This is a genomic window from Streptomyces sp. NPDC045778, assembly GCF_056431945.1.
Map to the genome: position 1 here is coordinate 54,801 of NZ_JBWKJZ010000014.1, position 54,100 is coordinate 108,900.

The following is a 54,100-nucleotide window of genomic DNA, read 5'->3' on the forward strand; positions in this document are numbered from 1 at the left end:
AGGGCGGACGCGGAACAATGGCCCCGGTCAGGCCCGTGCGGGCGGCAGCGCGCACACGGCGATGCCCGGCTCCACGAGGCTGCCCAGGACGAGGGTCCCGGCGCGGGCGCTGACGCTGGTGGCCATGCGGTAGCCGGCGCCCCGGCGGGCCAGGTCGTGAACCGTGACGCCCTCGGGTGAGAAGGCCATCACCCGCAACACCCGGCGCGCGGGCACCGGCACCCGCAGGGCGGCAGCGGCGGCCGCGCGGCGCACGGCCGCCGGCGCCCGGTGCAACTGGTCCAGGAGCGGCTCGCGCGGCCCGGCGAGTGCGACCCAGAGCGTCCCGTCCTCGTCGCGCGACAGGTTGTCGGGGAAGCCGGGCAGATCCGCCACGAAGGTCTCGCCGCGCCCCGCCCGGGGCCCGGTGAGCCAGTACCGGGTGAGGCGGTGGGCGCCGGTCTCGGCCACGGTGACGTATGACGCGTCGGGCGCCAGAACCACCCCGTTCGCGAAGTGCAGCCCCTCCAGCAGCACGTCCAGCTCGCCGCCCGGGGAGAGCCGTACCAGACGGCCGGTGCCCATGTGCTCGACGATGTCGGCCCGCCAGTCGTCGAGACCGTAGCGGCGGCTGGAGACCGTGAAGTACACCGTGCCGTCCGGGGCGGCGGTCGCGTTGCTGCAAAACCTCAGCGGCTCCCCGGCCACCGCGTCGGCGACGACCTCCACCGGGCCGCCGTCCTCCGGGGCGACGCGCAGCAGGCCCCGGTACGCGTCGCAGACGAGCAGCCGCCCGTCGGGAAGCGGTTCGAGCCCCAGCGGCCTGCCGCCGGTACGGGCCAGTTCCTCCACCCGGCCCCCATGCCCCCGGCCGGGCAGCGTCACGCGCAGGATCCGGCCGTCGGCGGTGCCGGTGAGCACCCGCCCCGTGCCGTCGACGACGACGTCCTCCGGACCGGCGGCGGGCAGGCGCAGGACGTGCAGCGGCGGCAGGGGGGACGGCGGGAGCGCACCCGCCGCGTGGCGGGCGCGGGCGCGGGTGCGGGTGCGTGAGGTGCCGAGGATGGGCATGGGGCGGGCCTCCTGGAGGGTGTGGGGCCGGGTAGTCCTTCAGCTGTGCGTGGTGGGTGTCGGTCGGGTTGCCCGGGGTGTGCGTTGGTCGGGTGGCTCGGGGTGCGTGTCGGTCGGGTGGCTCGGGGTGTGCGTTGGTCGGGTGGCTCGGGGTGCGTGTCGGTCGGGTGGCTCGGGGTGCGTGTCGGTCGGGTGGCTCGGGGTGTGCGTAGGTCGCGTTGCTCAGGGTGCGCGTCGGTCGGGTTGTTCGGGGTGCGTGTCGGTCGGGGTTGCCTGAGATGCGCCTCTGGAAGGGGGCCTTCCGGTTCGCGTCGGGCGGCGGCCCTCGCGTCGGGCAGTCGGTGTCCCCTCCGGCGAGGCCGGCCGACGGGCCCCGCGGGGGCGGGTCCCGTGGCGTACGTCAGGCCCGTGTCGAAGCCCAGCTGTACAGGTGCCCAGCCGTACAGGTGCCCAGCGGAGACCGGCCGATGCGCGGCGTGCCGGGCGGTCGGGCCCGGCCCTGGCCGCATGACCGGAACGCGATATTCAGTGGCCGACCGGCGCCTGCCCGCCCAGACTTGAACCGTGAACTACCGCCCCGCTGTCGCCCCCGACCTGCCATGGCTCGGCACCCCGATCGACGCCCGCCCCCTCTTCGCCGCCGAGCACGCGGCGCTCGTGGCGACACTGCGCGCCCTGGAGCCCGCCGACTGGCAGCGGGAGGCAGTACCGGGCTGGACCGTGCGCGATCTCGCCGCGCACCTCGTCGGCGACTGCTACGGGCGGCTCGCCCGCGACCGGGACCACCACGCGGAGGGGCCGCGCCCCGCGCACGGGGAGACGCTCGAGGCGTTCATCCACCGCATCAACCAGGAGTGGGTCGACGCCTGGACGCGGGTGAGCCCCGCCGCCCTCATCGACACGCTGGACCTGGTCGGTGCGCAGGTCGCCCGCCACTTCGCGACCGCGGACCTCGGCGTCGCCTCCCTCGGCGTGTCCTGGGCGGGGGCGGACCCGGCGCCGCTGTGGCTCGACTGCGCCCGGGAGTTCACCGAGTTCTGGACCCACCGCCAGCAGCTACGCCACGCCGTCGGCCAGGACAGCGACCACGACCCGAGGTTCCTCGCCGTGGTGCTCGACACCTTCATGCGGGCGCTGCCGCACACCTTGCGGCATACGGACGCGCCCGTCGGCACCCGCGTCCAGGTACATGTGGACGGTCCGGCGGGCGGCACTTGGACGGCCACCGCCACCGGGGACCGCTGGTCGCTGGCCTCTCCGGGCGCCGGACAGCCCGACGCCGTCGTGGAACTGGACCCGGGGACCGCGTGGCGGCTGTGCACCCGCGGCGTCTCCCCGGCCGCCGCGCTCGACCGCGCCCGCACGGACGGTGACCGTCAACTCGTCGAAGCGGTGAGCCGGATCGTGTCCATCGTCTACTAGATCCGCCGTCCCGGGGCACCCGTTGCCACGGCCGACGCCGCACCCGGCCGGACAGGCCCCGGGCGACGGTGGGAGAGGCAGGCTCCCCGCGACCGGAATCGACTTCCGGCATGGGCCGTGAGCGCGACCGGGCGGAGGGATGACATGCGGGCCGATGGCCCTGGGGGCGACGCATCCGACGGGTTCTCGGGGGCGGGGCGCCCGCGCGTCGGCGACGCCCTGGCCGCCGCCGTCGCGGCCGCGAGCGAGCCCCGGGAGGTGCCCGCCGCCCTGTGCCGGAGCTGTCTCGAACTCATCGCGGTGACCGGTGCGTCGCTGTCCTTCACCGCGGGACAGGAGGTACGCACGCTGTGGTGGGCCAGCGACTCCGTGGCGGCCGGGCTCGCCGAGGCGCAGTACACGCTGGGCGAGGGGCCGTGCCAGAGCGCGTTCACGCTCGCGGCGCCGGTGCTCGTCGCTGACCTGACCACCGGGGCGGACGCGTGGCGCTGGCCCGTCTTCGCCCAGCAGGCGCGGGGCCTCGGCGTCAGCGCGGTCTTCTCGCTGCCCCTCGGCGCCCGGGGCCAGACGCTCGGCACGCTCGACCTGTACCGGGACACGGCCGGTGAGCTGTCCGCACGGGAACTGCGTACGGCCCTCGTCGTGTGCGACGCGGTGACGTTCGCCGTCCTGAACCTGGAGTCGGGCGACACGGGCACCGGCGCGACCGCCGACAAGGAAGGGGCCTCGTGGATCGAGGCGGCGGAAGCCGACCACACGGAGGTCCACCAGGCCGTCGGCATGGTGATGGTCCAGCTGGGCGTCGGCCCGCGGCACGCCCTCGACCGGCTGCGCGCCCGCGCCTTCGCGGAGGGGCGGGGGGTGAGTGAGGTGGCGAACGAGGTCGTCGCCCGGAGGCTCCGGTTCCGGCGGGACGATGACGACGATGATGCCGGTGGGGCGGGGGGCGTGTACTAGGCCGCGCTGGACCGCGTCGGGCCTCTCGGGCCTCACGGGCCTCACGGGACGGGGAGGGGGCAGTCTCAAGTCTCCGTACGCGGTGTAGGTGGCGTCTGCGGGATCGGCGGGATCTCCGGTGTCTCCGGTGTCCGCAGCAGGGAGGGGTCCGCCGTCCCGCTCAGGACCTCCTCGGCGACCGTGGTGAGCAGCCGCCGCTGGGAGCGGGCGTGCCGGCGCAGCAGCGCGAACGCCTCGTCCACGCTGATCCGGTGGCGGCTCGACAGGGCTCCTTTGGCCTGTTCGATGACAACCCGCGACCGCAGGGCCGTCTCCAACTGGCCGACGACGACGCCCTGCCGGTGTACGGCGCGCTGCTGGAGGATCCCGATGGTGGCGAGGCGCGCCAGGGCCTGGGCGAGCCGGAGCTGTGCGCCGGGGAGCGCCCCGGGCTGCCGCCGGAAGAGGCTGAGCGCGCCGATGGTCTGCCCCCGCAGCCGCAGGGGCGTGGCCGCGACGGAGGCGAAGCCGGACAGGAGTGCGTGCGGGGCGAACCGGGGCCAGCCCGCGTGCGGGCTCCCGTCCGTCAGGAGCGCCCCGGCGACGACCCGGCCGGAGCGGAAGCAGTCGATCCCCGGTCCCTCGCCCCACTCGATGCCCGACTGTTCCAGGCAGCGGCTGTGTTCGTCGGACCCGGACGCCTCCAGGGAGTCGCCCTTCGGCGTGGACAGGATGACGCCCGCGGCCGCGACGTCCAGGAGTTCGACGCATCGCGTGGCGAGCAGATGGAGGAAGCTGGTGACGTCGAAGTCGTCGACGAGCGTGTCGGCGAGCTCGACGCAAGCGGCGGCGAGCCGCTCCTCACGCGCCTGCTCGGGCATTGCGGCTCGACGCTCCTTTCTCAGTGGTCACCGGGCCTGCGGCAGGGAAGGGGTGGCTGCGGGACGGGGGAGGGAGAAGAGGAAGTCGGAGAAGAGAGGGAGGGCGGCGGAGGGAAGCGGAAGGCGGCGGAGGAGGGGACGCGGGGGCGGGGGCGAGGCCGCGGAACGGCCGCTTCCTGACCACGCCTCGTACGCAATGTAACCCTGGGGTGTAGGGAGGGAAAAGCCCCCGGTCCGGTGCTGGTGGGGCCCGGGGGTCGTCAGGCGTTCGCTCCGCGGGGCAGGTCAGGTAGGGGCGGACCCGCGGCCGGGGTGGGGACCATCTCGTACGGGGGGATCCGCGGACGGCGTATGGCCTCGGCGTCGGCGAGCCCCTGGCTGCGCCGGACTTCGACACGGAAGTCGTGCAGCGCGTCCCTGAACCTCGCGTCGACCTCCTGGTACGCGCTCGTGTCCACGGTCAGGCCCCTGCCCACGGCGTCCCGGAGGTCCCGCAGTACGGCGAACGCGTGCTCGCAGGCGACCGTCACGTGCGACGGCGCGGTGACCAGGAGGAGCTGCCGCGAATCCGCCGTGCCGGCGTCGGCCATGAGATCCCTGACCGTGCCGTAGTTCCTGTCGGCGCCCCGGTCCTCGCGACAGGCCACGTCATAGAGCCCTTCGTAGGCACGCATCAGGGCCCGGAGGAACTCGACGCAGACCTCCACTTGTCTGTCCCGCTGCTGATGCGCCCGGTCACGCTTCCACCGCACCCTGTCGGCGACGACGGTGGACGCGACACCGGCAGCCGTACCGCACAAGGTCGCCACGAGCGTGATCCACACACTGCCCCCTCACGAGCGCCCAAGATCTCCACCGAGCCCACCCCGCCACGGGCTGACGAGTACGGTGCCAAGCGACACACCTCGGTGGCAACCACCACGCACGAGCAGAGCGAACCGAGCCTTTGCTCCGCACCGTGGCCGATCCCCTGCGATGACCGACGCGATCGGCACCGCGCTCCAGGCTGCGCCCGGGTGTCACCTCATGTCACAAATCAGGTACTTCGCCTCCGCAGCGCTCACGCAAGTCGCATCATGCGCAGACACCGCGCAACCACTGGGGGACCCATGAGCACCACCAGGCCACCGATGCCCTCGCTCCCGCCGCAGCCGCAGCCGGAGCCGCCGTCGCGAAAGAAGAGTCGTACCAACGCCGTCATCGTCGGTTCAGCCGCAGCCGTGACCGCTGCTGTCGTCGCCACAGGGGCCTTCGTCGTCAACAGCCGTGACGACGACAAGGAGTCGAACGCCACTCGCACAGCCGAGTCGGCAACCTCCGACGAGGCCTTCGCCGACGACGAGGAAGGGACGGAAGGCGAGTCGGAGCCAGAGGACGGCGAACCTCAGGTGTTCGGCCTGAACGACACCGTCACCTACAGCAACGAGGTGGCCGTCAGCCTGGCGAAGTTCACGCGTGGCACGTCGAGTTCGACCGCTTACCCGGAGAACACCCCGTACCTGAAGTTCGACGTACGCGTCGAGAACGGCGGTACGTCCACGGTCGACACGACGTCGTTCTCCGTGAACTGCGCTTTCGGCGAAGACGGCAAGGAAGGCGAACTGGTGGTCGACACCGCGCGGGGACTGAACGGCGGCCCTTCGACGCGGCTCCTCGCGGGCCGGTCTCTGACCGTGACATGGGCGTGCGCGGTGCCGAAGTCGGAGAAGACGGTGCAGATCGAGGTCGCGCCGGACTTCCGGACGGAGACGGCGATCCTCACGGGCGAGGTGAGGTAGGGCTCGGCCGGCGCCCGCGCAGTGCCAGGTCAGGCCGCCGTGACAATGTCCGCCCGCACTGAGGCTTCCCACTCGATCAGAAGCCGTTCATACAAAGCCCGTTGGGCATCCGTGAGCCTGACACGGGGGTCTCCGCCATGCCCTGCCCAGAGGGCGCGGATGTCCTCGTTGACGACCGCGGCGGGGCGCGCGGCGGAACGGGGGCTGGGGGTGGGGGACATGCCTGACAGCGTAGGCGGTGGCACTGACAGCCGCACGCCCCATACGGCAGGTTGCACCAACAGAAGATCTTAGGAACGGCTTTGAGCAATCCGGCGCAATCCTCCAGCGGCCAGGCCACACGCGACGCATCCTGTAGGCCCAACCTGCCTGAATGGAGAGCGGCATGACGCTCAGGTTCATCGGCACCACATCGGAGCACGGCAACTGCCCCACCCTGTACGAGGTTGAAGAGACTGGCGACTTCGTCGTCCAGGGCGACAAGCTCACCGACCCCGAGCACCTCGGACAGATGAGGGACGTCAAGGACACCGAGACCTTCGTGGTCGTCCCCCGAGAACTGCTCACCCGCTGCGCACCCAAGGAGTGACGTGCCCGACCTCGTCCCCTTCGAAGAGATCATCCACTTCTTCGACGACTTCGAGCACACCGCTTGGCGCCTGGAGACCCAGCACGGCTACGCGACCGACCGAGTCAGCCCGAATTGGGCACGCTGGAAGGCGGGCGAAAAGCTCGGCTTCGACCCGACGAGCCCGTGGCACGCCAGTGTGCGGGCCAAGGCGGAGGAAGGCCGCCGCTTCGCGCGCGTGCGCCTCGTGGACGACCCACCCACCGAGGGGCAGCGCTTCCTGCTCGCGAGTGGGCTGGGCAACGTCGAGGCGGGCGAGGACATCCGCAACCTCTACCGTGCCGAGGCCCAGCAGATCGGCCTGCCCGACTTCGATTTCTGGCTCTTCGACTCCCGTGTCCTCGCGAAGTTCGTGATCGACGCGGACGGTGTCACGCTGGGCGTCGAAGTGACTGAGGACCCTGCTTCCGTGCTGGCAGCCTGCCAAGCCCGGGACGCTGCGTGGCACTACGCGGTGCCTACTAGGGAGTTTCAGGCGCGGGTACCTTCTGATCTGTGACCACCCATCCCGATGCTGACCGGGTAGCGCTCGGTGCGCGGCTGCGTGAGCTGCGCACCGACGCGGGCCTCACGGGCAAAGACGTGGCCGCCCGGTTGCAGTGGCAGCGATCGAGGGTCAGCAGGTTGGAGACGGGGAAGCAGACGCCGACGGTCGCTGATCTCAATCAGTGGGCGGCCGCGGTGGGTGCACCAGATGAGGCCGCCGACCTGAGGAGTCGGCTGCGGGGCGTCCTTTCGCAGCAGCGTGCCTGGCGTCGGCAACTCGCGGCCGGCCACTGTGGGGTGCAGGAGAAGTACGTCGCCGAATACCGGCGGACCTCGACGCTTCGAGGCTGGGAGGCGACCGTCGTTCCGGGTCTCTTTCAGACTCCGGAGTACGCGCGGCATCTGCTGTTCAGCAACGCGGATCTGATGGGCACGCCGCACGACACCGAGGCCGCGGTGCGCGCCCGCATGAAGCGGCAGGAAGTGCTGTACGAGGTGGACAAGCTCTTCCGCGTGCTGGTGTGGGAGGGCGCGCTCCATGCTCTGGTGTGCCCGCCTGAGGTGATGGCGGGTCAGCTTGATCGGCTGATGAGCTTGATCGGCATGCCGTCGGTGTCTGTCGGCGTGGTGCCGCTCGGTGCGCGGCTCAGAATCACGCCCAAGCACGGCTTTTGGATCTTCGATGAGGAGCGGGTCGTCGTCGAGACGATCAACACGGAGCTCCGACTGGAGTCGGCCGACGATGTCGCCCTTTACGGGCGGGTATGGGACCGGTTGAACGAGGCCGCACTGTACGACGCTCCGGCTCGGCGCGTTCTGGCTCGCGCCCGCGCTGCACTCGGCTGATTTGCTCAATCCTTCACACCGCCTGTCACGGATCATGCAATCCCGCGCAATTGGCGAGCGAGGGCCCAAACGCCGTCCTTACGGTCCTGCCCATGGACGCACCGACGCGCTCCGCGCACTGTTCCGCAGGTGACGCCTGGCTCGCCGCCTGCTCACCACGGCCCGAGATCATCTGGAACGCCTGGGACATGGGCGGCCTGGCTCCCACCCCCAGCGGCGATCACTGGCTCGCTGCGGAGGCCTCGCGGACCGTCGTGCTCGGCGCCTTACAGCGCTCCCCGATAGGCGGCCGCTCCCGGCTGGTGCTCCCCGACGGCACCGGTTGCCTTACGGAGGCCGACCGGCTCGGCGACGCCGCCCTCGGCCCGGGCGGCCCCAGACTTACTGCGGAGGCATTCGGATGACCGTGCACCACGACCCCACGACCGTCGAGGAGCGTCTCAGGGCCTGGGGCGCCGAGGAGCTGGACCGCCTCGCGCTGGCGATGCTCATCGAGGAGCATGACCTCCTGGCCTGGCCCGCCGTGCAGCGCATCCTGGTCGTGCAGACCGAGGGCCGCGTGTACGCGGACTGGACCCACCTGTCCCTGCGCCTCCCCGAGATGGAACTCTCCGACGGCGAGTACGCCTTCCTGGAGGTCGTCCTCGCCGTCGCGCTAGGACGCCAGGTCCTCATCGACCGCGTCCTGCCGCTCGGCGACCGCCGCCTCGCCATCGTTCTGCGGGCACTCGTCGCCTGGGCAGGCTCCGACACCATCGCAGTGGGGACACGCTCATGACGACCACGAACCGGCTCGACGAGCTGCTGACGGCAGCCAGTGAGGCCGGCAGGACGCTGCCTCCTCCCGCGGAGACCGCGGAGGTGCACCGGCGTCTCGTCGCGGAGATCCGCCTCCGGCTGCCGCGGGCTGAGCGGGCGGCCGCCGCGGCGCCGGTCCGCAGCCGCGATTGGTACCAGCACCTCAAGGTCATGGACGACGCGCGTGCGGCCCTGGAAGCGAAGGGGGAGGAGCCCGACCTCCGCGTCGGCCCGACGGCCGCGGCGCTCCGCGTGGAAGAGCTGGCCCGCCACCTGCGCAAGCTGTCCGCGTACCCGGCCGACGGCGAGGCGCAGACGTGAGCGCGGACGCGCTGCTGTGCTGGCGCTGCGACGAGCCGATCCGCCCCGGCGAGCCGACGGTCTCGTACGCGAAGGACTCGCCGTCGGGCGCCGGGGCCGGCGCGGTGTGGCATGCGGGACTGTGTCCGCGCGAGCATCCGTTCACCGGGCGAGGTCCGCGAGCGACACGTCGCAAGCGTCGGCGATGAGCAGAAGATCGACGAGCGTGGGCACCCGGGTGGCCGCCTCGTAGCGGTGGCTGGGCCGGTCGCGACGGCCCGAGAGCCGCAGGCGACCTCTCACGAAAGCCGGCGGGCGCCCACACGATTCGCCTGGTGAGAAACGGGCGACGAAGGCCCCGCCTAGTCGGCGGATTCGCCTGCGTGGGGGCTCAGCTCACCCATTCCCACCAGCACGAACAGGACGATGCCGAGCAGGACGCGGTAGTAGACGAACGGCATGAAGCTCTTCGTGGTGATGAACTTCATGAACCAGGCGATGACCGCGTAGCCGACGACGAACGCGATGATCGTCGCGAAGATGGTCGGGCCCCAGGAGACGTGGCCCTCGCTCGCGTCCTTGAGTTCGTACGCGCCCGAGGCGAGTACGGCGGGGATGGCGAGGAGGAAGGAGTAGCGGGCCGCGGCCTCACGGGTGTAGCCCATGAGGAGGCCGCCGCTGATGGTCGCGCCGGAGCGGGAGACTCCGGGGATCAGGGCCATGGCCTGGCACACGCCGTAGACGAGGCCGTCCTTGATGTTCAGCTGCTTGAGGTCCTTGCGGTGCCGCACGGCGCGGTGCTTGCCGCCGGCCTCGTCGCGCGCGGCGAGGCGGTCGGCGAAGCCGAGGACGATGCCCATGACGATCAGGGTCGTGGCGATGAGGCGGAGGTCCCGGAACGGGCCCTCGATCTGGTCCTTGAGCGTCACGCCGAGCACGCCGATCGGGATCGAGCCGACGATCACGAGCCAGCCCATCTGCGCGTCGTGGTCGGACCGCGGCACCTTGCCCACCAGCGAGCCGAACCACGCGTAGAGGATGCGGCCGATGTCCTTGCGGAAGTAGATCAGGACGGCGGTCTCGGTGCCGATCTGCGTGATGGCGGTGAACGCGGCACCCGGGTCGTGCCAGCCCGCGAACGCCGCGGTCAGCCGCAGGTGCGCGCTGGAGGAGATCGGGAGGAACTCGGTCAGTCCCTGGACGAGTCCGAGGATGAACGATTCGAGCCAAGACATGAGAACTGCGCCGTCCAGTTACTGATCGTGCGCTGACCCGTGTGGTGGCGGTCAGAGGCGGTGAAGGGGGACCGGGGCGGCGAGGGGTGGTGCGGTGTCTGCGGTGTCTGCGGTGTGGTGCGGCCTACGGGTGGTGGTCGGGCAGGAGGGGGTGGTGATACAGGGGATCACGTGCCTCGCCGGGGGCAGCGTAGCGTCACAAAGTTACGGACCCTCGGGAGGGCCGCGTCTTGAGGGCCGAATGCCTCCGGAGGGTTCCTCCCCAGGGCCCCAGGCTCCCCCAAGTGCCCCCAGCCCTCCCTGGGGTGGACGCGGCACCCAGCGCCCGCTCGCGGGCCGACCATCGGCCCCTGCCCCCTCCCGGTATCGGCCCCGGCCCCCTCCCGTGGGTCGGCCCCGCCCCGGCGGCCGCGCGGGCCGGCCCCAGCCCACGGGCCAGCCCCGCCCCCCGGGGCCCCTCACCCACCCAAAGGCCCCACCACCCCCCACCCCGCCACCTGCGGATGCGCCGTCAGGTCCTCGTGGCGGACCTCCTCGCCGCAGTGGGCGCAGGTGACCAGCGGCGTGAGCGTCCGGCCGCAGGCGTGTTCGATGATCATGGGGCGGTCCTGGTCGGGGCGCAGATGGCGGTCGCCCCAGGCCATCAGGGTCATCAGGACGGCCTCCAGTTCGAGGCCCGCAGGTGTCGGCCGGTACTCGAAGCGCGGCGGGCGCTCGCTGTAGGGGACCTTCTCCAGGACGCCCGCGTCGACCAGGCGGCGCAGCCGGGCCGTCAGGACGTCGCGCGGGGCGCCCGTGTTGCGGGCCAGTTGGTCGAAGCGCCGGGCGCCGAGGAAGACCTCGCGCAGGACGAGCAAGGAGTACTTCTCGCCGACGAGGGCGAGCGTGTCGGCGATGGCGCAGGGGCGCGGGCCCTTCGGGGGCGCGGCCGACGGGTGCCGGTCCTGGGCGGTCGGCGGGTGCCGGTCCTGGGCGGCCTGCGTGCGGGAGTTCTGCGTGCGGGGGTTCTGCTCGGGCAGCGGGCGGGGGTCCTTCGTGGAGGGCATGCGGGCCAGTCTACGAGGCGGGTTGGAAAATCAAACCCACTTGGTTACCGTGGAGTACGCAAGTGCGTCCAGTTTTCAAACTCGTTTCCAGGCCGCCGGGCCCACGGCCCGGCCTGTCCGAGAGGCACCCTCATGCGCGACGCCGTCATCGTCGAAGCGGTACGCACCCCGGTCGGCAAGGGGAAGCCGGGCGGCTCCCTCCACCACGTCCACCCCGTCCAGCTCCTCGCCCACACCCTGCGCACCCTGGTCGAGCGCAGCGGCGTCGACGCGGCGCACATCGACGACGTGATCGGCGGCTGCGTCGACCAGGTCGCCGAGCAGGCCATGAACACCACCCGGTACGCCGCCCTGGCCGCGGGCTTCCCGGAGTCCGTGCCCGCCACCACCGTCGACCGCCAGTGCGGCTCATCCCAGCAGGCCGTGCACTTCGCCGCGCAGGGCGTGATCGCGGGCGCGTACGACATGGCGATCGCCTGCGGAGTGGAGTCGATGAGCCGCGTACCGATGTGGTCGAACGTGCCCGCGGGCGCCGACCCCTTCGGCCCCGGCATCGCCGAGCGCTACCCGGAGGGGCTCGTCCCGCAGGGCATCAGCGCCGAGCTGATCGCCGCGAAGTGGTCCATCAGCCGCGAGGAGATGGACGTCTTCGCCACGGGCTCGCACCGGAAGGCCGCCCGTGCCTGGGCGGGCGGCCTCTTCGACGCGGAGGTCGCGCCGCTCGACGGCGTCACCCGCGACGAGTCCCTGCGCCCCACCACCACCCCCGAGGTCCTCGCCGGGCTGAGGCCTGCCTATGAGGACCCGGCGTTCGCCGAGCGCTTCCCGCAGATCGACTGGTCCGTCACCGCGGGCAACACCAGCCCCCTCAACGACGGCGCGTCCGCCGTCCTCATCACCACCAGCGAGAACGCCGCCCGGCTCGGCCTGCGCCCGTTGGCCCGGCTGCACAGCTTCGCCGTCGCGGGCTCCGACCCGCTCATGATGCTCACCGGCATCCTGCCCGCGACCGAGCAGGTGCTGCGCCGGGCCGGTCTGACGCTCGACGACATCGACCTGTTCGAGGTCAACGAGGCGTTCGCCAGCGTCGTCCTGGCCTGGCTGCGCGAGACCGGCGTCGACGAGCGGAAGGTGAACGCGCACGGCGGCGCCATCGCCCTCGGCCACCCCCTGGGCGCGAGCGGCACCCGCCTGATGACCACACTCGTCCACGCCATGCGGGTGCGTGGGGCGCGGTACGCCTTGCAGACGATGTGCGAGGCCGGGGGCCTCGCCAACGCGACCGTTCTCGAAGCCGTGTGAGGTCCGAGGGGCGCGCGGCCGGTCAGTTCCCGCGCAGGCGGTGCCGCTTGCGCCAGGCCACCGCCGCCGCCCCGAGGCCCGACACCGCGATGAAGCCCATCGCGAGCAGGAACGCGGGGGAGGTCGGGGTGTCGGCCCTGGCTCCCGCTATCACGTACGCCGCCGTGTTCGGGACCGAGCCGATGGCCGTGGCGAGGAGGAAGGGGAGCCAGCCCATCCGGGAGACCGCCGCGCAGTAGTTGGCCGCGGCGAACGGCACGCCGGGGAAGAGGCGGACCGCGAGCATCGAGCGGAAGCCGTGGCGGCTGAGCTGGCCGTCGGCCGCCTTCAGCCAGCGGCCGCGCACCAGCGGCCGCAGCGCGTCCTGGCCGAGGATCCGGCCGAGCCCGAAGGAGGCACCGGCCCCGAGCACCGTGCCCGCGACCGCCGCGGCCAGCCCCGCCTGCGAGCCGAACAGCGCGCCCGCCGCGAGGTTGAGCAGCGGCCGCGGCACGAACGCGACCGTGCACGTGGCGTACGCCACCGCGAACACGCACACCGCCGCCGCCCCGGTCAGCTCCGGCGGCCAGCCGTCGGCGAGCAGCCGCTGCGGTTCGAAGAGCAGCACACAGGTGGCGGCCGCGGCGAGCAGCAGCACGAGCAGGGACAGCCGCGACCACGGCGAAAGGAGCGCCCGGGTGCAGCGCACGGCGAGGCCCTGGGGCGGAGTGGCGGCGGTGTCGAGCATCCGGGGAGACTAACCGACGGATGTGTCTGATCGCCGTAGGGTGCGTCTCACGAGCGTCACAGTGCCGCACGGTTCCCCGCCCGACAAGACCGCGGACCGGCACCTACGACGAGCTACGAGGATCTACGAGGGCCTACGAGGGCCTACGAGGGCCTACGAGGGCCTGCAAGAGTCACGACGACCTGCGACGGCCTTCGGCGAGCTGACGGGGGCTCAGGGGCGCCTGGGGTGCAAGTGCCGTACGTGAGCGGTGCGTCGCAGAAAATCATTCGACGCGCGACGACGCGTCAGCCATGATCGTCGACATGTTCCGGCAGGCCTTCCCCACAGCTCCGACCGCGGTCGCGGTCGCTGCGAAGGCTGCCGCTCTTCCTTTCGACGGCGCCCGAAGCTGACTCTCCCCGGACATTCCGGCGGACCCCTCAGGGGGAGGGTCGGCCAGGCCCCAGGGGTCCCCGTCCGACGGCCACGCGCCGCGGGCCTCACCTTTCGCGTCCCGGAGAGGGAACCGCCATGTCCAAGACCCCTTACGTCCGCACGAAACCGCATCTGAACATCGGCACGATGGGCCACGTCGACCACGGCAAGACCACGTTGACCGCCGCGATCACCAAGGTGCTCAGCGAGCGCGGCACCGGCACGTTCGTGCCCTTCGACCGCATCGACCGCGCGCCCGAGGAGGCGCAGCGCGGCATCACCATCAACATCGCGCACGTCGAGTACGAGACCGACACGCGGCACTACGCGCACGTGGACATGCCCGGTCACGCCGACTACGTGAAGAACATGGTGACGGGCGCGGCCCAGCTCGACGGCGCCATCCTCGTCGTCTCGGCGCTCGACGGGATCATGCCGCAGACCGCCGAGCACGTGCTCCTGGCCCGCCAGGTCGGCGTGGACCACATCGTCGTGGCGCTGAACAAGGCCGACGCGGGTGACGAGGAGCTGGCCGACCTCGTGGAGCTGGAGGTCCGCGACCTGCTGTCCGCGCACGGGTACGGCGGCGACTCCGCGCCCGTGGTCCGGGTCTCGGGCCTCAGGGCGCTGGCGGGCGACCCGCGCTGGACCGCGGCGATCGAGGCGCTGCTCGACGCCGTGGACACGTACGTACCGATGCCGGAGCGCTACGTCGACGCGCCGTTCCTGCTGCCGGTGGAGAACGTCCTGACGATCACCGGCCGCGGCACGGTCGTCACGGGCGCCGTCGAGCGCGGCACGGTCCGCGTCGGCGACCGCGTCGGCCTCCTCGGCGGTCTCGGGGCCGACACGGAGACGGTCGTCACCGGCCTGGAGACCTTCGGCAAGCCCATGGAGTCCGCGCAGGCCGGTGACAACGTGGCGCTGCTGCTGCGCGGCGTGCCGCGCGACGCCGTCCGCCGCGGGCACGTGGTCGCCGCCCCCGGCAGCGTCCGGCCGAGCTGTCGTTTCACCGCGCGGGTGTACGTCCTCTCGGCCCGCGAGGGCGGTCGTACGACCCCGGTGGCGACGGGCTACCGGCCGCAGTTCTACATCCGCACCGCGGACGTGGTCGGCGACATCGACCTCGGCGAGGCCGCCGTGGCCCGCCCCGGCGACACGGTCACCATGACCGTGGAACTCGGCCGTGACGTGCCGCTGGAGCCGGGGCTCGGCTTCGCGATCCGCGAGGGCGGGCGGACGGTGGGGGCCGGCACGGTGACGGCTGTCGCCTGAGGCTCCGCTGAGGAGGGGGTTCGGCCCGGGAGGCCGAGCCCCCTTCTCCGCGTGCGGTGGGGTTCCGCTCGGCGGGGCCGGGGCCGGGCGGAGGCGGGCACAATGGGGCGGTGGACGAGCCCGCCGATGCCCCCGACCCCGCGTCGATATCCGACGCCGCGCAGCTTCCCGTACCGGAGCTGGATCCGGAGCCGGAGCCGGAGCTGGATCCGGAGCCCGGGGCTGAGCCGGAGCCCGAGGCCGTGCCCGTCACCCGTGTCGTCGATCACGGCACCGCCAAGCTGCTTCCCGACGTGGACCGGGCCCGTGCCTGGCTCCTGACCGTCGACGGTGCCCCGCAGTCGTACGTCGACCTGGACGCGCCCACGTACCTGGAGTTCGAGTACGCCCGCAGGCTCGCCCACGTCCTGGACGTCCTCGCCGCGCCCGGCGAGCCCCTTGACGCCGTCCACCTCGGCGGCGGCGCCCTCACCCTGCCCCGCTACCTCGCCGCGACCCGGCCCGGCTCCCGGCAGGACGTCGTGGAGGCCGACCTGGCGTTGCTGCGGCTCGTCGTCGAGGAGCTGCCCCTGCCCCCGGAACCGGGGATCCGCCTGCACGGCACGGACGCCCGGGCCTGGCTGGAGGCGGCGCCCGCCGACAGCGCCGACGTGATCGTCGGTGACGTCTTCGGCGGCTCCCGCGTGCCCGCGCACCTCACGTCGGACGCGTACGCCCGTGCCGTCGACCGGGTCCTGCGTCCGGGCGGCGTCTACGCGGCCAACCTCGCCGACGGCGCGCCGTTCGACTTCCTGCGCTCCCAGCTGGCCACGTTCGCCGAGTGTTTCGCGGAGCTGGCGCTGGTCGCGGAGCCCGCGCTGCTGCGGGGGCGGCGCTTCGGCAACGCCGTGCTCATCGCCTCGCGTGTTCCTGTCGATGTCGAGGCGCTGGTGCGGCGGGTGCGGGCCGACGTGTTTCCCGCGCGGGTCGTGTACGGGGACGAGGTGGGGCGGTTCGTCGGGGCGGCCCGGGTGGTGCGGGACGGGGACGCGGTGGCCTCGCCGGAGCCGCCGGGCGGAGCCTTCAGCGTGGGCTGACCCTCACCGCCGGGGCTCGCTGCCGCGGCGGGTTCTCCCCCCGGCCCACCCGTACCTGCCCCAGCGGCGAGGGCCTGCCCCGACCCGGCGGCTCGCGGGTCGCCGCCCACCTGAGGGCCAGGGGTGGGGCGGCTCAGGACTCGTCGGACTCACCGTGGAGGCGTACCGTCGCGAGGATCTTCTTCACCAGTGAGTCCGTCACCTCGCCCTTCACGCCCTTGGCGCCGTGCAGCGTCCACGCGACGTAGTCGCCCGCGCCGTTCTTGAAGGCGAAGGTCGTGGCCTTGCCGTTGGAGTCGCACTTGCCCGAGCCGGGGTCGCCGACCGAGGTCGTGGTGACGACGCTGCCCTCGACGCCCGACTTGGTGGTGTACGGCTCCGCCTTGCCGATCTTGATGTTCTTCTTGTCGGCCTTCTTCTGGCCGGTGTAGCCGCCGAAGACCCACCACGCGGAGTCGTTGCGGGCGACCTCCTTGGTGCTCTTGGCGCCGTTCTGGCCCTTGGTGCCGACGCTGGCGAGCGAGGAGTCGTTCACCCGCCCGTCCTTGTCCTCGTCGGAGGAGCACCACTTCTCTTTGTAGAAGGCCGGGGCGGACATGATGATCAGGGGCTTGGAGCCGTCGCCCTTGTTGCGGTCCTCGAAGCCGACGTAGGTGTCGGGGGACTTGATCGTCCAGTCGGGCGGCACGTCGAAGGCGGTGCCCCACTTGGGGTTCACCACGACCTGCCAGCCGGGGACGGTCGGCTTGGGGTCGTTGCCGGTGCCGCGCGGGTTGTCGTCGTCCGACGGCTTGGGGCTCGGCTTCTCGGTGGCCGACTTGGACGGCACGGCGGCCGCCGCGTCGGACTCGTCGTCGCCACCGCTGAAGACCAGGAAGCCGGTCACGCCCGCGGCCACGACGACGGCCGCCACGGCCACGAGGGCCGTGACCTTCGTCCGGTTGCCGCCGCCGTTGCCCCCACCGCCCGTGTCCGGACCGCCGGGCCGCGCCGCCCCCATCGGGAACGTCGGGGCGCCCCATTGCGGCTGCCCGCCCGCGGGCTGCCCCGCCGCCGGCTGCCCCCCGGTCGGCTGCTGATACGGGTTCGGCTGCTGGTAGCCGGGCTGCTGGTACGGGTTGGGCTGCTGGTACCCGGGCTGCTGATACGGGTTGGGACCCGGACTCTGCGGGTTCTGCTCGCCCCCGGGCGGCTGCTGTTCTGGCCACATGGCCAGTAACCATAGATGGGCAAGGGCCCCGGTGCCACGCCTGGTCAGCGCCCGGACGGGCACCGGTCAGGACCCCGTACGAAGCCGTGACGAACTGGTGAAGAAGCGGTGGACGCGGTGTCGACGTACGTCACGATGCGTCAGATTACGTCGAGAGGCGTCCGCTACGACTGTTACGTCCGCGCGTGACCCGGTTGCGCCGGCGGGGGCGAGGTTCACGATTCCGACGCGTCCCCGTGCAGCCGTACCGTGCTGAGGATCTTCATGATCGTCTCGTTCGGGATCTCGCCCTTGACGTCCTTCGCGCCGTAGAGGCTCCACGCCACGAAGTCGCCCTCGGCGTTCTTGAACCCGAACGTGATCGCCTTGCCTTCCGACGCGCACTTGCCCTTCTGGGGCGTGTGCCGCGAGCGGGACCACGCGATGCTGCCCTTGATGCCCGCCTTGGTGGTGTACGGCTTGGCCTTCTCGTCGAAGTACAGGCTCTTCTTGTCCGGCTGCGTGTAACCGCCGAACACCCACCAGGCGACCTGGTTCACCGCGACCTCGTCGGTGTTCTTCGCGCCGTTCGCCCCCTTGGTGCCGACCGCGCCGAGTTCCTTGTCCTCGGTCCGGCCGTCCCGGTCGTCGTCCGATGTGCACCACTTCGACTTGAAGTACGCGGGCCCCGTCATGGTCATCAGCGGCTTGCCGGTCTTGACGTCCTCGAACGCGACGAGCGCGTCGGGCTTCCTCACCTCCCAGTCGGGCGGCACGTCGAAGGCGGTGCCCCACCTGGGGTTCACCACGACCTGCCACCCGGGGACGGTCGGCTTCGGGCCGCCCGCCGTGCCGCGCTCGTCGTCGCCGTCGTCCGTGCCGGAACCGGGCTTCGCGGCGCCGGACGCGGACGGCTTGCCCTCGGCCTGCGGGGACTTGCCGCCCTTGCCGTCGTCGTCCTTGTCGTCGAGGAGCAGGAAGCCGGTCACGCCCGCGGCCACGACGACGGCCGCCGCCGCGACCATGGCGATGACCTTGGTCCTGTTCCCGCCACCGCCGTCACCCGGCGGTGTCTGGGGCACGCCCGCGGGGGCCGTCGGCGCGCTCCACTGACCGGGCGGCTGTTGGTACGGCGAAGGCTGCTGGTAGCCCGGCTGTTGGTAGGGATTGGGCTGCTGATGTCCCGGCTGCTGGTACGGGTTCTGCTGCTGCGGGTTCTGCTCGCCCCCGGGCGGCTGCTGTCCTGGCCACATGGCCGGTAACCCTACGTGTGCCTGGCTGACGTGTTCACAACCACCCCGGGAGGCTCCGGTCAGCCCTTGTCGTGCGGGCGGTACTCGCGCACCGTGCGCAGGATCGCGCGGACCGTGCGGTCGGGGATCTCCTCCTCGACGCCTCGCACGCCGTGGAAGGACCAGGAGAGGAACTCGCCGCCGGAGTTCCTGAAGCCGAACGTGGTGGCCTTGCCGTCGGTGTCGCACGTGCCCTTCTTCGGGACGCCGGAGGAAGTGGCCGTCACCAGGCTGCCCTTGAGGCCCGACGCGGTGGTGTAGGACTTCGCCGGGCCGGTGGTCACCTTCTTCTTGTCGGGCTGGGCATAGCCGCCGTAGACCCAGGCCGTCGCGTTCTCCCGGGCGATCTGCGCCGTACTGCTCGCGGTCTTGTTGCGCTTGGTGCCCGCGAGGCCGAGAGGCGTGTGCTCCTTCGTGCCGTCCTTGTCGTCGTCAGCCGCGCACCAGCGTTCCTTGAGGACGGCGGGGGCGAGCATGGCGACGAGGGGCGTGTCCGAGGGGTCGTCGTTCTCCGAGACCCAGGTGGCGAAGTCGGCCGACTTCAGGTCCCACTGCGGCGGCACGTCGAAGGCGAGCCCGTCCCTGGGGTTCACGACGGTCTTCCAGCCCGGCACCGTCGGCTCGGGTTCGCCGCCCTTCCCGCGGCGGTCCGTGTCCTCCGGCTCCGCGGGGCGGGGCGCCTTGGTGGTGGAGCGGGCCGGGCCGGGCGCCGCCGTGTCGTCCGTGTCGTCTTCGTCACCGCCGATGAGCAGGGCGCCGGCGGCGACCGCGGCCACGACGACCACCGCCGCGGCGGCGATGGCGATCACCTTGGTCCTGCGGCCGCCCCCGCCCGGCGGGACGGCGGGCCCGGCGGACACCGTCGGCGCGTTCCACGGCTCCTGTGGCGAGGGCTCCTGGCCGTGCTGCCGGTACGGGTTCGGCTGCTGGTAGCCCGGCTGCCGGTAGGGGTTCGGGTCCTGCCCCTGGTCGGGGCGCGGCTGCTGGGGTCCATCGGGTCGATCTTGTCCTGGCCACATGGGCGTCCACGATAGGCCGGAGGGGAACGACTGTTCGCGCAGGCCTGGCCAAGCCTGCTACTCGTGGGTAACATCCGGGTCATGAGCGCAGACCAGATGTCGATCGGCGAGATGCTCGCCGCCACCGTGCCGATGGCCCGGACCCTGAACCTGGAGTTCCTGGAGACGACCCCCGAGCGGGCCGTGGTCGTCCTTCCGGACCAGGCGGAGTACCACAACCACGTGGGCGGGCCGCACGCCGGCGCGATGTTCACCCTGGGGGAGTCCGCGAGCGGGGCCATCGTGCTCGCCGCCTTCGGGGACCAGCTCTCGCGGGCCGTGCCGCTCGCGGTGTGCGCGGACATCGCGTACAAGAAGCTGGCGATGGGGACGGTCAAGGCCACCGCGACGCTGGGGCGGCCGGCCGCCGACGTGGTCGCCGAGCTGGACGCCGGGCAGCGCCCCGAGTTCCCCGTGGCCGTCGCCCTCACCCGCGAGGACGGCGCCGTGACCGGCGAGATGTCCGTGACCTGGACCCTGCGGCCCAACGAGCCGAAGTAGCGGCTGATGTCCGGCCCCGCCCGGGCGCGTCTGAGTAGGCGTACTCAGGCGGGCCCGGCCGCGGGGCGCGAGGATCGGCGGCATGGACCTGCCGATCGCCCCGCCCGCCTTCGACGCCTCCGCGCGCACCCGGGCCGACACCGGGCCCGACGTCGGCGCGGCCGTCGGGCTCCTCGTGGCCGAAGTGCTCGTCCTCGCCGGGATCCTGGCGGCGTGGATCGCGAGCGGCTTCACCCTCGACCCCGAGGCCCACGCCGCGTACGACCGCCTCGACGGTTATCTCCTCGCCTCCGCCTGCGTGGGTGGTCTCGCGCTGCTCGCCACCGGCGTGGCGGTGCGGGTCCGGGCGCCGGTGACCGCGTGGAGCCAGGGGTTCACGGTGGTGGTGATCACCGTGGCGGTCCTCGCCGGGTTCTCGTACCAGCGGCACGAGGACGAGGTGCGCCGGCCCGCGCCCGCCTGGACGGGCCAGGCCGGCTGCCGCAGCGGCGGGGACAGTGACGAGTGCGCGGCCAGGGGCGGCTGAGGCGCGGCGCGGGTGGAGGGGCGTGGGCGGTAGGCTTCCCCGGCGTGCGCGATCATCGCGCGCGCCGGGGGAGTCATCCGCGTACGGAAGGAACCGGGGTTGCACGTCCAGGAGTGGCTGGAGCACGTACCCGCCGTCAGCGTCTACGCGCTCGTCGGTCTCGTCATCGGCCTGGAGTCACTGGGCATTCCGCTGCCAGGCGAGATCGTCCTCGTCTCCGCGGCGCTCCTGTCGTCCCAGCACGGCGACGTGAACCCGGTGGTCCTCGGCGCCTGCGCCACCGCCGGGGCGGTGATCGGCGACTCCATCGGCTACGCGATCGGCCGCAAGGGCGGCAGGCCGCTGCTCGCCTGGCTGGAGCGGAAGTTCCCCAAGCACTTCAGCGCGGCGAACGTCGGCAGCGCCGAGCGCTCCTTCCAGAAGTGGGGCATGTGGGCGGTCTTCTTCGGCCGCTTCGTCGCGCTCCTGCGCATCTTCGCGGGGCCCCTGGCGGGCGTCCTGCGCATGCCGTACTGGAAGTTCTTCACCGCCAACGTACTCGGCGGCATCGTCTGGGCGGGCGGCACCACCGCCGTCATCTACTACATCGGCGTGGTCGCCGAGGACTGGCTGAAGCGCTTCTCGTACGTCGGACTCGGCATCGCGGTGCTCATCGGCATCGGCTCGATGCTGCTGGTCAAGCGGCGGGCGAAGAAGGCCGCCGAGGAGCACGCGGCGAGCGAGGCCGCGGCGGCGAGCGAGGCCGCGGCGGCGAGCGAGGCCGCTGCCGTCTAGGCCCCGAGCGGGCGGCCGGGTGCGGAGATCGCTCCGGCCGCCGTTCAGGGGGCGTAAGCCCTCAGTCCTCCTGGGCGTGCGCGGCGCGGTGGGCCTTGGCCAGCTCCACGTACATCGTGCCGTTGAGCGAGATGCCCGCGCGCTCCTCCTCCGTGAGCTGCCGCTTCACCTTCGCGGGGACGCCCGCCACGAGCGAACCCGGCGGCACCCGCATGCCCTGCGGGACGAGCGCCTGCGCGGCCACGAGCGAACCGGCGCCGATCACGGCGCCGTTGAGGACGGTCGCGCCCATGCCGATGAGGCAGTCGTCCTCGACGGTGCAGCCGTGCACGACGGCGTTGTGGCCGACCGAGACCCGCTCGCCGATGGTGACCGGGAAGCCGGGGTCCACGTGCAGGCTGCAGTTGTCCTGGATGTTGCTGTCGGCGCCGATCTCGATGGGCCCGCAGTCGGCGCGCAGGACCGCCCCGTACCAGGCGCTCGCGCCCGCGTGCAGCGTCACGTCGCCGATCACCACGGACGTGGGCGCGGTGAACGCCTCCGGGTCGATCCGGGGGTCCTTGCCGCCGATGCCCATGACGAGTGCCTGGTGACTCATCGTTCTCTCCTTGGATCGTTGCGTCCGTCACGCCTGAGCGAACCGTACGGGACCCCCCTTCCCGGCCCGGCGGTGTGGGGTGAAGATCACAGGCGGGGGGAGTGCTCGCCCCGCGCGGGGCTGAGTAACGTGAGCGGGTGCCCAGGAACAAGAACGTGTTCTCATCCCTCGCCGCGTGGCGGCGCGGCGTCGCGCAGCGCGCCGTCCACGCGGGCTGGGCCTGGGTGCAGCGCACCGGCGCGGTCACCGCGCGGCGGCCGGGACGCCTCGCGTTCGGCGCGATCGGCGAGGGCACGAAGCTCGCCTTCCCGCAGGGCACGGTCTTCGGCGCGCCCTGGATCCGGCTCGGCGCGCACTGCATCGTGGGTGAACAGGTCACGCTGACCGCCGGTCTGATGCCCGATCTCGACCTCGGCCCCGACCCGATCCTGCGCGTCGGCGACGGCGTGGTCCTCGGCCGCGGCAGCCACGTGATCGCCGATACGTCCGTGACGATCGGCGACGACTGCTACTTCGGGCCGTACGTGTACGTCACCTCGACCAATCACAGTTACGACGATCCGCACACGCCGATCGGCAAGCAGTGGCCGCGCATGGAGCCGGTGACGATCGGCTCCGGCTGCTGGATCGGCACGGGCGCGGTGATCCTGCCCGGCGCCCGGCTCGGCCGCAACGTGGTGGTCGCGGCGGGTGCCGTGGTGCGGGGCGAGGTGCCCGACCACGCCGTGGTGGCGGGGGCGCCCGCGCGGGTCGTCAGGACCTGGTGCGCGGAGCGGGGGTGGCAGCCGCCGCTGCGCACGCCCGCCCCGGTGCCGATCCCGGAGGGCGTCACGCCGGAGCAGCTGCTCGCGCTCGGGGAGCTGGAGGAACTCGGCCGCCTCGGTGAGCTGACCGACGTGCCGGACGCCGAGGGCCGCGCGTAGGCCGGCGCCGCCTCAGCCCGTCGCGAGCAGGACCGTCCCCACCAGGGCGAGGCCCGCGCCCGCCGCCTGCACCCCGCGCAGGCGTTCCTTGAGGACGCCGCGCGCGGCGAGCGCGGTGACCACGGGGTAGAGCGAGGCGAGGACAGCCGCGACGGTGACCGGGCCGCTGCGGGCGGCCAGCGCGTACGTGCCGTTGGCGGCGACGTCCGCGAGGCCCACGAAGGCGAGCGCGGGCAGGGTGGCCCAGAGGACCCGCATGCCGGCGCCCTCCGGCAGGGCGGTGCCGCCGCGCCGCACGCTGACGTACAGGGCGGTCCCGCCGGCCAGGACGTTGGTGACGCGCTGGACGAACAGGGCGAGGAACAGGCCCGTGACGCTGGTCGAGGCCTCCGCGATCAGGGCCATGACGGCGCCGAAGCCGAAGGCCGCGAGCAGCGTGAGCAGGACCGCCCGGCGCTGCACGGGGGCCCCGCGCAGCTCGGGCCCGCCCGCGAGGACGATGCCGACGACGGCCACGGCGATGCCCGCGAACTGCGCGAGGCCCGGCCGCTCGCCGAGGAACAGGCCGACGCCCACCGGCACCACGACGCCGAGGGAGCCGAGCGGAGAGACCACGCCCATCGGGCCGAGCGCGAGGGCCTTGTAGAACGCGAACATCGCGACCGGCCCCACCAGGCCCGCGCCGACGGCGAACCACAGCTGCGGCCCCCACTCGGTCCACGCCCCGGACGCGACGACCACGACGCCGAGGACGGCCACCGCGACGCACTGGGAGGCCACGACCACCGTCAGGGCGGGCAGGCGCCGGGTCAGCAGCCCGCCGCCGAAGTCGGCGAGGCCCCACATCAGGCTGGTGGCCAGGGCGAACAGCGCGGTCAGGCCTGACATCGGGAACCTCGCAGTACAGTGTGGTGAACCATCGGGAGCCTTCGGGTGCACCACACCGTAGTTCAGTACAGTGAACTCTGTCATCCAAAATATTGGACGGAATGTGTCGGATCTCGACCAGCTCACGCAGTCGCTCGCGCGGAACCTCAAGCGCTGGCGCGGCGAGAGGGGCTTCACGCTCGACGCCCTCGCGGCCCGCTCCGGAGTCAGCCGCGGCATGATCATCCAGATCGAGCAGGCCCGCACCAACCCCAGCGTCGGCATCACCGTGAAGCTCGCCGACGCCCTCGGCATCAGCATCACCACGCTGCTCGACTACGAGCAGGGGCCGCACGTGCGCGTCGTACCGCCCGAGCAGATGGTGCGGATGTGGTCCACCGACGAGGGCTCCAGCACCACGCTGCTCGTCGGCGCCGAGGCGCGCGGCCCCTTCGAGCTGTGGTCGTGGCACCTGATGCCCGGCGACGGCAGCGACTCCGACGCGCATCCGCCGGGCACCATCGAGCTGTTGCACGTCAGGGCCGGTGAGCTGACGCTCGTGGTGGACGGCGCGGAGCACCTCGTGCCCGCCGGGTCATCGGCGACGTTCGAGGCCAACGTCGCGCACGGCTACCACAACAAGGGTGCCGAGCCGGTGGAGATGACCATGTCCGTGGCGGTGCCGCCGGCGCACGCCGGGTCGTACTGACGGCTTCCCTCGGGGCCGGTGGCGCCGAACCGCCCTGTTACCGTGCGGACATGCGCGCTCCTCTAGGAAACTTCGACGTCGTCCGCCCCGCTCCCCAGGCCCTCGACCTGCTCGTCGCCCCCGTGGCCGAGGCCGTACGCGCCTGGAGCGGGGCCGTGCCCGCCGACGAGCTGATCCACGTCGACACCGAGCCCCAGTGGGCGGACACCGCCGCGTTCGTGGAGCACTACGGCCCCGAGCTGCTCCAGGAGTCCGCGAACTGCGTCGTCGTGGCGGGGAAGCGCGGCGGCGAGACCACCCTCGCCGCGTGTGTGGTCCTCTCCGGCACGCGTGTCGACGTGAACGGCGCCGTGCGCCGCCGACTGGGCGCCCGCAAGGCGTCGTTCGCCGCGATGGACACCGCCGTCGGCGAGACCGGCATGGAGTACGGCGGCATCACGCCGATCGGCCTGCCCGCCGACTGGGCGCTGCTCGTGGACACCGCCGTGGTCGCCCTTCCGCACGTCCTGATCGGCAGCGGCAGCCGCCGCGGCAAGCTCATCGTGCCCGGCAAGGCCCTCGCCGACCTGCCGAACGCCGTGCTCGTCGAGGGCCTCGGCGTGGCCTGAGCGGCACTCCAGGCCGCGCCGCGCGACCGTCAGGCCCGGGGCGTGCTCGGCGAGCAGTGCCGAGCTGCCCCGGTGGCCGGGCGCGCAGCCGGCGCGCCCGCTGCGCGGCGGTGCCGAAGCGCAGCAGCGGCCAAGCGCTCAGCCGGAGTTCCCGCGACGGGCCGTCGGTCGCCTGCGGACTCGTCGTGGCCGTTCGCGCAGTTCCCCGCGCCCCTTCAGGGCGCTGCCGAACTGCCCTCGGGGCCGCGCCCCAGCTCGGCCAGGATCTTCTCCGTGTGTTCGCCCGCCGCGGGCACCGGGCCCATGCGGGGGCTCACCCCCGAGAGCCCGGCGGGTGGCACGAGGGCGCGCATCGGGGGCGCGCCGTCCGGAAGCCCCACGTCCCGCCAGCGCCCGCGCTCGGTCAGGACGGGGTGCTCCAGGAAATCGGCGACCGAGTTGACGCCCGCGTGGGCGATGCCGGCGGCGTCGAGCAGGGCCGCCGCCTCCTCGCCGTCCAGCTCCGCGCACCGCGCCGCGATGATCCCGTCCAGCTCCTCGCGGTGCGCGACGCGGGCCGTGCCCGTGGCGAAGCGCGGCTCCCCGGCCAGCTCCGGGCGGCCGAGGAAGACCCGGCACAGCGCCACCCACTCCGGCTCGTTCTGCACCGAGAACAGGACCTCCTTGCCGTCGCGCGCGGTGAACACGCCGTACGGCGCGATCGTCGCGTGCCGCGCTCCGGCGCGCGGCGGCTGGGTGCCGCCGTAGCGGGTGTAGTACGCGGGCTGGCTCATCCACTCGGCGAGCGCGTCGAACAGGGACACCTCGACCGCAGGGGCACGGCCGGTCGTCGCCCGCGTGTACAGCGCCGACAGGATGCCGCTGTACGCGTACATCCCGGCCGCGATGTCGGCCACCGAGATGCCGACGCGCACCGCCTCCTCCGGGGTGCCGGTGAGCGAGAGCAGCCCCGTCTGGCACTGCACGAGCAGGTCGTACGCCTTGCGGTGGGCCCAGGGCCCGGACGTGCCGTAGCCGCTGACCGCGCAGGTGATGAGGGAGGGGTGCCGGGCCTGCAACTCCTCGGCCGACAGGCCGAGCCGGGCGGCGGCCCCGGGCGCGAGGTTCTGCACGAAGACGTCGGCTGTGGCGAGGAGTTCGCGCAGCACCTGCCGTCCCCGCGCGGACTTCACGTCCAGGGTGATCGATTCCTTGGAACGGTTCAGCCAGACGAAATAGCTGGCCTGGCCGTGCACGGTGGTGTCGTAGCGCCGGGCGAAGTCACCGCCGCCCGGCCGCTCCACCTTGATCACGCGCGCGCCGAGGTCGGCGAGCTGACGGGTGGCGAACGGCGCGGCCACGGCTTGCTCAAGGCTGAGCACGGTGATGCCGGCCAGGGGCAGGGGGTGCGGCATGCGGGCTCCATCCTCCCTCGGGCGTCAGGCACTCTTTGTACGGGACGGCGCCCCAGGGCGGTACGGGGCGATGTGCGCGGTGCCGCTTGGTCCTGGTGCCCGCCCTGTCCGCCCCGGCCGCCGTTCACCTGATGCTCACGAGGGTCGGCCCGATCCGCCGCGCGGCCCTTGGGCGCAGTTCAGCCGGGGCGGTCACCGTGCTGAGCGGGGCCCCGCCCGGTCCCGTCGTCCTTCCCCTCCGTCGCACTCCAACGAACCGTTCCCGCCCGACCGTTCCCTTGAGATCCGTCGTCCGAGAGCCCTCGTCCCCGTCGAGATCCGTCCCCATCGAACGGAGAACGTACTGTCATGCCCGCGACACACTCGACACCTGTGACGCCCGGGACGCCGCCGGCGTCCACGCTTGCCCCGGCTTCCGCCAGCCGCCCCGCCTACGTCCCCTCCATCGCCCACACCGAGGAGCAGGTCCGCGCCGCCCAGCGCCTGCGCTTCCAGGTGTTCGGCGAGGAGATGGGCGCCACCCTCGACACGCCCCTGCCCGGGCACGACGTCGACGCCTTCGACGCTTGCGCGGACCACCTGATCGTCACCGAGACCGCGAGCGGCGCCGTGGTCGGCACCTACCGGCTCATCCCGCCGGGACGCGGCGAACTCTCCTACTCGGCGGGCGAGTTCGACCTGAGCGCCCTGGCCCCGCTGCGGCCCGCGACGGTCGAGGCCGGGCGGTCCTGCGTCCACCCCGACCACCGCTCCGGCGCCGTCATCACCCTGATGTGGTCGGCGCTCGCCCGCTACGTCCTGCTCTCCGGCCACCGCTACCTCGCGGGCTGCGCCTCCGTGCCGCTGGCCGACGGCGGCGCCGCGGCCGCCAGCGCCTGGCTGCTCGGCACCGCCAAGCACGCCTCGCCGCCCGAGCTGCGCGTCCACCCGCACCGGCCGTGGGCCCCGTCTGGCGAACGCGCGGGACACCGGCCGACGTACGCCGACCTGCCGCCGCTGCTGCGCGGCTATCTGCGTCTGGGGGCCTGGATGTGCGGGGCGCCCGCGCACGACCCCGGCTTCGACTCCGCCGACTTCTTCGTGCTGCTCGACACCCGCCGGCTCAGCGAGCGCCACCGGCGCTTCTTCCTCGGTGACGAGGGATCACGGGGGTCCGTGTGAACCCCTGGTCCGTGGACGCGGGCTGTCCGCGGACCTGCGCACGGCGGGCCGCGTCCCGCGTGGGCCCCGCCGAGGCCGCGCGCCGGTACGCGGCGCTCGCGCACGAGGTCGGGCGGAGCCTGGCCCTGGGCGACGGCCTCGGCGACGGCGACGCCGTGCGGGTCCGGGCGCGGCGGGTGCTGCGGGCGCTCGGCGTGCGGCTCGACGTGGGCCCCGTGCCGCTGACCGTGCCCGGCGCGGGCGCCGGGACGCTCGTCGTCGCCAACCACATCTCGTGGCTGGACGTGGTGGCGCTGCTCGCCGTCGAGCCCGTCGCCTTCGTCGCCAAGCGGGAGGTGGGCCGGTGGCCCCTCGTCGGGACGCTCGCGCGGCGGCTCGGCACGCAGTTCATCGACCGGGAGGGCGGCCGGCACGCGCTTCCGCTGATGGTGGGGGAGCTGGCCAGGACGCTGGCCCAGGGGCGGTCCGTGCTCGTCTTCCCCCAGGCCACGACCTGGTGTTCGGTCTCCGGCGGCCGGTTCAGGCGGGCGGCGTTCCAGGCGGCCGTGGACGCGGGGGCCGCGGTGCGCCCGGTGACCGTGGCGTACGAGGCGGACGGGGCGGGAAGCACGGCGGCGGCGTTCCTGGGCGACGACGGGTTCGGGACGTCCCTGCGGAGGGTGGTGGGGGCGCGGGGGCTGGGCGTGCGGGTGCTGGCCCACGCGCCGTTGTACGGGGGCGACCGGAAGGGCCTGGCGGAGGAAGCCTGGGGCGCGGTGACGGGCTGCCGGCCGCTGCCGGGCATCCCGCGCGGTCCCGTCCCGTAGGCGCGCGGGACGAGGGGCCGCAGGGGGGTGTCGTCGCGGAGCCGGGTCCGGTGTCCCGCCCTCCCTTTTCCCGCTCATTCTTTCCCGCCCATTCCTCGAGCCTCACGGTTGTCAGGCACAACAATTCAGGAACCGGGCACCTTCACCCCCGTTCGTTGGCGTTCCGCGTGTCCGTGAAGCCCTGGCGGGGCCGGTTCCGCAATGGCGAAATTCTTCTCTGGCGGCACCTGCCGGGTGGCGGCAGAATCACCATTCCAGTGACGTTCGATGCACTGTCCAGCTCACGTCGGAAAAACCGCGCAAGGAGCATGCCGGAAACCCGGAAAACGACGAGAGGACGGTCGATGGACGCGATAACCCCCACAGAAGGCAGCTTTGCCGAGGCCATGGCCACACGGCCGCAGAGCGCCCTCATGGCGGGCCAGTTCCGGATCAAGCTCTTCTACCCCAGCGGCACGTTCAAGGGGTATCTGAACAGGAACGGCGACAACTGGGCCATCATCAGCCAGGACCCGCTCACCCTTGAATTCTACGAGTGGAACGGCGTGACCTACTACAAGATTCCGGGTGAGGGCCGGTATCTGTCGGTGAGCAACAACGCGTACGTCGGCTTCTACGGCTGGTCCGGCGCGTCGAGCTTCCGGCTCACCGACGACAAGGAACTCGTCTCGAACTACAACGAGAAGCGGACGTCGTTCCGCAACGGCGAGTCATGGGTCTTCTGCTGGGACGAGTACAACATATTCAAGGTGGAGTTCGAGAAAGTCTGACCCCACCCGGAGGGGCCAGCCGCGCGGGCCCCTTTCCGTCGCGCCGCCGCGCGCGACATGCCGCCCGCCCCGCCGCGCGGGGCGGGCGAGCGGGACGGCGGCGGGGGGCCACCAGGGCTTCAGCTCGTGTTCACGGGACGCTCCCCTGTCGCTGGCAGGGTCATGACGAAACCGCCCCCGACGCAGAGGAAACCCCGGTGCCCGTCGTCCGTACCGCACGAACCCTCACCCTTGTCTCCACCGCTCTCCTGGCCGCCACCACGCTGACCCTGTGGCCCGCGGCCGCCGCGGGCGCCGTGGAGTTCGACGTGACCGCGACCGTCGAGACCGCTCCCGTCGCGCACAGCGGCGACGCCGCCGACGACCCGGCGGTGTGGGTGCACCCCGGCGACCCGGCGAAGTCCGTCGTCGTGGGCACCGACAAGAAGGGGGCCCTGGAGGTGTACGACCTCAAGGGCGCCCGGATCCAGCGGATCAGCGGGGACCACGGCAACAACGTGGACGTCCGCGGCGACGTCGTGGTGTCCGCGGACGACGAGGCCGAGGGCGGTGACGGCGCGCTGCACGTGTACCGGATCGACCCGGCCACGCGCCGCCTGACGCACCTCAAGGACGTGCCGACCGCGGTCACCGCGCACGGCCTGTGCCTGTACGCGTCGCCGCGCTCGGGCAAGCTCTACGCCTACCCGAACTCCACGTCCGGCCGCGTCGAGCAGTGGGAGCTGGCCGTCAGCGGCGACACCGTGAAGGCCACGTCGGTGCGGCTCTTCGACGCCGGGTCCGCCGTCGAGGGCTGCTACGCCGACGAGCGCACCGGCAAGCTGTACCTGGGCGAGGAGGACGTCGGCGTCTGGGTGTACGGCGCCGAGCCCGGCGACGGCACCGCCCGCACCAAGCTCGACTCGACCGGCTCCGGCGGGCACATCACCGCCGACACCGAGGGCATCACGGCCGCGGGCGACCGGCTCTACGTGTCCTCGCAGGGCAGCGACGACTTCACCGTGTACGAGCGGAGCACCGGCCGCTACCTCGGCCGGTTCGGGGTGGCGTCGGGCACCGCCGCCGACGACTGCGAGGACACCGACGGCATCGACGCCACCGCCGCGAACCTCGGCCCCGCCTTCCCCCGTGGCGTGTTCGTCTGCCAGGACGGCTCGAACGGCGCCCCCGGCTCCAGCGGGAACCAGAACTTCAAGCTCGTACCCCTGGAGCGGATCACCGACCGGGTGTGAGACCTCCGGGGCACACCAGGATCACGGGGCCCACCGGGCTCACCAGCCCGTGAACAGCAGATGGTTGAGGGCCAGGGCGAGGACCGCCTGTGCCCCCAGCCAGAAGCGGCGGCCGCCCTCCGGCAGGAGCGCGGCCGCCACGAGCAGGAACGCGGCGAACGGCAGCCAGATGCGCTCGGTCTCGGCCTTGCTCATGCCCGACACGTCCGCGACCGCCACCGCCAGGAGGGCCGCGAGGGCCACGCCCGCCACCCGGTCCGCCGCCGTGGCCGCGCCGGCGCGCCAGCGGCGTACGGCACCCGGCGCGGAACCCGCCGCCCGGCGCAGCCCGGCCACCGTCGCGAGCCCCACGGTCAGTACCGTGCAGGCCGGATTGGCCCAGATCCAGTACCAGTAGGGGCGCACGCCGGCCGCCCCCTGGTAGTAGCGCTCCACCAACAGGCGGTACGCCTCCCACCAGTTGAAGCCGAACGCGGTGAACACCGCCGGGACGACGAGCGCGCCCGCCACGAAGTACGGCAGCGGGCGCGGCGTCCTGGCGAGCGCGAGGACGCCCGCCACGACCACCGCGAAGAGCGTGAGGCCGTACGACAGATAGCAGAGCAGGCCGAAGAGCAGGCCCGCGCCGCAGGCGGCGAGGGCGGGGCGGCGGACCGCGCGCGTCGCCGCGAGGGCGAGCAGCGCCGTCAGCCAGGCCGCGACGGCCGCGAAGTAGCCGTCCGCCGACGTGCCCGCCCACACGGCGGCCGGAGCGAGCACGAGGAACGGCGCCGCCCGGCGCGCGCTCGCCTCGTCCCCGAGCACCTTCAGCGTGATCAGCACGGCGACCACGGTCGTACTGCCGGCCGTGATGACGAAGGCGCCCGCCCATCCGCCGCCGCTCAGCCCGATCCGGTCGAGGAGGACGAAGGTGAGCGGGGCCGCGGGCGGATGGCCCGCCGTGTGCGCGGGCCAGTGGTAGGCGCCCGGCTCGCCGAGCAGGATGTACTGGGTGTAGTCCCGCAGCGTCGCCGGGATGTCCGCGAAGCGGTCGACGACCTGGAGGTACTCGTACTTCGTGGTGAGCCTGCGGGCCACCCCCCGGTGCCAGCCGTCGACGAGCGCGAGCGACCAGATCCAGGCCGTGGACGCCGCCCAGGACCCGGCGAGCAGGACCCGCCACGGCAGCCGCGCCGCGAGCGCCGGGCCGTGCGCGACCACCGCGACGGCGACGGCGAGCGCCGCCGGGGTGCCGGGGCCGACGTGCGGGTCCCAGACGGCGTACAGCGGAGGCCAGTTGACGTGCAGGCTGCCGTCGGAGCGCTCGACGGCCCGCCCGACCACGACGGCGGCGGTGACGAGGAGTGCGGCGAGCCCGGCGGCGAGCAGATCGCGGCGGGGGCCGGTGGTACGTCGTTCGGGGTGGTTCACGCTGGCACGCTAGGCCGCGCGGGGCACGCGCGAGCCGCGGTGCAGCCCCCCGTCACGGAACCGTCAGATCTTCCGCCGCCCTGGTGTACGCCGTCCGGGCCCTCCGGACTCCGTCAGCGTTTCGTCATGCGCCGCGGCGGCCGCCGGGCCGCCCGCCGGACTTACGGTCGACGCGATGCGACGGACCCGTTCCGTGCCGACCATCGCCGACCAGTGCCGACCAGTGCCGACCAGCGCCGACCAGCGAGGACACACCCATGCGCAATCCGCAGAGACCGCCGGCCACCAGGACCGCGGGACACCCGGCGGCCCGCGCGCCGGCAGGACCGTGGCGCAGCCCGCTGCGCGGCCCCTGGCTCACCTCCGTGCTCGGCATGGTGCTCCTGGCCGGGATGACGCTGCTGTTCGTCACCGGCCTGCTGTCCTACGCCGCGTACAACCCCGGCCTGTCGCCCGTCAACGACAAGACGCCCGGCAAGGGGCTCCTCGGCTTCTACCTCTTCGACTGGCCGACCCGGCCGCGCTGGCTGTACCGCCTCACCCAGGGCCTGCACGTCACCGTCGGCATCACGCTCGTGCCGGTGCTGCTCGCCAAGCTGTGGTCGGTGCTCCCGAAGCTGTTCGCGCTGCCTCCCGCGCGCTCCCTCGGGCACGCCCTGGAACGCCTGTCCTTGCTGCTGCTCGTGGGCGGCGCGCTGTTCGAGTTCGCGACGGGCATCCTGAACGTGCAGCTGGAGTACGTCTTTCCGGGGTCCTTCTACCCCCTGCACTTCTACGGCGCGTGGGTGTTCGCCGCCGGGTTCGCCGCGCACGTGGCGCTGAAGCTGCCGAGGACCGTACGAGTGCTGCGCGAGCGCGGGTTCCGGGCCCAGCTGCGGACGCGCGCGCCGGAACCCGACGACGGCTCCGGGCTCGTCGCCGCGAGGCCCGCCGAGCCGACCGTGTCGCGGCGCGGCGCGCTCGGCCTGGTCGGCGGTGGCTCGCTGCTGCTGTTCGCGACGACCGCGGGGCAGAGCTTCGACGGCTGGCCGCGCGCCACGGCCCTGTTCGCGCCGCACGGCGGCGGGGACCCGGGCACCGGGCCCGGCACCTTCCAGGTCAACAAGACGCCCGCGACGGTCGGCCTGGGGCGGCGGGACCTCGACGACGGCTGGCGGCTCGACCTCGTGGGCCGGGGCCGCACCCTGCGCCTGACCCGTGACGACCTGCTCGCCCTCGAACAGCACGGCGCGGACCTGCCCATCGCCTGCGTGGAGGGCTGGTCGACGTCCGACCAGGCCTGGCAGGGCGTCCGGCTGCGCGACCTGGCCGCGCTCGTCGGGTACGAGGAGTACGAAAGGGGCGCGGAGGGCCCGCGCGGCGTCCTCGTGGAGTCCTTGCAGACGCGCGGCGCCTTCCGCCGGGCCGCGCTGCGCGACAACCAGATCCGCGACCCGCGGTCACTGCTCGCCCTGCGCGTCAACGGCGCGGACCTGACCCCCGACCACGGCTACCCGGCACGCGTCGTCGTGCCCGCCGCGCCGGGCGTACTGAACACCAAGTGGGCGGCGCGGATGACGTTCGGGGAGCTGGTGTGAGGCGCCCGCGCAGGCCTGGAGCGGAGAGCGGAGGGGTGGCGAGGGCCCGCCGCCGCGGAGCGGGCCCCCTGCATCTCCTGCTGCTGCTCGCCTCCTTCGCGCTCACCGGGTACGCGGGGGTGCGGTTGCTGCGGGACGACTGGGCGGGGGTCGCGGTGTGGTTCGTCGGGGCGGCCCTGCTGCACGACCTCGTGCTCGCGCCGCTGTACGCGGCCGCCGACCGGGCGCTGACGGCCACGCTGGGCGGGCGGCGCCGGGACCTGACCATGTTCGTGCGGGTCCCGGCGGCCCTCTCGCTGCTGCTCCTGCTGGTCTGGTATCCGCTGATCACCCGTCAGGTGCCGCGCTACGAACGCGTCACGGGCCTGTCGGCGGACGTGTTCCTGGCCCGCTGGCTGCTGGTGACGGCGGGCCTCTTCGCGGGCTCGGCGCTGTGGCTCGCCGTGCGGGCCGCGCGGCGCCGCAGGGCCACGAAGCAGCGCCCGTCGGCCGTCCACTGATCGGCCGCGCGCAGCCCCGCGGGGCGGGCGTGGCCGAGCAGGGCGGCGGTGCCGAGCCGGGCCCAGGGGAACGTGCCGCCGGGCCCGGCGCGCCCCGTGCCGTCGTCGACCCGTACGCGGACCCGCTCGTCCACCTCGACGGGCGCCGCCTCGGCGATCAACAGGCCGCCCGGAGCGAGCAGTTCGGCGACGCGGGCCAGGAGCGCGGCCGGGTCGCCGCCGATGCCGACGTTGCCGTCCATGAGCAGCGCGGTGCCCCAGCGGCCCTCGCCCGGCAGCGGGTCGAAGACGGACCGGCGCAGGGCGGAGCCGCCGAGGCGCAGCGTGTGCCGGACCGCGGCCTCGCTGACGTCGATGCCGAGCGCGCGGTGGCCGGCGGCGGCGAGCGCGGCGACCAGACGGCCGGGCCCGCACCCGATGTCGAGCACGGAGCCCGCGCAGCGGCGCAGCGCCGACCGGTCGGCCGGGTCGGGCGCCGCGCACCAGCGCTCCACGTCGAGCGGGAGCAGCCAGCCGTCGGCGCGGCGCAGGAACAGCGGGCCGCGCCCGGCGTGCAGCGCCTCCTCGTACAGGTCGGCGCCCCACGGCGGCGGCGGTACGACCGTGCTCATCGGCGGGCCGCCCGGCCGGTCCGGGCCCGGTCGATCCGGATCCGGCGGCCGAGCCGGGCGATCCGGTCGACCCGGGCCAGTTCGGCGGCGAAGCGGGTGCCGGGAGCGCGGGCCGCGACGTGCGCGGCGTCGGCCGCCGTGTCGACGTCCCGCAGCACCGCGAGGTCGCGCACGCGCAGGCCCGCCCCGGTGAGCCGGGCCCGCTGCGCGGCACCGGTCGTCGGCGTGGACATGGGGACCCCGCGCAGCAGGTCCGGGTCGGGCTCGGCGAGTCCGAGGGCCCAGAAGCCGCCGTCGGCCGCGGGCCCGAACCAGGCGTCGGCGTCCCGCCGGGCGTCGGCCGCGAGCGCGGGCGCGAGCAGCGCGGGCGTCACCTGCGGGGTGTCCATGCCGATGAGTACGGTCGGCCCCGCGCAGCCCGCGAACGCGGCGGCGAGGCGCGCGTCGAGCCCGCCCGCGGCCTGGGGCACCACCTCGATGCCGGGCGGCAGCCAGGGCCCCGGCTCCCCGGCGAGCGCGAGCACTCTGCGGTGCGCGGGCGCCGCGAGCACGGCGTCCAGGGTGTCGGCGAGCGCGGCCACGGCGAGCCCGGCGGCCTCCTGCGGTGTGTAGGGCGGGGTGAGCCGGGTCTTCACGGCGCCGGGAAGCGGGGCCTTGGCGATGACCAGGAGGGTGGCGGGACAGGTGGAGGCGGTCATCGCGGGCCGCCCCCTCGCGGGCCGCGGCGCGACGAGGGGGGCTCGGCGAGGACGCGGCGCATGTCCCGCACCGCCTGCCAGGTGCCCCGCCAGGTGCCGGTGACCTTGGACGTGCCGACGCGCGGCAGATACGGTACGTCGCGCTCCTCGATCCGCCAGCCGGTGTCGGCGGCCCGCACCACCATCTGGAGCGGGTAGCCGCTGCGCCGGTCGGTGAGCGCGAGGGCCAGCAGGTCCGCGCGCCGTGCCGCGCGCAGCGGGCCCAGGTCGTGCAGGGCGAGACCGGTGCGGCGGCGCAGCAGCAGCGAGAGCGCGAGGTTGCCCGCGCGGGCGTGCGGCGGCCAGGCCCCGCGCGCGCCGGGGCGCCTGCGGCCGATGACGAGGTCGGCGCGGCCTGCCGCGACATCGCGGACGAACGGCACGAGCAGGCCCGGGTCCAGGGAGGCGTCGCAGTCGCAGAAGCAGACGACGTCGGCCCCGGCGGCGGTGAGCCCGGCGTGGCAGGCGGCGCCGAAGCCGCGCCGCGGCTCGTGCACGACGGTCGCGCCGAGCGCGCGGGCGAGGTCCGCGGAGCCGTCCGTGGAGCCGTTGTCCACGACGATCGCGCGCCAGCCCGCCGGGACGCGGGCGAGCACCCACGGGAGCGCTTCGGCCTCGTTCAGACAGGGCAGCACGACGTCGGCGGCCGGAGCGGGACGCTCCGCCGGGAGCGGGGAGTCGGGGGAGGGGTGAGTCACGGCACTCACCCTACGAAGCAGAAACGGGCATAACGGACTTCTGGTTCTTACGAAACAGGGACGTCGGGGCGCGGGGAGGCCGCGCGGGCCGCGCGCGCGAGCACGTGGTGCGAGGCTGGTGACATGCGGAATCCAGCACCCGGCCCCCCGCCGGGCCCAGTCCCAGGCCCCCTGGAGGGCGCAGCGTCAGGCCCTCTGCCGGGCCCGGCGCCGGGCCCGCCCCCGGGCGCCGGCGCGCGCGTCCTCGTCGTGGACGACGACCTCACCGTCGCCGAGGTCGTCACCGGCTACTTGGAGCGCGCCGGATACGCCGTCGACCGGGCGGTCGACGGCCCCGGCGCGCTGGCGAGCGCCGCGGCGCGCGAGCCCGACCTCGTCGTCCTCGACCTGATGCTGCCCGGCATGGACGGCCTCGAGGTCTGCCGCAGGCTGCGGGCCCGCGGCCCCGTACCGGTGATCATGCTGACCGCGCGGGGCGACGAGGACGACCGCGTCCTGGGCCTGGAGATAGGGGCGGATGACTACGTGACGAAGCCCTTCAGCCCGCGCGAGCTGGTGCTGCGGGTCGAGTCGGTGCTCCGCCGCGGCCGCGCCGCGAAACCGTCCCGCCCGCCCGGTGCGCCCCTGGGCGCGGCGGGAATCACGCTCGACCCGGCGGGGCGCCGCGCCACCAAGAACGGGGCCGAACTCGCCCTGACCGTCCGCGAGTTCGACCTCCTCGCGTTCTTCCTGCGGCACCCGGGCCGCGCCTTCGGCCGCGAGGAGCTGATGCGCGAGGTGTGGGGCTGGGACTTCGGCGACCTGTCCACGGTCACGGTCCATGTACGCAGGCTGCGCGGCAAGGTGGAGGACGACCCCGGGGCGCCGCGCCTGATCCGGACGGTATGGGGGGTCGGATACCGCCTTGAGACCGGCGGGCCGGGGGAGCCGGAGGAACCGGACCGAGCGGCCACGGCGGATGCGCCGGGCGGGCCGGGCGCGGAGTCGTCGGCGGCGGTCGCGGGCCCGGCGGGCGGCGAAGGCGGCCCGCGGCCGTGACCGACATCCTGCTCATCGCCCTGTACGCCTTCCTCGGCGCGGCGGCGGCCGGGCTGCTCGGCGCCGGTGTGCTGCGGCTGCTGCGCCACCGCTCGCTCGTCGTGTCCCTCACCGTGGTCGTCGGGGTGGCCGTCACGGCCATGCTCGCCGGGACGCTCGCCGTGGCGTGGCAGATGTTCCTGTCCCGGCACGACCTGACCGTCGTCACCGTCGTCGTCGCCATGGCCTCCGTCGTGTCGTTCGCCGTGGCCCTGCTGCTCGGCCGGTGGGTCGTCGCCCGCAGCAAGGCCCTGGCGCGGGCGGCCCGTTCGTTCGGCACCGGGGACGGCTTCGCCGCCCCCGAGGAGCCCACCACGGCCGAACTGTCCGCGCTCACCCGGGAGTTGGAGGTCACTAGCGCGCGCCTCGCCGCGTCCCGTGAGCGGGAGCGGGCCCTGGAGAGTTCCCGCCGCGAACTGGTTGCCTGGATCTCGCACGACCTGCGCACCCCCCTCGCGGGCCTGCGCGCCATGGCCGAGGCTCTGGAGGACGGCGTGGCCGCCGAGCCCGACCGCTATCTGCGCCAGATCCGCACCGAGGTCGAGCGCCTCGACGGCATGGTGGGCGACCTGTTCGAACTCTCCCGCATCCACGCCGGGGCCCTCGCGCTCACGCGTGCGCGGATCTCCGCGTACGACCTGGTGGGCGACGCCCTGGCCGGGGCCGATCCGCTGGCGCGCGAGCACGGCGTCCGCCTCGTGGGGCGGCGCATCGACGCCGTGCCGGTGGAGGTCGACAGCAAGGAGATGAGCAGGGTCCTCGGCAATCTGCTGGTCAACGCGATCCGCCGGACACCGGCGGACGGCACGGTCGCCGTCACGGCCGAGCGGTCGGACGGCGGGGTCGTCCTGTCGGTGACGGATGAATGCGGCGGCATCCCGGAGGAGGACCTGGCGCGGGTCTTCGACATGGGCTGGCGGGGCACGCACGCGCGCACCCCGCCGGCGGGCGCCGGGCTCGGCCTCGCCATCGTGCGCGGCATCGTCGAGGCCCACCGGGGCCGTACGGCCGTGCGCAACGTCTCCGGCGGCTGCCGCTTCGAGGTGGTCCTGCCCCCGGCGGGGACGGCGTGGCCCGCAGGCGCCGCCCCCGGACCCGGCTAGCGCGGCGGCGCCTCCGGTCCCGGCTGGCGCGGCGGCGCCGCCGCGAACTCCCGCATCCCCGCCGCGAACCCCGTCTTGGGCTCCCAGCCCAGTTCCCGGCGCAGCCGGGCCGAGTCCGCCGTGATGTGCCGTACGTCGCCGAGCCGGTAGGCGCCCGTGGTCACGGGGGCGGGGCCCCCGTGGGCGAGGGCCAGGGCCCGGGCCATTTCGCCGACGGTGTGCGGCTCCCCGCTGCCGGTGTTGTACGCGGTGAGCGCACCGGGCGCGCCGTCCCCCGCCGCCTCGAGGGCCGCGGCCGCCGCCGACGCCACGTCCCGCACGTGGACGAAGTCCCGCAACTGCCCGCCGTCCTCGAAGACCTGCGGCGCCTCGCCCCGGGCGAGGGCGGAGCGGAACAGGGCGGCCACTCCGGCGTAGGGCGTGTCCCGGGGCATGCCGGGCCCGTACACGTTGTGGTAGCGCAGCGACACCGCGCGGCCGCCGGTGGCCCGGGCCCACGCGGCGGACAGGTGCTCCTGCTGGAGCTTCGTCGCCGCGTAGACGTTGCGCGGGTCGGCGGGGGCGTTCTCCGGGACCAGGCCCGGCGTCAAGTCCTCGCCGCACAGCGGGCAGAGGGGCTCGAAGCGCCCCGCCGCCAGGTCCGTCTCGGCGCGCGGCCCGGGCCGCACCACACCGTGGCGGGCACACGCGTACCGGCCCTCCCCATAGACCACCATAGACCCGGCGAGCACCAGGCGCCCGACCCCGGCCCGGGCCATCGCGGCGAGCAGCACCGCCGTGCCCAGGTCGTTGCAGCTGACATAGGCGGGCGCGTCGGCGAAGTCCTTGCCGAGCCCCACCATCGCGGCCTGGTGGCAGACGGCGTCGACACCGGACAGCGCCTGTGCGACGGCCGCCCCGTCCCGCACGTCGGCGCGGAGGAAGCGCTCGCCGGGGCGGGCCGGGCGCGGCGGGCCCGTGTGCGCCGACGCCAGGAGCGCGTCGCAGGAGACGACGTCGTGGCCGCGCTCCAGGAGGGCGTCGACGACGTGTGTTCCGATGAACCCGGCTCCGCCGGTGACCAGTACCCGCATGCCGCCCACGCTAGGCGGCGGGGACGGCCGCGGCCCGGTGCCCGAGGACCGCGTCACCGTTCCGTAAGACCCGGTCGTACGCGGCGCGACGCTGCCGGACCCCGGCCGCCACGAGGCGGCCGTCCGGCATCAAGAAAGCATAAAGATTGCCGGAAAATGGCAGTGCGCCGATGCGTCCGGACAGGTCAGGATGGATAGGCAGGAACGGGGGGCGAGGCCCGGGTGCCGGATCACGGAAACGAGGTCCGGCACCCGAGTGGGGACGGCCCCCGGATGCGACCACCGGTCAAGGGGGCGGGGGCATGGGGGATTTGTTGCACGCGGTGGTGGGCTTTCCAGGGGTGGTGTTCACCTCGGCCCTGGCCGTCGTCGTGTGTTTCTGGCTGTTGGTGGCGGTGGGCGTGACCCGCGCCGACAGCTTCGACGAGGACGCCGACCTGGACGTGGTGGGGCTCGGGGGAGTGCCGGTCGCCGTGGCGGCCTCGCTGTTCACTCTCGCCGGGTGGGTGACCGGCGTCGCCGGTTCGGCGGCGACGGCGCGGGCGGGCCTGACGGGGATGGCGCACGCGGCGGTCGACCTGGGGCTGCTGCTCGCCTCGGCGTGCGTCGGCTGGAGCGTGACCCGCGTGCTCGTCCGCGTACGGGCGCGGCTGTCCGGTGTGCCCGACTCCTCGCTCCTGGACCTCCTCGGCTCGGTGGGCACGGTCCGCACGGGCTCGGTGAGCACGGATTCCGGCCAGGCCGAGGTCGCCACGGGCACGGGTGCGGTGGTGGTCGTGGAGGTCCGCCAGGCCCCCTCCGCGCGGGCCGCGGCCCTCACCCTCGGCAGCAGCGCGGTCCTGTACGCGTACGACGCGTCCGGCGCGTTCTTCTGGGCGGCCCCGGCGGTCGTGTCGCTGACCCCGGGCCAGCGCCTGCCGCGGGCGCACGAGCATCCGCGGGAGCAGTCGTCCGACGGCCACGACTGGCCCTGCGCCGACTGCGCCTGAGATCCGGTCATGCAGAGGTTTCCCCTGGTCAGCGGGGTGGGAGCGGAGCACGCCACCGCCCTACCCCTGTGCCTGCCGCCGAGCCCCCATGCGTTAGAAAGGCGGAGAGGTCTGATCAGGAAATCGGGGGCACATGTGGCAAGTCGGGACATACCGGATGAGTTCCTTGACGGATATACGCGGATACTCGCGGACGCCTCCGCCACCGGGCGCGGGCTGACCCGGGACGAGCTGGACTCGCGCCGCGCGCTCGGCGAGCGCGCGGCCGACGCCGGGTACGGACTGCGCGCGCTCGTGGGCGCGCACCTGGCGCGGGCCCGGGCGTTCGGTGCCGCGCCCCGCGCGCACGGGGTGCCGGGAGCCGCGCCGCCCGTCTCCGCCGAGGCCGTCCTCGCCGCCGTCGAGCAGGCCGTCGATGCCTTCGCCGAGGGCTACGAACGCGCGCAGCGCCTGGCGATCCGTCAGGAGGAGGTCGCGCGCCGGGAGTTCATCGACGACCTGCTGCACGGCCGCAGCGACTTCGGCCTGCTCGCCGAGCGCGCGGAGCGGTTCGGCCTGCGCCTGTCCCTCGCGCACGCGGTCGCCGTCGCGCAGGGCGGGTGTGCCTACGAGGACGGCGACGACGCCCCGCGCGAGGTGGAGCGGGCGCTGACCGGCCGCTTCGGCGACCGCAGTCCGCTGATCGCCACCAAGGACGGCCGCCTGGTCTGTGTGACCACGGCCGACCAGGGGGACGTCCTCGACTTCTTCGCCAAGCAGGCGCACGTCGCGACGGACGGCGGCCGCGTCGCCATCGGCCGCCCGCAGCCGGGCGCGGGCGGCGTCGTCCAGTCGTACGAGGAGGCCCTGAGCGCCCTGGACCTCGCCGCGCGCCTGGATCTGCCCGAGCCGGTCTTGCGCGCCGCCGACCTGCTCGTCTACCCCGTCCTGACCCGCGACCGGCAGGCGATGGCCGACCTGGTCCTGAACACTCTAGGACCGCTGCGCGAGGCCAGGGGCGGCGCCGAACCGCTCATCGAGACCCTCGCCGTCTACTTCGACGCGGGCTGCGTGGCCGCCCAGGCGGCCCGCCGGCTCAGCCTGAGCGTGCGCGCCCTGACGTACCGCCTGGAGCGCATCCACCGCCTCACCGGCACCAATCCCGCCGACCCGATGCACCGCTACACCCTCCAGACGGCGGTGATCGGCGCGCGGCTCCTGAACTGGCCCGCGCGGGAGTTCTGAGGGGCCCGTGCCTCAGCGCGGCGCCGGGTCGAGCCGCGGGATCTCGATGGCGGGGCACCGGTCCATGACCATGTCGAGACCCGCCGCCCGCGTCCGCTCGTACGCCGCCTCGTCGACGACGCCGAGCTGGAACCAGACGGCCTTGGCGCCGATGCCCGCCGCCTCGTCGGCGACGGCCCCGGCGAGGTCGCTGTTCACGAACACGTCCACGACGTCGACCTCGAAGGGGATCTCGTCCAGGGAGGCGTACCCCCGCTCGCCGTGGACCGTCTCCGCCTTCGGGTGCACGGGCACGATCCGCTTGCCGAACCGCTGGAGGACCTCGGCGACGCCGTAGGCCGCCCGCTGCTGGTTCGAGGAGAGGCCCACGACGGCCCAGGTGTCCCCGAGCTGGGTGAGGATCTTGCGGACCGTGGCGGGGTCGCCGTACATGAGGGCCTCCAGGGCGTGGTGGGTCTGACCGGCCCAACCGCGCGGGACGCGCGGTGATTCCCGAACGCCGTCCGCCCGAAGAGCGCGGGAGCGTTCTCCGGGCGGACGGCGCCGGTGCGGTGCCGTGGTCCTCAGACGTTGACGCCGAAGTCCGACGCGATGCCGCGCAGGCCGCTGGCGTAGCCCTGGCCGACGGCGCGGAACTTCCACTCGGCGCCGTGGCGGTACAGCTCGCCGAAGACCATGGCGGTCTCGGTGGAGGCGTCCTCGGAGAGGTCGTAGCGGGCGATCTCCTGGTTGTCGGCCTGGTTCACGACACGGATGAACGCGTTGCGGACCTGGCCGAAGCTCTGGCCGCGGTTCTCGGCGTCGTGGATGGAGACCGGGAACACGATCTTGGTGATGTCGGCCGGGACGCCGGCGAGGTTGACCTTGACGGCCTCGTCGTCGCCCTCGCCCTCGCCGGTGAGGTTGTCACCGGTGTGCTCGACCGAGCCGTCGGGGCTCGTGAGGTTGTTGTAGAAGACGAAGTGCTGGTCGGAGACGACCTTGCCCGACTCGTCGCAGAGCAGCGCGCTGGCGTCGAGGTCGTAGTCGGTGCCGGTGGTGGTCCGCACGTCCCAGCCGAGGCCGACCAGTACGGCGGTGAGGCCGGGTGCCTCCTTGCTCAGCGAGACGTTGCCGCCCTTGGCGAGGGAAACTCCCACGGTGTCCTCCTGATGGTCCTCTGCGGAGGAGGTGGTCCTCTGCGGAGATGGTCCTGTTGGAAAACCGGCCCTGTCCGTGACCGGACCGGGATTTAGAATCTACATGACTGTAGAAGTTGCTGCGGCGGCCGTGCCGGAGCCCACGAGGCCCTCCTTCCCCGGCCCGGCCGTTACGATGTGACGCTCCCCAGTGACGTGCCCGACATGCGTGAGGTGCGCGGAGCGCTGACGGCGGGCCCGCGGGCACGGCGTCGTGACGACGGCAGGCGAGGACGGGCATGGAGCGGCAGGAACGCGACGGACGGGAGCACCGCCCGCGCAGGCGGGGCCAGGGCGAACTGGAGGCCCAGGTGCTCGCGGCGCTGCACGAGGCGCCGGGCCCGGTGAGCGCGGCCTGGGTGCGCGAGCGCGTCGGCGGCGGCCTCGCCTACACCACCGTGATGACGATCCTCACCCGGCTCCTGGCCAAGGGCGTCGTGAGCCGGGAGCGCGCGGGCCGCTCCTTCCGCTGGCGGTCCACCGGGGACGAGGCGGGTCTCGCCGCGCTGCGCATGCGCAGGGTGCTCGACAGCGAGCGCGACCGCGGAGCCGTCCTCGCCAGCTTCGTGACCACCCTCTCCGCCGACGACGAGCGGCTGCTGCGCGACCTCCTCGGTGACGCGGGCGGCGAGGCCGCGGAGGGCTGACCGTACGCATGGGACTCGTCGTCCATCTGCCCCTCGTCCTGCCGCTCACCGCCTGGCCGGTGGCCCGGCTCGCCGCGCAGCACCTGCACCCGCGCACCGCGACCCGCCTGCTCGCGGGCCTCGCCGCCGTGATGGCCCTGTGCAGCACCCTGTGCCTGGCCCTGCTCATGGTCGTCGGCACCGCCCAACTGCCCGGCAATCCGCTGCCCGACGCCTGGTCCGACCCCGAGGTGCGCGCCGCGTTGCCGTACGACGAGATCGCGGGCACCGCCGCGATCCCGGCGCTGCTCGCCGTGTGCGCGGCCGTGGGCCGCGCGGTGGTCCGGCACCTGGCGGTGCGCCGCCGGGCCGCGCGGGCCGTCGCGGGACTTCCGGGCACGTCGGTGGCGATCATCGAAGACAGGGGTGACCGGGCCGGCAAGGCCGCCTACGCGTACGCGCTTCCCGGGACGCCCGGGCGCCCCGGCTCCGGCCGCGTCGTCGTCACGCGCGCACTCCTGGACCGGCTCGGGCCGGCCGAGCGGCGGGCCCTGTTCGCGCACGAGCGGGCCCATCTCGCCGCACGCCACCACCGGTTCCTCCTGGTGACGCAGGTGGCGGCGCGGGCCAACCCGTTCCTGGTGCCGCTGCGCACGGCCACCGCGTACACGGTCGAGCGGTGGGCCGACGAGGAGGCGGCCCGGGTGGTGCGGGACCGGCGCGTGGTCGCGCGCGCCATCGGCAAGGCCGCCCTTGCGGCGGCGGGGGCGCCCGCGCCGGCCTTCGCGGGCCTCGCCGCCGCGGGCCCGGTGCCGCGCCGGGTCGCCGCGCTGCTCGCGCCCGCTCCGGCCGCGCGCACCCGGCCCTCGCTGTTCACGGGGGTGGGCCTCGCCCTGTGGTGCGCGGCGGGCGGCACCGCCGTGTCCGCGATGTCCTCGGCGAACGCGGCGGTCACGATGGTCCTCGTGCTGCGGGCGGCGACACCCCTGTGAGGCGCGCCGCCCGCGGCGGCGTGGGGGCTCCGCGGAGCGTCCGTCAGAGGTCGAACTCGTGCGGCGGCAGGTCCAGGGCGTAGCACGCCTCGCGCACGACGGCCTGCTCGTCCTTGTCGAAGTCGCCGTCGGCGCCGCCGATGACGACGCCGATCTGGATCACGGCACGGGCCTCGGCGGGCTTCTTCCTGGCCTTGGCGACCTCCTGCAACACGCTGACCTTGCCGAAGTCGAAGTCGGTCGTCAGCCTCTGCACGTACTCGTCGAAGCGGCGGCGCAGGTCGTCCGCGGGGAAGTTCTGGAGCACGTCGTTCGACGCGATGAGCTGGGCCACGCGCTGGCGCTCGGCCTGGTCGACGGTGCCGTCGGCGGCGGCGACCAGGGCGCACATCGCCATGCTCGCGTCGCGGAAGGAGCCGCTCTTGAGGTCGTTCTTCTTCGCGAGCAGCTGGGCCTGCATCGTCGAGGCGGATTCCTTGAAGCGGTCCCACAGGGCCATGGAAAGTCTCCATCGGGTCGGTGCTCATGAGCGGGCGTCAGACGGCGCCGACGCGCCGCGCCAATTTCTACAATGCTGTAGAAACTAACACTTGGACGAGAAAGTTCCGCAAGGGTGGGGAGAAGGGTGAGGAGGAGGTACACGGCAGACGAACGAGAAGCACGTACACCTACGGAAGGGGTGCATCTGATGACGCCGACCACCCGAGGGCAGGGGGAGCCGCCCGGCGGGCAGCCTCCGTTCACGGCCCAGGACCTGCTGGCCCGCGCGGCGGTGGAGCTGCTGCCCGCGCCGGACGCCAACCCGTTCGTGCCGCTCGTCGCCGACGGCAGGGCCGGGCGCGGGGCCGTCGGCGCGCTCGCCCTGGAGCAGTGCCGGGTCATCCCGGCCGACCGCCGCTCCTTCCTGCACCTGGCCGCCCGCTCGGCGCAGGCGGGCCTGCCCGCGGCCGCCGCGTTCTTCTCCACCCTCGCCGAGGGCGAGAGGGCCGCGGCCGACCGGCTCGACGCGCTGCTCGCCGCCTGCCGGGTGAGCGCGGAGCAGGCGCGCGCGTACGAGCCGATGGCGGGCTGCCAGGCCTACCCCGCGTACGTGGCGTGGCTCGCCCTCAACGCCGAACCGGCCGACGTGGTGCTCGCCCTGACCGCCAACTTCGCGGCGTGGGGCGGCTGTTGCGCGACGCTCGCGAGCGCGCTGCGCACGCGCTACGGCTTCCCGGACGAAGCCTGCGCGTTCTTCGACTTCTTCGCCGAGCCGGCCCCCGGCCTCGACCGCGAGGCCCTGGCCGCGCTTGAGGAAGGCGTGTCCCGGGCCGGCGTCACGCCCCGGACGGCACTGCGGCAGGGGCGGCTGCTCCAGGAGTACGAGGGGATGTTCTGGGCGAGCCTCGCGGGGCGGGCGGAGGCCGGAGGGCCCTGACGCCCGCCGCCGGGGCGCGGCTCACTCCGCGCGCAGCACGATGGCCGTCGCGACGATCCCGTCCCGCATGGCCCACACGCCGTCGAGCCCGGTCAGCTCGGAGCCCGCGACCAGCGGGCCCTCGACCAGGATCTTGGCGGAGAAGGTGCCGTCGGCGCGGATGGTCAGGTGCGCGTCCTCGAAGCCCAGCCAGCGCCGGGCCAGCGGGAACCACGTCTTGTAGACGGACTCCTTGGCGCTGAACAGGAGCCGGTCCCAGGGCACGGACGGCCGCTCGACGGCGAGCGCCGCGAGCGCGGCGCGCTCCGCCTCGTCGCTGACCAGGTCGAGCACGCCCGGGTCCGAGAGCCGCTCGGCGGGCTCCGCGTCGATGCCGAGCGAGGTCACGGCGGCGGCGTCGGCGACGACCGCGGCGCGGTAGCCCGCGCAGTGCGTCATGGTGCCGACCACGCCGTCCGGCCACACCGGCTCGCCCTTCTCGCCGCGCGGGATCGGCCCGGGCGGCACGCCGATGCGGGCCAGCGCCGTGCGGGCACAGTGCCGCGCGGTGGTGAACTCCCGCCGCCGCTTGTCCACGGCCTTCGCCACGTGCGCGGCCTCTTCGGGGTACAGGACCGCGTCCAGCGGGTCCTCGCGCGTCTCGCAGACGACGACGGGCTGCCCGGCCAGGAGCGTGCTCAATATGCGGGTTCCGCCCAGGGCGTCGGCCGCCGCGTTCGAAGGTGAGTTCACGGCGGATCACTCTACCGGGGGCCCCGCGCCGCCGACAGGGCCGCACGGCCCGCCCGCGCCGGGCTGGTCACCGTATAGGTCACATATAGCGACCGAACCGACGCTCGACTCATTCGAACGGATGAGGGGGGCTTCACGTGGAGTCGGACCAGGGGGCCGGGCGTCCGGCCGGGCAGCAGGGCAAGGGCCACGAGCCACGCGTCGCGCTGGTGACCGGGGGCTCCCGGGGCATCGGCCGCGCGGTGGCGACCCGGCTCGCGCGGGACGGCTTCGACGTGGCGCTGTGCTACCGCGCGGACGAGGCGGCGGCCGACGTCGTGGCCAAGGAGGTCGAGGCCGCGGGCCGCCGCGCCCTGACGCGCAGGGTCGACGTCGCCGACGGGGGAGCGGTGCGGGCGTTCGTGGCCGAGGCCGAGGGGGAACTGGGGCCGCTGCACGCCGTGGTGACCTCCGCGGGCATCACCCGGGACCGACCGCTCGGCCTCATGACCGACGACGAGTGGGACGGCGTCGTCCGCACCAACCTCGACGGCACCTACCACGTGCTGCGGTCCGTGGTGCGCCCCATGATGGGGCGGCGCGGCGGATCGATCGTCACGCTGTCGTCGGTGTCGGGCGTCGCGGGCAACTCCGGCCAGGCCAACTACGCCGCGTCCAAGGCGGGCATCATCGGCCTGACCCTGTCCCTCGCCAAGGAGGCGGGCCGCTACGGGGTGCGGGCCAACGTGGTGGCGCCCGGCTTCATCGACACCGACATGGTCGCGGGCCTCCCGGACAAGGCGGTGCAGGGCTCCCTCGCCGCCATCCCGCTGCGCCGCTTCGGCCGCGCGGAGGAAGTCGGCTCGCTCGTCTCGTACTTGGTGTCCGACGAGGCGTCGTACGTCACCGGGCAGGTCCTGCGCATCGACGGGGGCATGGCCCTGTGACCGCCCCCGACGATCCGGGGCTGTGGTTCCACCGCGCCCCCGGGCCCCCGCGGACGCCGCGGCTCCGCCTGGTGTGCCTCCCGCACGCGGGCGGCACCGCGCGGCTCTTCGACGGCTGGGGGCACCGCCTTCCCGCCACCGTCGAGGTCCTCGCCGTGCGCTACCCGGGGCGCCAGGAGCGGCTCGACGAGCCCTGCGCGCGGTCCATGACCGAACTCGCCGACCGGATCACCGGCGCCCTCGCCGGCTACGACGACGTGCCGCTGGCCCTGTTCGGGCACAGCATGGGCGCGACCGTCGCCTACGAGGTCGCCCGGCGCCTCGAAGCGGGGGCAGGACCCGGCCCCGTACACGTCATGGTGTCCGCGCGCGCCGCCCCCGGGCACGGCGGCCGCACCACGCTGCACCGCGCGGCCGACGAGGTCCTGCTCGCCGCCGTGCGCAGGCTCGGCACCCTCGGCGGCGTCGACCCCTTCGCCGAGCCCGAGCTGCGGGAGCTGCTGCTTCCCGTGCTGCGCAGCGACTACCGGCTCATCGAGACGTACGAGCCCGCCGCCGACGCCGCCCCGCTGCGCGCGCCCGTCACCGCCTACCTCGGCGACCGCGACCCGGGCTGTTCCGGCGACCGGGTCCGCGCCTGGGAGGGCTTCACCACCGGTGACTTCGCGCTGCGGGCCTTCTCAGGAGACCACTTCTACCTCGCCCCCAGGGAGGCGGAGCTGACCTCGGACATCGCCGAGCGGCTCGCGCCCGCCCCGGTGGCAACCGCGAGAGGAACGACAGCGACATGACGCGATCCCAGACCTGGGCCCCGCACGAGGTGACGGCGGCCGACGGTGGCGGCACCGGTGAGCTGCTCACCCGCATCGACGAGCTTGACGGCGGCCTGGACGCCGCCCTCGTACGCGAACGGGCGTTGGTGTTCCGGGGGTTCGAGGTCAGCACGGACGAACTCGACCGGGTCCTCGACCGGCTCCTTCCGAACCGCCTGGCCTACGTGCACGGCAACTCGCCGCGCACCAAGGTCGGCGGCAACGTCTACACCTCCACCGAGTACCCGCCCGAGTTCACCATCTCCATGCACAACGAGATGAGCTACGCGCACGTGTGGCCCGCCCGGCTCGCCTTCTACTGCGCGATCCAGCCCGGCGGTGGCGGCGCCACCCCCGTCCTGGACGCCGCCCGGTGGCTCGCGGCCCTCGGCCCCGAGGTGCGCGAGGCGTTCTCCGGCGGCGTGCGCTACATCCAGAACCTGCACGACGGCTACGGCCTCGGCAAGAGCTGGCAGGACACCTTCGAGACCGCCGAACGCGGCGCCGTGGAGGACTTCCTGAAGGGCTCGGGCGCCGAGTGGGAGTGGCGGCGCGACGGCTCCCTGCGCGTGGAGTCCGTACGGCCCGCCACCACCCGGCACCCGGTCACCGGCGCCGAGGTGTGGTTCAACCAGGCCGACCAGTGGCACCCGGCGGGGCTCGGCGACGAGACGGCCGCCGAACTCGCCGCGATCCTGCCCGAGGACCAGATGCCCCAGATGGTCACCTTCGCCGACGGCGGCCGCATCCCGGGCGAGTACGTCACCCAGATCCGCGACCGCGGCCTCGAAGCCGCCGTCGACGTCGACTGGTACCAGGGCGACCTGCTGCTCATCGACAACGTCCTGCTGGCGCACGGCCGCCGCCCGTTCACCGGCGACCGGCGCGTCCTCGTCGCCATGTCGGACTGACGGCGAAGGACCGCCGAGAGCGAGAGAGCGAGAGAGCCATGAGCCACCAGGTCGAAGAGGTGCCCGCGGGCTGGGCAGGGGCCGGCACCCTGCCCGGCCTGCACCGGCCGACGGCCCCGGGAACCCGGGTACAGGACTACATCCACACCCGTCGGGCCGCGCTGCGCGCCCAGCTCACCGAGCGCGGCGCGCTGCTCCTGCGCGGCTTCGACGTGGCGGGCGTCGACGGCTTCGACGGGGCGGTGCGCGCCTTCTCGGGCACGCCGCCGCTGGCCTACGCCGAACGGTCCTCGCCCCGCAGCACCATCAAGGGCCAGGTGTACACCTCGACCGACTACCCGCCGGACGAGGAGATCTTCCTCCACAACGAGAACTCGTACCAATCGGTGTGGCCGCGCGCCCTGTACTTCTACTGCGTCGAGCCGCCCGCCACGCAGGGCGCGACCCCGCTGGCCGACACCCGGCAGGTGCTGCGCTCCCTCGACCCGGAGGTCCGCGAGGAGTTCCAGCGGCGCGGCTGGCAGGTCGTGCGCAACTTCCACCCGGGCTTCGGCGTGCCCTGGCAGGAGGCCTTCAACACCACCGACAGGGCGGCCGTCACCGCGTACTGCGCGGAGCACGACATCACCGCCGAGTGGCGGCCCGGCGGCGGCCTGCGCACCACCGCCGTGCGCCGGGCCGTGCACCGCCACCCCGTCACGGGCGAGCAGGTGTGGTTCAACCACGCCACGTTCTTCAACATCACCACCCTCGCCAAGGACGTGAGCGCGGGGCTCAGGGCCATCTTCGACGACCCGGACCTGCCGACCCACACCTACTACGGCGACGGCGGAGCGATCCCCGACGCCGTCACCGACCAGCTGCGCGCCGCCTACCGGGCCGCGACGGTCCGCTTCGACTGGCAGCGCGACGACGTGCTGATCGTCGACAACATGCTCACCGCGCACGCGCGTGAGCCCTTCACCGGCCCCCGGCGCATCGCCGTCGCCATGGCCGAGCCTTCGGACACCTGAGCGCCCCGAGCGCCGAGGACATTTCAGAGAAGTCGAGGAAGACATGCCCCTGGCAGACCTGTTGCAAGACGAGCGCACCTACGGCTCGCGCATCACGGGCATCGCCGCCTACCGGCCCGCCCGGCAGCTCACCAACGAGGACCTGGCCCCGCTGACGACGGTGTCCCCCGAGTGGATCGAGCAGCGCACGGGCATCAAGACCCGCCACCACGCGGGCGAGGGCGAGGGCCTGGTCGCCATGTCCGTGGCGGCGGGCGAGAAGGCGCTGGTGCACGCTGACGTCGACCCGGCCGAGGTCGACCTGACCATCGTCGCGACCGCCACCCGCAAGCGCCGCATGCCCGGCATCGCCCCGGAGGTGGCGAGCCGCATCGGCCTGCCCAACTCCGGCGCGTACGACCTGAACGCGGTCTGCGCGGGCTTCACCTACTCCCTCGCCATGGCCTCCAACGCGGTGCGCCTCGGCGAGGCGCGGACCGTCCTGGTCGTCGGCGCCGAGCGCACCAGCGACTGGATCGACCCCCAGGACCCCGACACCTTCGTCATCTTCGGTGACGGAGCCGGCGCCGCCGTCGTCTCGCGCTCCACCGAGGTGGGCGTCGGCCCGGCCGTGTGGGGCAGCGACGGCGCCCGGCACAAGGTGCTCGGCATCACGGAGAAGGCCGACGGCCGCGAGTACGTCCAGATGAACGGGCCCCTCGTCTACAAGTGGTCGACGGCCACCATGCCGGACGTCGCCCACCGCGCCTGCGCGGCCGCGGGCATCACCATCGACGACGTCGACTGGTTCGTGCCCCACCAGGCCAACAACCGCATCATCAGGACCCTCACCCACGAACTGGGGCTGCCGCCGGAGCGCGTCGTCAACGACGTCGTCGTCACCGGCAACACCTCGGCCGCGTCCGTACCCCTGGCCCTCAGCAGCCTCTACGACAGCGGCCGCAGCACGCCCGGCGACATCGTCCTGCTGCTCGGCTTCGGCGCGGGGCTCACCTACGCCGGCCAGATCGTACGGATGCCGTGAGCGACGTCCGCACCGCACCACCCAACCCATCCAGTCACGTCCCCACCGCACGGAGAAGAGGTCACACCATGGCCAGAGACGAACTCACCACCGACGTCGTCCGCCTCGTCCAGGACACCGCCTTCGACCTGGACGGCGAGGTCACCGCCGACTCCAGCTTCGAAGAGCTGGGCATGGACTCGCTCACCCGCGTCGATCTGCTCGCCGCCGTCGAGAAGACGTACCAGCTCTCGGTGCCCGACGACACGGTGGCGACACTGCTGCGCGTGCGCGACGTCGTCGACTTCCTCGTCGAGGCCAAGGCGGGAGTCTGACGCATGGACCGCACCGACCCCTTGGCCGGGACGCTGCCCCTGTCGGTGGGGCAGGAGGGGCTGTGGCTGCTGCACACGCTGCACCCCGAGTCCACCACCTACAACCTCGCGGGCGGCGGCCGGATCACGCCCGCGCCCGACCTGGCGGCCCTCGACCGGGCCTGGCGGGCGCTGCTCACCCGGCACCCGATGCTGCGCTCGCGCTACACCGAGGCCGCGGGCCGGCCCCGGCGCGTCGTCGACGCCCCCGAGGAGGCCGCGCGGATCGCGGTCGTCGAGGTGCCGGACGCCACCGAGGAGGAGCTGCGCCGACGCGTCAACGCCGAAGTGCGCAGGCCCTTCCGGCTCCGGGACGAAGGGGCGGTGCGGGCCACGCTGCTGCTGCGCCGCACGGACGCGCTGCTGGTCGTCGTCACGCACCACATCGCGACCGACGCCATCTCGCAGTGGCTGCTGTGGCGTGACCTGTTCTCCGCCTACGAGGCCGAGATCGCCGGGCGCGCGCCCGACTGGAAGCCCGTCACCCACGACTACGACGAGTTCGTGGCGCGCGAGCGCGCCCTGCTCGACTCGCCGCGCGGCACCGGCCAGGGAGAGTTCTGGCGCGCCGAGTGCGAGGGCTCCACACCCGCCGAACTGCCCACCGACCGGCCGCGCCCCCAGGCGTCCTCGCACACCGGGGCCAGCCTGGTGCGCAGGCTGCCCGACGCGCTCGCGCACGCGGTGACCAAGGCTGCCGCCGAACGCCACGTGTCACCGTTCGCCCTGATGGTGGGGGCCTTCCAGGCCATGCTGCACCGCTGCACGGGACAGAGCGACTTCCTCATCGCCTGCCCGGCCTCCACCCGGCGCGCGGCGGCGGCCGACCTCATCGGCTACTTCGTCAACCCCGTCCTGATCCGGGCCCGGTTCGACCGCGAGACCACCCTCGGCGACGCCGTGGACGCGGCGGCGGACCGCGTCCGGCAGGCCACCGCGCGGGTCTCCTACCCGTTCCCGCTGGTCGCGCAGGGCGCCTCCGGGCCCCTCTTCCGGATCTCCGTCACCATGGTCGCCACCGACCGGTTCGGACACGGCATGGAGGGCCTGGTCGCGGGCCAGGCGGTGCGCCTCGCGGGCCACGAGCTGGCCTACGTGGAGATTCCGCACCTGGAGGGCCAGTGCGATCTGGCCCTGGAGATCACCCGGGACGCGCACGGCCTGACCGTGGCCCTGCGCTACGACACCGACCTGTTCGAAGAGGCCACAGCCCAGCGGCTCTTCGACCAGTTCCAGCGGTGCGTCACGGCCGCCGTGGAGGCACCGGACACCCGCGTCGCCCGCGTCCCGCTCACCGACGACACCGAGCGGAACCTGCTGCTCGCGCTGAGCGGCGGGCAGGCGTGAGCGCCCGCACCCCGGTCCACGACAGCATCCTCGACGCCGTCGGCGGCACCCCGCTCGTGGAGCTGGGCGGGCTCCTGCCGAGCCTCGGCTCCCGCGTCTTCGCCAAGCTGGAGTCCGCCAACCCCGGCGGCAGCGTCAAGGACCGCTCGGCGCTCTCCATGCTCCTCGGTAAGATCCGCGCCGGGGAACTGCTGCCCGGCCGGTCCACCGTGGTGGAGTCCAGCTCGGGCAACCTCGCGATCGGCATCGCGCAGATCTGCCGCTACTACGGCATCGACTTCATCTGCGTCGTCGACCCGCGCACCACCCGGCAGAACCTGGCGATCCTGCGCGCCTACGAGGTCACCGTCGACCTGGTCACCGAACCCGACCCGGAGACCGGCGCCTATCTGCCGAGCCGGCTCGCCCGGGTGCGCGAACTGGTGGCCACGACCCCCGGCGCGTACTGGCCGAACCAGTACCGCAACCCGCTCAACCCGCGCGCCCACGTGCGCACCATGCGGGAGATCGACGAGGCCCTCGACGGCCACGTCGACTACCTCTTCTGCTCCACCGGCACCGGCGGCACCCTGCGCGGCTGCGCCCAGTACATCAGCGACCGCGGGCTCTCCACGACGGTCGTGGGCGTCGACGCGCTCGGCAGCGTCCTGTTCGGCGGGCCGCCGGGGCCGCGCCTGCTGCCCGGGCACGGCGCCGCCGTGCGCCCCGAGCTGTTCGACCCCAGCGCGGCCGACGAGGTGGTCCTCGTCTCGGACCTGGAGTGCGTCGTGGGCTGCCGGACCCTGACGCTGCGCGAGGCGATCCTCGCGGGCGGCTCGTCCGGAGCCGTCGTCGCCGCGCTCGGCAAGCTCGCGGACCGCGTCCCGCCGGGCAGCACCTGCGTGCTGGTCTTCCCGGACCGCGGTGACCGCTACCTCGACACGATCTACGACGACGACTGGGTGCGGCGCCACTTCGGCGCCATCGAGCACCTGTGGAAGGAACAGGGACACACCATGGCGGTGGCGGCATGCTGATCCTCGGACACGGCGCGGTGGAGGGGCTGCTCGCCGGGCGCGAGCGCGAGCTGATCGACCTGGTCGCCGCCGCGTACACCGCGCACGACGAAGGCCGCACCAGCCTTCCCCACTCGGTGTTCCTGCGCTTCCCCGACCGGCCG

At 73.7% G+C, this 54,100-nt stretch carries 61 protein-coding genes (1 of these 61 running past the window's edge); 39 read left to right on the forward strand and 22 right to left on the reverse strand.

Annotation, left to right across the window (positions count from 1 at the left end; translation table 11 throughout):
• Positions 1-27: 27 nt before the first annotated feature.
• The gene (locus AC07GB_RS19540; protein WP_478847016.1) at positions 28-1,050 is read right to left on the reverse strand and encodes an SMP-30/gluconolactonase/LRE family protein; all 1,023 of its coding nucleotides are present in this window, start codon (positions 1,048-1,050) and stop codon (positions 28-30) included.
• A gap of 564 nt (positions 1,051-1,614) precedes the next feature.
• Here AC07GB_RS19540 and AC07GB_RS19545 point away from each other — a divergent pair.
• Together AC07GB_RS19545 and AC07GB_RS19550 are read left to right on the forward strand one after the other, a co-directional pair.
• On the forward strand, positions 1,615-2,472 hold the full coding sequence (locus tag AC07GB_RS19545; RefSeq protein WP_478847018.1) for a maleylpyruvate isomerase family mycothiol-dependent enzyme: 858 nt from the start codon (positions 1,615-1,617) through the stop codon (positions 2,470-2,472).
• Between the two features lie 144 nt (positions 2,473-2,616).
• The gene (locus tag AC07GB_RS19550; protein ID WP_478847020.1) at positions 2,617-3,429 is read left to right on the forward strand and encodes a GAF and ANTAR domain-containing protein; all 813 of its coding nucleotides are present in this window, start codon (positions 2,617-2,619) and stop codon (positions 3,427-3,429) included.
• Between the two features lie 65 nt (positions 3,430-3,494).
• Here the strand turns inward: AC07GB_RS19550 and AC07GB_RS19555 are convergent, their stop codons facing one another.
• Both AC07GB_RS19555 and AC07GB_RS19560 read right to left on the reverse strand, forming a co-directional pair.
• A complete protein-coding gene (locus tag AC07GB_RS19555) occupies positions 3,495-4,289 on the reverse strand; it encodes a GAF and ANTAR domain-containing protein (RefSeq protein WP_478847022.1) in 795 nt (264 codons plus the stop codon).
• A 260-nt stretch (positions 4,290-4,549) separates the two neighbouring features.
• Positions 4,550-5,113 (reverse strand): hypothetical protein, encoded by a 564-nt coding sequence (locus tag AC07GB_RS19560; RefSeq protein ID WP_478847024.1) that lies wholly within the window; start codon positions 5,111-5,113, stop codon positions 4,550-4,552.
• 396 nt (positions 5,114-5,509) lie between these two features.
• Here AC07GB_RS19560 and AC07GB_RS19565 point away from each other — a divergent pair, with 396 nt between their 5' ends.
• From AC07GB_RS19565 to AC07GB_RS19595, 7 genes are all read left to right on the forward strand, one after another.
• Positions 5,510-6,067: a DUF4352 domain-containing protein gene (locus tag AC07GB_RS19565; protein ID WP_478847026.1), complete on the forward strand. Its 558-nt coding sequence runs from the start codon at positions 5,510-5,512 to the stop codon at positions 6,065-6,067.
• Positions 6,068-6,452: 385 nt separating this feature from the next.
• On the forward strand, positions 6,453-6,656 hold the full coding sequence (locus tag AC07GB_RS19570; protein ID WP_478847028.1) for a hypothetical protein: 204 nt from the start codon (positions 6,453-6,455) through the stop codon (positions 6,654-6,656).
• Position 6,657: 1 nt separating this feature from the next.
• A complete protein-coding gene (locus tag AC07GB_RS19575; protein ID WP_478847029.1) occupies positions 6,658-7,194 on the forward strand; it encodes a DUF6879 family protein in 537 nt (178 codons plus the stop codon).
• Positions 7,191-8,027, forward strand: a complete 837-nt coding sequence (locus AC07GB_RS19580) for a helix-turn-helix domain-containing protein (protein WP_478847030.1) — start codon at positions 7,191-7,193, stop codon at positions 8,025-8,027. Before AC07GB_RS19575 ends, AC07GB_RS19580 begins: the two co-directional genes overlap by 4 nt.
• 92 nt (positions 8,028-8,119) lie before the next feature.
• The gene (locus AC07GB_RS19585; protein ID WP_478847032.1) at positions 8,120-8,431 is read left to right on the forward strand and encodes a hypothetical protein; all 312 of its coding nucleotides are present in this window, start codon (positions 8,120-8,122) and stop codon (positions 8,429-8,431) included.
• Complete coding sequence (locus tag AC07GB_RS19590) at positions 8,428-8,805, forward strand: hypothetical protein (protein ID WP_478847034.1); 378 nt, start codon at positions 8,428-8,430, stop codon at positions 8,803-8,805. Before AC07GB_RS19585 ends, AC07GB_RS19590 begins: the two co-directional genes overlap by 4 nt.
• The gene (locus tag AC07GB_RS19595) at positions 8,802-9,146 is read left to right on the forward strand and encodes a DUF6415 family natural product biosynthesis protein (RefSeq protein WP_478847036.1); all 345 of its coding nucleotides are present in this window, start codon (positions 8,802-8,804) and stop codon (positions 9,144-9,146) included. The genes AC07GB_RS19590 and AC07GB_RS19595 overlap by 4 nt, the downstream gene beginning before the upstream one ends.
• Positions 9,147-9,287: 141 nt before the next feature.
• Here the strand turns inward: AC07GB_RS19595 and AC07GB_RS19600 are convergent, their stop codons facing one another.
• From AC07GB_RS19600 to AC07GB_RS19610, 3 genes are all read right to left on the reverse strand, one after another.
• A complete protein-coding gene (locus AC07GB_RS19600) occupies positions 9,288-9,428 on the reverse strand; it encodes a hypothetical protein (RefSeq protein WP_478847038.1) in 141 nt (46 codons plus the stop codon).
• A 59-nt stretch (positions 9,429-9,487) separates the two neighbouring features.
• Positions 9,488-10,360: an undecaprenyl-diphosphate phosphatase gene (locus AC07GB_RS19605; protein ID WP_478847040.1), complete on the reverse strand. Its 873-nt coding sequence runs from the start codon at positions 10,358-10,360 to the stop codon at positions 9,488-9,490.
• Positions 10,361-10,818: 458 nt separating this feature from the next.
• Positions 10,819-11,406 carry a winged helix-turn-helix transcriptional regulator gene (locus AC07GB_RS19610; protein ID WP_478847042.1) on the reverse strand — a complete coding sequence of 196 codons (588 nt, stop codon included), beginning with the start codon at positions 11,404-11,406 and terminating at the stop codon, positions 10,819-10,821.
• Between the two features lie 132 nt (positions 11,407-11,538).
• Between AC07GB_RS19610 and AC07GB_RS19615 the strand changes: the two genes are divergently transcribed.
• Positions 11,539-12,708, forward strand: a complete 1,170-nt coding sequence (locus AC07GB_RS19615; RefSeq protein ID WP_478847044.1) for a thiolase family protein — start codon at positions 11,539-11,541, stop codon at positions 12,706-12,708.
• A 22-nt stretch (positions 12,709-12,730) separates the two neighbouring features.
• On the opposite strand, the gene AC07GB_RS19620 is transcribed toward AC07GB_RS19615, so the two are convergent.
• On the reverse strand, positions 12,731-13,435 hold the full coding sequence (locus tag AC07GB_RS19620; RefSeq protein WP_478847046.1) for a TVP38/TMEM64 family protein: 705 nt from the start codon (positions 13,433-13,435) through the stop codon (positions 12,731-12,733).
• A gap of 513 nt (positions 13,436-13,948) precedes the next feature.
• Between AC07GB_RS19620 and tuf the strand changes: the two genes are divergently transcribed.
• Positions 13,949-15,127 (forward strand): elongation factor Tu, encoded by a 1,179-nt coding sequence (tuf, locus tag AC07GB_RS19625; RefSeq protein ID WP_478847048.1) that lies wholly within the window; start codon positions 13,949-13,951, stop codon positions 15,125-15,127.
• A 203-nt stretch (positions 15,128-15,330) separates the two neighbouring features.
• On the forward strand, positions 15,331-16,203 hold the full coding sequence (locus tag AC07GB_RS19630) for a spermidine synthase (RefSeq protein WP_478847301.1): 873 nt from the start codon (positions 15,331-15,333) through the stop codon (positions 16,201-16,203).
• A gap of 133 nt (positions 16,204-16,336) precedes the next feature.
• Here AC07GB_RS19630 and AC07GB_RS19635 read toward each other — a convergent pair whose 3' ends face one another.
• The 3 genes from AC07GB_RS19635 to AC07GB_RS19645 all read right to left on the reverse strand — a co-directional run bounded on the left by AC07GB_RS19635 (position 16,337) and on the right by AC07GB_RS19645 (position 19,703).
• Positions 16,337-17,413 carry a DUF8017 domain-containing protein gene (locus AC07GB_RS19635; protein WP_478847050.1) on the reverse strand — a complete coding sequence of 359 codons (1,077 nt, stop codon included), beginning with the start codon at positions 17,411-17,413 and terminating at the stop codon, positions 16,337-16,339.
• A 215-nt stretch (positions 17,414-17,628) separates the two neighbouring features.
• On the reverse strand, positions 17,629-18,645 hold the full coding sequence (locus tag AC07GB_RS19640; protein ID WP_478847052.1) for a DUF8017 domain-containing protein: 1,017 nt from the start codon (positions 18,643-18,645) through the stop codon (positions 17,629-17,631).
• A gap of 59 nt (positions 18,646-18,704) precedes the next feature.
• Positions 18,705-19,703 (reverse strand): DUF8017 domain-containing protein, encoded by a 999-nt coding sequence (locus tag AC07GB_RS19645; RefSeq protein WP_478847054.1) that lies wholly within the window; start codon positions 19,701-19,703, stop codon positions 18,705-18,707.
• Between the two features lie 81 nt (positions 19,704-19,784).
• On the opposite strand from AC07GB_RS19645, the gene AC07GB_RS19650 reads away from it, so the two are divergent.
• The 3 genes from AC07GB_RS19650 (at position 19,785) to AC07GB_RS19660 (ending at position 21,543) form a co-directional block, all read left to right on the forward strand.
• A complete protein-coding gene (locus tag AC07GB_RS19650) occupies positions 19,785-20,243 on the forward strand; it encodes a DUF4442 domain-containing protein (protein WP_478847056.1) in 459 nt (152 codons plus the stop codon).
• An 82-nt stretch (positions 20,244-20,325) separates the two neighbouring features.
• A complete protein-coding gene (locus AC07GB_RS19655) occupies positions 20,326-20,769 on the forward strand; it encodes a DUF6234 family protein (protein ID WP_478847058.1) in 444 nt (147 codons plus the stop codon).
• 99 nt (positions 20,770-20,868) lie between these two features.
• Complete coding sequence (locus tag AC07GB_RS19660) at positions 20,869-21,543, forward strand: DedA family protein (protein ID WP_478847060.1); 675 nt, start codon at positions 20,869-20,871, stop codon at positions 21,541-21,543.
• 61 nt (positions 21,544-21,604) lie between these two features.
• Here AC07GB_RS19660 and AC07GB_RS19665 read toward each other — a convergent pair whose 3' ends face one another.
• Complete coding sequence (locus tag AC07GB_RS19665; RefSeq protein ID WP_478847062.1) at positions 21,605-22,141, reverse strand: gamma carbonic anhydrase family protein; 537 nt, start codon at positions 22,139-22,141, stop codon at positions 21,605-21,607.
• 137 nt (positions 22,142-22,278) lie between these two features.
• Here AC07GB_RS19665 and AC07GB_RS19670 point away from each other — a divergent pair, with 137 nt between their 5' ends.
• Complete coding sequence (locus tag AC07GB_RS19670) at positions 22,279-23,064, forward strand: acyltransferase (protein WP_478847064.1); 786 nt, start codon at positions 22,279-22,281, stop codon at positions 23,062-23,064.
• A 12-nt stretch (positions 23,065-23,076) separates the two neighbouring features.
• On the opposite strand, the gene AC07GB_RS19675 is transcribed toward AC07GB_RS19670, so the two are convergent.
• Entirely contained in the window at positions 23,077-23,943 is an 867-nt protein-coding gene (locus AC07GB_RS19675) for an EamA family transporter (protein ID WP_478847303.1), read from the reverse strand.
• A 112-nt stretch (positions 23,944-24,055) separates the two neighbouring features.
• Between AC07GB_RS19675 and AC07GB_RS19680 the strand changes: the two genes are divergently transcribed.
• Together AC07GB_RS19680 and AC07GB_RS19685 are read left to right on the forward strand one after the other, a co-directional pair.
• Positions 24,056-24,640 (forward strand): helix-turn-helix domain-containing protein, encoded by a 585-nt coding sequence (locus tag AC07GB_RS19680; RefSeq protein ID WP_478847066.1) that lies wholly within the window; start codon positions 24,056-24,058, stop codon positions 24,638-24,640.
• Positions 24,641-24,690: 50 nt separating this feature from the next.
• Positions 24,691-25,248 carry a YbaK/EbsC family protein gene (locus AC07GB_RS19685; RefSeq protein WP_478847068.1) on the forward strand — a complete coding sequence of 186 codons (558 nt, stop codon included), beginning with the start codon at positions 24,691-24,693 and terminating at the stop codon, positions 25,246-25,248.
• Between the two features lie 215 nt (positions 25,249-25,463).
• Here the strand turns inward: AC07GB_RS19685 and AC07GB_RS19690 are convergent, their stop codons facing one another.
• A complete protein-coding gene (locus tag AC07GB_RS19690; RefSeq protein ID WP_478847070.1) occupies positions 25,464-26,642 on the reverse strand; it encodes a CaiB/BaiF CoA transferase family protein in 1,179 nt (392 codons plus the stop codon).
• A gap of 348 nt (positions 26,643-26,990) precedes the next feature.
• On the opposite strand from AC07GB_RS19690, the gene AC07GB_RS19695 reads away from it, so the two are divergent.
• The 4 genes from AC07GB_RS19695 (at position 26,991) to AC07GB_RS19710 (ending at position 30,611) form a co-directional block, all read left to right on the forward strand.
• Positions 26,991-27,803 (forward strand): GNAT family N-acetyltransferase, encoded by an 813-nt coding sequence (locus AC07GB_RS19695; protein ID WP_478847072.1) that lies wholly within the window; start codon positions 26,991-26,993, stop codon positions 27,801-27,803.
• Positions 27,800-28,609 carry a lysophospholipid acyltransferase family protein gene (locus AC07GB_RS19700; protein WP_478847074.1) on the forward strand — a complete coding sequence of 270 codons (810 nt, stop codon included), beginning with the start codon at positions 27,800-27,802 and terminating at the stop codon, positions 28,607-28,609. Before AC07GB_RS19695 ends, AC07GB_RS19700 begins: the two co-directional genes overlap by 4 nt.
• A gap of 344 nt (positions 28,610-28,953) precedes the next feature.
• Positions 28,954-29,379, forward strand: a complete 426-nt coding sequence (locus AC07GB_RS19705) for a hypothetical protein (protein ID WP_478847076.1) — start codon at positions 28,954-28,956, stop codon at positions 29,377-29,379.
• A 197-nt stretch (positions 29,380-29,576) separates the two neighbouring features.
• Positions 29,577-30,611, forward strand: a complete 1,035-nt coding sequence (locus AC07GB_RS19710) for a phytase (RefSeq protein WP_478847078.1) — start codon at positions 29,577-29,579, stop codon at positions 30,609-30,611.
• 39 nt (positions 30,612-30,650) lie between these two features.
• Here AC07GB_RS19710 and AC07GB_RS19715 read toward each other — a convergent pair whose 3' ends face one another.
• Entirely contained in the window at positions 30,651-32,021 is a 1,371-nt protein-coding gene (locus AC07GB_RS19715; RefSeq protein WP_478847080.1) for a hypothetical protein, read from the reverse strand.
• 257 nt (positions 32,022-32,278) lie between these two features.
• Between AC07GB_RS19715 and AC07GB_RS19720 the strand changes: the two genes are divergently transcribed.
• Complete coding sequence (locus tag AC07GB_RS19720) at positions 32,279-33,598, forward strand: molybdopterin-dependent oxidoreductase (protein WP_478847082.1); 1,320 nt, start codon at positions 32,279-32,281, stop codon at positions 33,596-33,598.
• Positions 33,599-33,944: 346 nt separating this feature from the next.
• On the opposite strand, the gene AC07GB_RS19725 is transcribed toward AC07GB_RS19720, so the two are convergent.
• The 3 genes from AC07GB_RS19725 to AC07GB_RS19735 are packed head-to-tail and all read right to left on the reverse strand — an operon-like array spanning position 33,945 to position 36,144.
• Positions 33,945-34,709 (reverse strand): class I SAM-dependent methyltransferase, encoded by a 765-nt coding sequence (locus tag AC07GB_RS19725; RefSeq protein ID WP_478847084.1) that lies wholly within the window; start codon positions 34,707-34,709, stop codon positions 33,945-33,947.
• The gene (locus AC07GB_RS19730; protein WP_478847086.1) at positions 34,706-35,407 is read right to left on the reverse strand and encodes a TIGR04282 family arsenosugar biosynthesis glycosyltransferase; all 702 of its coding nucleotides are present in this window, start codon (positions 35,405-35,407) and stop codon (positions 34,706-34,708) included. Before AC07GB_RS19730 ends, AC07GB_RS19725 begins: the two co-directional genes overlap by 4 nt.
• Positions 35,404-36,144, reverse strand: coding sequence for a glycosyltransferase family 2 protein (locus AC07GB_RS19735; RefSeq protein ID WP_478847088.1), 741 nt, complete (start codon positions 36,142-36,144; stop codon positions 35,404-35,406). Before AC07GB_RS19735 ends, AC07GB_RS19730 begins: the two co-directional genes overlap by 4 nt.
• Before the next feature lie 123 nt (positions 36,145-36,267).
• Between AC07GB_RS19735 and AC07GB_RS19740 the strand changes: the two genes are divergently transcribed.
• Both AC07GB_RS19740 and AC07GB_RS19745 read left to right on the forward strand, forming a co-directional pair.
• Positions 36,268-37,182, forward strand: a complete 915-nt coding sequence (locus tag AC07GB_RS19740; RefSeq protein WP_478847090.1) for a response regulator transcription factor — start codon at positions 36,268-36,270, stop codon at positions 37,180-37,182.
• A complete protein-coding gene (locus tag AC07GB_RS19745) occupies positions 37,179-38,324 on the forward strand; it encodes a sensor histidine kinase (protein WP_478847092.1) in 1,146 nt (381 codons plus the stop codon). Before AC07GB_RS19740 ends, AC07GB_RS19745 begins: the two co-directional genes overlap by 4 nt.
• Here the strand turns inward: AC07GB_RS19745 and AC07GB_RS19750 are convergent.
• The gene (locus AC07GB_RS19750; protein ID WP_478847094.1) at positions 38,321-39,397 is read right to left on the reverse strand and encodes an NAD-dependent epimerase/dehydratase family protein; all 1,077 of its coding nucleotides are present in this window, start codon (positions 39,395-39,397) and stop codon (positions 38,321-38,323) included. The two genes, AC07GB_RS19745 and AC07GB_RS19750, sit on opposite strands and share 4 nt — an antisense overlap.
• 302 nt (positions 39,398-39,699) lie before the next feature.
• Between AC07GB_RS19750 and AC07GB_RS19755 the strand changes: the two genes are divergently transcribed.
• Together AC07GB_RS19755 and AC07GB_RS19760 are read left to right on the forward strand one after the other, a co-directional pair.
• Positions 39,700-40,386, forward strand: coding sequence for a hypothetical protein (locus AC07GB_RS19755; protein ID WP_478847096.1), 687 nt, complete (start codon positions 39,700-39,702; stop codon positions 40,384-40,386).
• 135 nt (positions 40,387-40,521) lie between these two features.
• Positions 40,522-41,610, forward strand: coding sequence for a PucR family transcriptional regulator (locus tag AC07GB_RS19760; protein WP_478847098.1), 1,089 nt, complete (start codon positions 40,522-40,524; stop codon positions 41,608-41,610).
• A gap of 12 nt (positions 41,611-41,622) precedes the next feature.
• Here AC07GB_RS19760 and AC07GB_RS19765 read toward each other — a convergent pair whose 3' ends face one another.
• The gene (locus AC07GB_RS19765) at positions 41,623-42,042 is read right to left on the reverse strand and encodes a CoA-binding protein (RefSeq protein WP_478847100.1); all 420 of its coding nucleotides are present in this window, start codon (positions 42,040-42,042) and stop codon (positions 41,623-41,625) included.
• Between the two features lie 131 nt (positions 42,043-42,173).
• Positions 42,174-42,749, reverse strand: coding sequence for a TerD family protein (locus tag AC07GB_RS19770; protein WP_478847102.1), 576 nt, complete (start codon positions 42,747-42,749; stop codon positions 42,174-42,176).
• A gap of 278 nt (positions 42,750-43,027) precedes the next feature.
• Here AC07GB_RS19770 and AC07GB_RS19775 point away from each other — a divergent pair, with 278 nt between their 5' ends.
• Positions 43,028-43,435, forward strand: coding sequence for a BlaI/MecI/CopY family transcriptional regulator (locus AC07GB_RS19775; RefSeq protein WP_478847104.1), 408 nt, complete (start codon positions 43,028-43,030; stop codon positions 43,433-43,435).
• A gap of 8 nt (positions 43,436-43,443) precedes the next feature.
• Positions 43,444-44,406 carry a M48 family metalloprotease gene (locus tag AC07GB_RS19780; protein WP_478847106.1) on the forward strand — a complete coding sequence of 321 codons (963 nt, stop codon included), beginning with the start codon at positions 43,444-43,446 and terminating at the stop codon, positions 44,404-44,406.
• 43 nt (positions 44,407-44,449) lie between these two features.
• On the opposite strand, the gene AC07GB_RS19785 is transcribed toward AC07GB_RS19780, so the two are convergent.
• Positions 44,450-44,905, reverse strand: a complete 456-nt coding sequence (locus AC07GB_RS19785) for a tellurite resistance TerB family protein (RefSeq protein WP_478847108.1) — start codon at positions 44,903-44,905, stop codon at positions 44,450-44,452.
• Positions 44,906-45,094: 189 nt separating this feature from the next.
• Here AC07GB_RS19785 and AC07GB_RS19790 point away from each other — a divergent pair, with 189 nt between their 5' ends.
• Positions 45,095-45,823, forward strand: coding sequence for a transcriptional regulator (locus AC07GB_RS19790; RefSeq protein WP_478847109.1), 729 nt, complete (start codon positions 45,095-45,097; stop codon positions 45,821-45,823).
• A gap of 21 nt (positions 45,824-45,844) precedes the next feature.
• Here the strand turns inward: AC07GB_RS19790 and AC07GB_RS19795 are convergent, their stop codons facing one another.
• Positions 45,845-46,507 (reverse strand): 4'-phosphopantetheinyl transferase family protein, encoded by a 663-nt coding sequence (locus tag AC07GB_RS19795; RefSeq protein WP_478847305.1) that lies wholly within the window; start codon positions 46,505-46,507, stop codon positions 45,845-45,847.
• Positions 46,508-46,692: 185 nt separating this feature from the next.
• Here AC07GB_RS19795 and fabG point away from each other — a divergent pair, with 185 nt between their 5' ends.
• The 9 genes from fabG to sbnB all read left to right on the forward strand — a co-directional run.
• Positions 46,693-47,481, forward strand: coding sequence for a 3-oxoacyl-ACP reductase FabG (gene fabG / locus AC07GB_RS19800; RefSeq protein WP_478847110.1), 789 nt, complete (start codon positions 46,693-46,695; stop codon positions 47,479-47,481).
• On the forward strand, positions 47,478-48,272 hold the full coding sequence (locus AC07GB_RS19805) for a thioesterase II family protein (RefSeq protein WP_478847112.1): 795 nt from the start codon (positions 47,478-47,480) through the stop codon (positions 48,270-48,272). Before fabG ends, AC07GB_RS19805 begins: the two co-directional genes overlap by 4 nt.
• Positions 48,269-49,204 (forward strand): TauD/TfdA family dioxygenase, encoded by a 936-nt coding sequence (locus AC07GB_RS19810; RefSeq protein ID WP_478847114.1) that lies wholly within the window; start codon positions 48,269-48,271, stop codon positions 49,202-49,204. Before AC07GB_RS19805 ends, AC07GB_RS19810 begins: the two co-directional genes overlap by 4 nt.
• 38 nt (positions 49,205-49,242) lie before the next feature.
• Complete coding sequence (locus tag AC07GB_RS19815; protein ID WP_478847116.1) at positions 49,243-50,217, forward strand: TauD/TfdA family dioxygenase; 975 nt, start codon at positions 49,243-49,245, stop codon at positions 50,215-50,217.
• Between the two features lie 43 nt (positions 50,218-50,260).
• The gene (locus AC07GB_RS19820; protein WP_138958383.1) at positions 50,261-51,241 is read left to right on the forward strand and encodes a beta-ketoacyl-ACP synthase III; all 981 of its coding nucleotides are present in this window, start codon (positions 50,261-50,263) and stop codon (positions 51,239-51,241) included.
• A gap of 68 nt (positions 51,242-51,309) precedes the next feature.
• Positions 51,310-51,555, forward strand: coding sequence for an acyl carrier protein (locus tag AC07GB_RS19825; protein WP_478847118.1), 246 nt, complete (start codon positions 51,310-51,312; stop codon positions 51,553-51,555).
• 3 nt (positions 51,556-51,558) lie between these two features.
• The gene (locus tag AC07GB_RS19830) at positions 51,559-52,941 is read left to right on the forward strand and encodes a condensation domain-containing protein (RefSeq protein WP_478847120.1); all 1,383 of its coding nucleotides are present in this window, start codon (positions 51,559-51,561) and stop codon (positions 52,939-52,941) included.
• Entirely contained in the window at positions 52,938-53,957 is a 1,020-nt protein-coding gene (gene sbnA / locus AC07GB_RS19835; RefSeq protein WP_478847121.1) for a 2,3-diaminopropionate biosynthesis protein SbnA, read from the forward strand. The genes AC07GB_RS19830 and sbnA overlap by 4 nt, the downstream gene beginning before the upstream one ends.
• A protein-coding gene (gene sbnB / locus AC07GB_RS19840; protein ID WP_478847123.1) for a 2,3-diaminopropionate biosynthesis protein SbnB crosses the window boundary here: on the forward strand, positions 53,951-54,100 show its 5' portion. The gene runs 879 nt beyond the window's last position; the window shows 150 of its 1,029 coding nt (coding positions 1-150); it begins with the start codon at positions 53,951-53,953; the stop codon falls past the right edge of the window. Before sbnA ends, sbnB begins: the two co-directional genes overlap by 7 nt.

Bases quoted from the DNA above. Each gene is read 5' to 3' on its own strand.
- AC07GB_RS19540 (WP_478847016.1), bottom strand. From the start codon at position 1,050: ATGCCCATCCTCGGCACCTCACGCACCCGCACCCGCGCCCGCGCCCGC.
- AC07GB_RS19550 (WP_478847020.1), top strand. From the start codon at position 2,617: ATGCGGGCCGATGGCCCTGGGGGCGACGCATCCGACGGGTTCTCGGGG.
- AC07GB_RS19555 (WP_478847022.1), bottom strand. From the start codon at position 4,289: ATGCCCGAGCAGGCGCGTGAGGAGCGGCTCGCCGCCGCTTGCGTCGAG.
- AC07GB_RS19570 (WP_478847028.1), top strand. From the start codon at position 6,453: ATGACGCTCAGGTTCATCGGCACCACATCGGAGCACGGCAACTGCCCC.
- AC07GB_RS19585 (WP_478847032.1), top strand. From the start codon at position 8,120: ATGGACGCACCGACGCGCTCCGCGCACTGTTCCGCAGGTGACGCCTGG.
- AC07GB_RS19590 (WP_478847034.1), top strand. From the start codon at position 8,428: ATGACCGTGCACCACGACCCCACGACCGTCGAGGAGCGTCTCAGGGCC.
- AC07GB_RS19595 (WP_478847036.1), top strand. From the start codon at position 8,802: ATGACGACCACGAACCGGCTCGACGAGCTGCTGACGGCAGCCAGTGAG.
- AC07GB_RS19605 (WP_478847040.1), bottom strand. From the start codon at position 10,360: ATGTCTTGGCTCGAATCGTTCATCCTCGGACTCGTCCAGGGACTGACC.
- AC07GB_RS19610 (WP_478847042.1), bottom strand. From the start codon at position 11,406: ATGCCCTCCACGAAGGACCCCCGCCCGCTGCCCGAGCAGAACCCCCGC.
- AC07GB_RS19615 (WP_478847044.1), top strand. From the start codon at position 11,539: ATGCGCGACGCCGTCATCGTCGAAGCGGTACGCACCCCGGTCGGCAAG.
- AC07GB_RS19620 (WP_478847046.1), bottom strand. From the start codon at position 13,435: ATGCTCGACACCGCCGCCACTCCGCCCCAGGGCCTCGCCGTGCGCTGC.
- tuf (WP_478847048.1), top strand. From the start codon at position 13,949: ATGTCCAAGACCCCTTACGTCCGCACGAAACCGCATCTGAACATCGGC.
- AC07GB_RS19635 (WP_478847050.1), bottom strand. From the start codon at position 17,413: ATGTGGCCAGAACAGCAGCCGCCCGGGGGCGAGCAGAACCCGCAGAGT.
- AC07GB_RS19640 (WP_478847052.1), bottom strand. From the start codon at position 18,645: ATGTGGCCAGGACAGCAGCCGCCCGGGGGCGAGCAGAACCCGCAGCAG.
- AC07GB_RS19645 (WP_478847054.1), bottom strand. From the start codon at position 19,703: ATGTGGCCAGGACAAGATCGACCCGATGGACCCCAGCAGCCGCGCCCC.
- AC07GB_RS19650 (WP_478847056.1), top strand. From the start codon at position 19,785: ATGAGCGCAGACCAGATGTCGATCGGCGAGATGCTCGCCGCCACCGTG.
- AC07GB_RS19655 (WP_478847058.1), top strand. From the start codon at position 20,326: ATGGACCTGCCGATCGCCCCGCCCGCCTTCGACGCCTCCGCGCGCACC.
- AC07GB_RS19665 (WP_478847062.1), bottom strand. From the start codon at position 22,141: ATGAGTCACCAGGCACTCGTCATGGGCATCGGCGGCAAGGACCCCCGG.
- AC07GB_RS19685 (WP_478847068.1), top strand. From the start codon at position 24,691: ATGCGCGCTCCTCTAGGAAACTTCGACGTCGTCCGCCCCGCTCCCCAG.
- AC07GB_RS19690 (WP_478847070.1), bottom strand. From the start codon at position 26,642: ATGCCGCACCCCCTGCCCCTGGCCGGCATCACCGTGCTCAGCCTTGAG.
- AC07GB_RS19695 (WP_478847072.1), top strand. From the start codon at position 26,991: ATGCCCGCGACACACTCGACACCTGTGACGCCCGGGACGCCGCCGGCG.
- AC07GB_RS19705 (WP_478847076.1), top strand. From the start codon at position 28,954: ATGGACGCGATAACCCCCACAGAAGGCAGCTTTGCCGAGGCCATGGCC.
- AC07GB_RS19720 (WP_478847082.1), top strand. From the start codon at position 32,279: ATGCGCAATCCGCAGAGACCGCCGGCCACCAGGACCGCGGGACACCCG.
- AC07GB_RS19725 (WP_478847084.1), bottom strand. From the start codon at position 34,709: ATGAGCACGGTCGTACCGCCGCCGCCGTGGGGCGCCGACCTGTACGAG.
- AC07GB_RS19730 (WP_478847086.1), bottom strand. From the start codon at position 35,407: ATGACCGCCTCCACCTGTCCCGCCACCCTCCTGGTCATCGCCAAGGCC.
- AC07GB_RS19740 (WP_478847090.1), top strand. From the start codon at position 36,268: ATGCGGAATCCAGCACCCGGCCCCCCGCCGGGCCCAGTCCCAGGCCCC.
- AC07GB_RS19750 (WP_478847094.1), bottom strand. From the start codon at position 39,397: ATGCGGGTACTGGTCACCGGCGGAGCCGGGTTCATCGGAACACACGTC.
- AC07GB_RS19755 (WP_478847096.1), top strand. From the start codon at position 39,700: ATGGGGGATTTGTTGCACGCGGTGGTGGGCTTTCCAGGGGTGGTGTTC.
- AC07GB_RS19765 (WP_478847100.1), bottom strand. From the start codon at position 42,042: ATGTACGGCGACCCCGCCACGGTCCGCAAGATCCTCACCCAGCTCGGG.
- AC07GB_RS19775 (WP_478847104.1), top strand. From the start codon at position 43,028: ATGGAGCGGCAGGAACGCGACGGACGGGAGCACCGCCCGCGCAGGCGG.
- AC07GB_RS19780 (WP_478847106.1), top strand. From the start codon at position 43,444: ATGGGACTCGTCGTCCATCTGCCCCTCGTCCTGCCGCTCACCGCCTGG.
- AC07GB_RS19785 (WP_478847108.1), bottom strand. From the start codon at position 44,905: ATGGCCCTGTGGGACCGCTTCAAGGAATCCGCCTCGACGATGCAGGCC.
- AC07GB_RS19790 (WP_478847109.1), top strand. From the start codon at position 45,095: ATGACGCCGACCACCCGAGGGCAGGGGGAGCCGCCCGGCGGGCAGCCT.
- AC07GB_RS19810 (WP_478847114.1), top strand. From the start codon at position 48,269: ATGACGCGATCCCAGACCTGGGCCCCGCACGAGGTGACGGCGGCCGAC.
- AC07GB_RS19815 (WP_478847116.1), top strand. From the start codon at position 49,243: ATGAGCCACCAGGTCGAAGAGGTGCCCGCGGGCTGGGCAGGGGCCGGC.
- AC07GB_RS19820 (WP_138958383.1), top strand. From the start codon at position 50,261: ATGCCCCTGGCAGACCTGTTGCAAGACGAGCGCACCTACGGCTCGCGC.
- AC07GB_RS19825 (WP_478847118.1), top strand. From the start codon at position 51,310: ATGGCCAGAGACGAACTCACCACCGACGTCGTCCGCCTCGTCCAGGAC.
- AC07GB_RS19830 (WP_478847120.1), top strand. From the start codon at position 51,559: ATGGACCGCACCGACCCCTTGGCCGGGACGCTGCCCCTGTCGGTGGGG.